This is a genomic window from Streptomyces fulvoviolaceus (assembly GCF_000718165.1).
GTDB classification, from domain to species: domain Bacteria; phylum Actinomycetota; class Actinomycetes; order Streptomycetales; family Streptomycetaceae; genus Streptomyces; species Streptomyces fulvoviolaceus.
On the sequence record NZ_JOEY01000019.1, the window covers coordinates 112,930 to 163,841 of the forward strand.

Annotated in this window: 52 protein-coding genes (1 of these 52 running past the window's edge); 29 read left to right on the forward strand and 23 right to left on the reverse strand. The window is 71.0% G+C overall.

What is annotated here, in order from left to right:
- The 6 genes from mptB to IG08_RS0121460 all read right to left on the reverse strand — a co-directional run.
- Positions 1–1,272 carry the 5' portion of a polyprenol phosphomannose-dependent alpha 1,6 mannosyltransferase MptB gene (mptB, locus tag IG08_RS0121430; RefSeq protein WP_030604822.1) on the reverse strand. Its footprint begins 123 nt before the window's first position, so 1,272 of the gene's 1,395 nt are visible here — the first part of the coding sequence; the start codon lies at positions 1,270–1,272; its stop codon lies off the left edge, out of view.
- Between the two features lie 208 nt (positions 1,273–1,480).
- The gene (locus IG08_RS0121435) at positions 1,481–2,413 is read right to left on the reverse strand and encodes a glutaminase (RefSeq protein ID WP_030604825.1); all 933 of its coding nucleotides are present in this window, start codon (positions 2,411–2,413) and stop codon (positions 1,481–1,483) included.
- 36 nt (positions 2,414–2,449) lie between these two features.
- Entirely contained in the window at positions 2,450–3,859 is a 1,410-nt protein-coding gene (aspA, locus tag IG08_RS0121440; protein ID WP_030604828.1) for an aspartate ammonia-lyase, read from the reverse strand.
- Positions 3,860–4,065: 206 nt separating this feature from the next.
- Positions 4,066–5,082: an asparaginase gene (locus tag IG08_RS0121450; protein ID WP_030604831.1), complete on the reverse strand. Its 1,017-nt coding sequence runs from the start codon at positions 5,080–5,082 to the stop codon at positions 4,066–4,068.
- A gap of 31 nt (positions 5,083–5,113) precedes the next feature.
- Positions 5,114–6,568, reverse strand: coding sequence for an amino acid permease (locus tag IG08_RS0121455; RefSeq protein WP_030604841.1), 1,455 nt, complete (start codon positions 6,566–6,568; stop codon positions 5,114–5,116).
- Positions 6,565–7,242, reverse strand: coding sequence for a FadR/GntR family transcriptional regulator (locus tag IG08_RS0121460; protein WP_030604845.1), 678 nt, complete (start codon positions 7,240–7,242; stop codon positions 6,565–6,567). The genes IG08_RS0121455 and IG08_RS0121460 overlap by 4 nt, the downstream gene beginning before the upstream one ends.
- A gap of 326 nt (positions 7,243–7,568) precedes the next feature.
- On the opposite strand from IG08_RS0121460, the gene IG08_RS0121465 reads away from it, so the two are divergent.
- Genes IG08_RS0121465 through IG08_RS0121485 form a run of 5 tightly spaced genes read left to right on the forward strand, consistent with a single transcriptional unit; the run spans position 7,569 to position 12,236 of the window.
- Positions 7,569–8,732 carry an NAD(P)/FAD-dependent oxidoreductase gene (locus IG08_RS0121465; protein ID WP_052424814.1) on the forward strand — a complete coding sequence of 388 codons (1,164 nt, stop codon included), beginning with the start codon at positions 7,569–7,571 and terminating at the stop codon, positions 8,730–8,732.
- Between the two features lie 16 nt (positions 8,733–8,748).
- Positions 8,749–9,186: a thiamine pyrophosphate-dependent enzyme gene (locus tag IG08_RS0121470; RefSeq protein ID WP_030604851.1), complete on the forward strand. Its 438-nt coding sequence runs from the start codon at positions 8,749–8,751 to the stop codon at positions 9,184–9,186.
- 54 nt (positions 9,187–9,240) lie between these two features.
- Positions 9,241–10,569, forward strand: a complete 1,329-nt coding sequence (locus tag IG08_RS0121475; RefSeq protein WP_030604853.1) for an MFS transporter — start codon at positions 9,241–9,243, stop codon at positions 10,567–10,569.
- Between the two features lie 10 nt (positions 10,570–10,579).
- Positions 10,580–11,260, forward strand: coding sequence for an aspartate/glutamate racemase family protein (locus IG08_RS0121480; protein WP_052424815.1), 681 nt, complete (start codon positions 10,580–10,582; stop codon positions 11,258–11,260).
- Between the two features lie 13 nt (positions 11,261–11,273).
- Positions 11,274–12,236, forward strand: coding sequence for a LysR family transcriptional regulator (locus IG08_RS0121485; RefSeq protein ID WP_234342933.1), 963 nt, complete (start codon positions 11,274–11,276; stop codon positions 12,234–12,236).
- Here the strand turns inward: IG08_RS0121485 and IG08_RS0121490 are convergent.
- The 7 genes from IG08_RS0121490 to IG08_RS0121520 form a co-directional block, all read right to left on the reverse strand.
- Positions 12,226–13,062 carry an undecaprenyl-diphosphate phosphatase gene (locus tag IG08_RS0121490; RefSeq protein WP_030604863.1) on the reverse strand — a complete coding sequence of 279 codons (837 nt, stop codon included), beginning with the start codon at positions 13,060–13,062 and terminating at the stop codon, positions 12,226–12,228. The two genes, IG08_RS0121485 and IG08_RS0121490, sit on opposite strands and share 11 nt — an antisense overlap.
- 86 nt (positions 13,063–13,148) lie before the next feature.
- Entirely contained in the window at positions 13,149–13,523 is a 375-nt protein-coding gene (crcB, locus tag IG08_RS0121495) for a fluoride efflux transporter CrcB (protein ID WP_030604866.1), read from the reverse strand.
- Entirely contained in the window at positions 13,520–13,900 is a 381-nt protein-coding gene (locus tag IG08_RS0121500) for a DUF190 domain-containing protein (protein WP_030604869.1), read from the reverse strand. The genes crcB (IG08_RS0121495) and IG08_RS0121500 overlap by 4 nt, the downstream gene beginning before the upstream one ends.
- Positions 13,897–14,358 carry a fluoride efflux transporter CrcB gene (crcB, locus tag IG08_RS0121505; protein WP_030604873.1) on the reverse strand — a complete coding sequence of 154 codons (462 nt, stop codon included), beginning with the start codon at positions 14,356–14,358 and terminating at the stop codon, positions 13,897–13,899. Before crcB (IG08_RS0121505) ends, IG08_RS0121500 begins: the two co-directional genes overlap by 4 nt.
- Positions 14,359–14,523: 165 nt before the next feature.
- A complete protein-coding gene (locus IG08_RS0121510) occupies positions 14,524–15,486 on the reverse strand; it encodes an SMP-30/gluconolactonase/LRE family protein (protein WP_030604875.1) in 963 nt (320 codons plus the stop codon).
- 46 nt (positions 15,487–15,532) lie between these two features.
- Positions 15,533–15,820, reverse strand: coding sequence for a helix-turn-helix domain-containing protein (locus tag IG08_RS0121515; RefSeq protein WP_030604877.1), 288 nt, complete (start codon positions 15,818–15,820; stop codon positions 15,533–15,535).
- 245 nt (positions 15,821–16,065) lie between these two features.
- A complete protein-coding gene (locus IG08_RS0121520) occupies positions 16,066–18,087 on the reverse strand; it encodes a beta-galactosidase (RefSeq protein WP_030604880.1) in 2,022 nt (673 codons plus the stop codon).
- A gap of 198 nt (positions 18,088–18,285) precedes the next feature.
- Here IG08_RS0121520 and IG08_RS0121525 point away from each other — a divergent pair, with 198 nt between their 5' ends.
- On the forward strand, positions 18,286–19,317 hold the full coding sequence (locus tag IG08_RS0121525) for a LacI family DNA-binding transcriptional regulator (RefSeq protein WP_030604883.1): 1,032 nt from the start codon (positions 18,286–18,288) through the stop codon (positions 19,315–19,317).
- Here the strand turns inward: IG08_RS0121525 and IG08_RS0121530 are convergent.
- Entirely contained in the window at positions 19,298–20,068 is a 771-nt protein-coding gene (locus IG08_RS0121530) for a methyltransferase domain-containing protein (RefSeq protein ID WP_030604886.1), read from the reverse strand. The two genes, IG08_RS0121525 and IG08_RS0121530, sit on opposite strands and share 20 nt — an antisense overlap.
- 28 nt (positions 20,069–20,096) lie before the next feature.
- Between IG08_RS0121530 and IG08_RS0121535 the strand changes: the two genes are divergently transcribed.
- From IG08_RS0121535 to IG08_RS0121545, 3 genes are all read left to right on the forward strand, one after another.
- The gene (locus IG08_RS0121535; RefSeq protein WP_030604889.1) at positions 20,097–20,531 is read left to right on the forward strand and encodes a MerR family transcriptional regulator; all 435 of its coding nucleotides are present in this window, start codon (positions 20,097–20,099) and stop codon (positions 20,529–20,531) included.
- Between the two features lie 51 nt (positions 20,532–20,582).
- A complete protein-coding gene (locus tag IG08_RS0121540; RefSeq protein ID WP_030604893.1) occupies positions 20,583–20,933 on the forward strand; it encodes a VOC family protein in 351 nt (116 codons plus the stop codon).
- 105 nt (positions 20,934–21,038) lie between these two features.
- On the forward strand, positions 21,039–21,428 hold the full coding sequence (locus tag IG08_RS0121545; protein ID WP_030604895.1) for a MarR family winged helix-turn-helix transcriptional regulator: 390 nt from the start codon (positions 21,039–21,041) through the stop codon (positions 21,426–21,428).
- 126 nt (positions 21,429–21,554) lie between these two features.
- On the opposite strand, the gene IG08_RS0121550 is transcribed toward IG08_RS0121545, so the two are convergent.
- A complete protein-coding gene (locus IG08_RS0121550) occupies positions 21,555–22,403 on the reverse strand; it encodes a LysR family transcriptional regulator (protein WP_030604897.1) in 849 nt (282 codons plus the stop codon).
- A gap of 322 nt (positions 22,404–22,725) precedes the next feature.
- Here IG08_RS0121550 and IG08_RS0121555 point away from each other — a divergent pair, with 322 nt between their 5' ends.
- The 10 genes from IG08_RS0121555 to IG08_RS0121600 all read left to right on the forward strand — a co-directional run bounded on the left by IG08_RS0121555 (position 22,726) and on the right by IG08_RS0121600 (position 32,502).
- Positions 22,726–23,412 (forward strand): alpha/beta hydrolase, encoded by a 687-nt coding sequence (locus tag IG08_RS0121555; RefSeq protein WP_043454835.1) that lies wholly within the window; start codon positions 22,726–22,728, stop codon positions 23,410–23,412.
- Positions 23,409–24,248, forward strand: a complete 840-nt coding sequence (locus IG08_RS0121560; protein WP_030604903.1) for a sulfurtransferase — start codon at positions 23,409–23,411, stop codon at positions 24,246–24,248. The genes IG08_RS0121555 and IG08_RS0121560 overlap by 4 nt, the downstream gene beginning before the upstream one ends.
- Complete coding sequence (locus IG08_RS0121565; protein WP_030604904.1) at positions 24,245–25,102, forward strand: ABC transporter permease; 858 nt, start codon at positions 24,245–24,247, stop codon at positions 25,100–25,102. Before IG08_RS0121560 ends, IG08_RS0121565 begins: the two co-directional genes overlap by 4 nt.
- Positions 25,103–25,107: 5 nt before the next feature.
- Positions 25,108–25,824, forward strand: a complete 717-nt coding sequence (locus IG08_RS0121570) for an ABC transporter ATP-binding protein (RefSeq protein ID WP_030604906.1) — start codon at positions 25,108–25,110, stop codon at positions 25,822–25,824.
- Positions 25,821–26,786 (forward strand): ABC transporter substrate-binding protein, encoded by a 966-nt coding sequence (locus IG08_RS0121575; RefSeq protein ID WP_030604910.1) that lies wholly within the window; start codon positions 25,821–25,823, stop codon positions 26,784–26,786. Before IG08_RS0121570 ends, IG08_RS0121575 begins: the two co-directional genes overlap by 4 nt.
- Before the next feature lie 23 nt (positions 26,787–26,809).
- A complete protein-coding gene (locus IG08_RS0121580; protein ID WP_030604913.1) occupies positions 26,810–27,910 on the forward strand; it encodes an LLM class flavin-dependent oxidoreductase in 1,101 nt (366 codons plus the stop codon).
- A 10-nt stretch (positions 27,911–27,920) separates the two neighbouring features.
- Complete coding sequence (locus tag IG08_RS0121585) at positions 27,921–28,919, forward strand: ABC transporter substrate-binding protein (RefSeq protein ID WP_030604917.1); 999 nt, start codon at positions 27,921–27,923, stop codon at positions 28,917–28,919.
- Positions 28,916–30,037 (forward strand): acyl-CoA dehydrogenase family protein, encoded by a 1,122-nt coding sequence (locus IG08_RS0121590; protein WP_234342931.1) that lies wholly within the window; start codon positions 28,916–28,918, stop codon positions 30,035–30,037. The genes IG08_RS0121585 and IG08_RS0121590 overlap by 4 nt, the downstream gene beginning before the upstream one ends.
- Positions 30,034–31,410 carry an FAD-binding oxidoreductase gene (locus IG08_RS0121595; protein ID WP_078655683.1) on the forward strand — a complete coding sequence of 459 codons (1,377 nt, stop codon included), beginning with the start codon at positions 30,034–30,036 and terminating at the stop codon, positions 31,408–31,410. Before IG08_RS0121590 ends, IG08_RS0121595 begins: the two co-directional genes overlap by 4 nt.
- Positions 31,411–31,503: 93 nt before the next feature.
- Positions 31,504–32,502, forward strand: a complete 999-nt coding sequence (locus tag IG08_RS0121600; RefSeq protein ID WP_030604926.1) for an AraC family transcriptional regulator — start codon at positions 31,504–31,506, stop codon at positions 32,500–32,502.
- Positions 32,503–32,758: 256 nt separating this feature from the next.
- On the opposite strand, the gene IG08_RS0121605 is transcribed toward IG08_RS0121600, so the two are convergent.
- The 6 genes from IG08_RS0121605 to IG08_RS60185 form a co-directional block, all read right to left on the reverse strand.
- Positions 32,759–33,148: an SseB family protein gene (locus IG08_RS0121605; RefSeq protein WP_030604929.1), complete on the reverse strand. Its 390-nt coding sequence runs from the start codon at positions 33,146–33,148 to the stop codon at positions 32,759–32,761.
- Positions 33,149–33,254: 106 nt separating this feature from the next.
- The gene (locus IG08_RS0121610) at positions 33,255–34,496 is read right to left on the reverse strand and encodes an acyl-CoA dehydrogenase family protein (RefSeq protein ID WP_030604931.1); all 1,242 of its coding nucleotides are present in this window, start codon (positions 34,494–34,496) and stop codon (positions 33,255–33,257) included.
- Positions 34,497–34,602: 106 nt separating this feature from the next.
- A complete protein-coding gene (locus IG08_RS0121615; protein WP_030604933.1) occupies positions 34,603–35,139 on the reverse strand; it encodes a cysteine hydrolase family protein in 537 nt (178 codons plus the stop codon).
- The gene (locus IG08_RS0121620; protein WP_052424817.1) at positions 35,136–36,668 is read right to left on the reverse strand and encodes a purine-cytosine permease family protein; all 1,533 of its coding nucleotides are present in this window, start codon (positions 36,666–36,668) and stop codon (positions 35,136–35,138) included. The genes IG08_RS0121615 and IG08_RS0121620 overlap by 4 nt, the downstream gene beginning before the upstream one ends.
- Positions 36,669–36,740: 72 nt before the next feature.
- Positions 36,741–37,109, reverse strand: coding sequence for a hypothetical protein (locus IG08_RS0121625; RefSeq protein ID WP_030604938.1), 369 nt, complete (start codon positions 37,107–37,109; stop codon positions 36,741–36,743).
- 6 nt (positions 37,110–37,115) lie between these two features.
- A complete protein-coding gene (locus tag IG08_RS60185; protein ID WP_158812265.1) occupies positions 37,116–37,307 on the reverse strand; it encodes a hypothetical protein in 192 nt (63 codons plus the stop codon).
- A 25-nt stretch (positions 37,308–37,332) separates the two neighbouring features.
- Here IG08_RS60185 and IG08_RS0121630 point away from each other — a divergent pair, with 25 nt between their 5' ends.
- From IG08_RS0121630 to IG08_RS0121675, 10 genes are all read left to right on the forward strand, one after another.
- The gene (locus tag IG08_RS0121630) at positions 37,333–38,532 is read left to right on the forward strand and encodes an ABC transporter substrate-binding protein (protein ID WP_030604940.1); all 1,200 of its coding nucleotides are present in this window, start codon (positions 37,333–37,335) and stop codon (positions 38,530–38,532) included.
- Positions 38,533–38,542: 10 nt separating this feature from the next.
- On the forward strand, positions 38,543–39,415 hold the full coding sequence (locus tag IG08_RS0121635) for a branched-chain amino acid ABC transporter permease (RefSeq protein WP_030604944.1): 873 nt from the start codon (positions 38,543–38,545) through the stop codon (positions 39,413–39,415).
- On the forward strand, positions 39,412–40,455 hold the full coding sequence (locus IG08_RS0121640) for a branched-chain amino acid ABC transporter permease (protein ID WP_052424818.1): 1,044 nt from the start codon (positions 39,412–39,414) through the stop codon (positions 40,453–40,455). Before IG08_RS0121635 ends, IG08_RS0121640 begins: the two co-directional genes overlap by 4 nt.
- Positions 40,452–41,234 carry an ABC transporter ATP-binding protein gene (locus IG08_RS0121645; RefSeq protein ID WP_052424819.1) on the forward strand — a complete coding sequence of 261 codons (783 nt, stop codon included), beginning with the start codon at positions 40,452–40,454 and terminating at the stop codon, positions 41,232–41,234. The genes IG08_RS0121640 and IG08_RS0121645 overlap by 4 nt, the downstream gene beginning before the upstream one ends.
- A complete protein-coding gene (locus IG08_RS0121650; RefSeq protein WP_030604952.1) occupies positions 41,231–41,941 on the forward strand; it encodes an ABC transporter ATP-binding protein in 711 nt (236 codons plus the stop codon). The genes IG08_RS0121645 and IG08_RS0121650 overlap by 4 nt, the downstream gene beginning before the upstream one ends.
- A 69-nt stretch (positions 41,942–42,010) precedes the next feature.
- Complete coding sequence (locus tag IG08_RS0121655) at positions 42,011–43,522, forward strand: tannase/feruloyl esterase family alpha/beta hydrolase (protein WP_030604954.1); 1,512 nt, start codon at positions 42,011–42,013, stop codon at positions 43,520–43,522.
- 83 nt (positions 43,523–43,605) lie between these two features.
- Positions 43,606–45,258 (forward strand): 2,3-epoxybenzoyl-CoA dihydrolase, encoded by a 1,653-nt coding sequence (gene boxC / locus IG08_RS0121660; protein WP_030604957.1) that lies wholly within the window; start codon positions 43,606–43,608, stop codon positions 45,256–45,258.
- A gap of 4 nt (positions 45,259–45,262) precedes the next feature.
- A complete protein-coding gene (gene boxB, locus IG08_RS0121665) occupies positions 45,263–46,684 on the forward strand; it encodes a benzoyl-CoA 2,3-epoxidase subunit BoxB (RefSeq protein ID WP_030604960.1) in 1,422 nt (473 codons plus the stop codon).
- A 10-nt stretch (positions 46,685–46,694) separates the two neighbouring features.
- Complete coding sequence (locus IG08_RS0121670; protein WP_030604963.1) at positions 46,695–48,230, forward strand: benzoate-CoA ligase family protein; 1,536 nt, start codon at positions 46,695–46,697, stop codon at positions 48,228–48,230.
- Complete coding sequence (locus IG08_RS0121675; RefSeq protein ID WP_030604966.1) at positions 48,227–49,084, forward strand: amidohydrolase family protein; 858 nt, start codon at positions 48,227–48,229, stop codon at positions 49,082–49,084. The genes IG08_RS0121670 and IG08_RS0121675 overlap by 4 nt, the downstream gene beginning before the upstream one ends.
- Here IG08_RS0121675 and IG08_RS0121680 read toward each other — a convergent pair.
- The gene (locus IG08_RS0121680) at positions 49,081–49,920 is read right to left on the reverse strand and encodes a PaaX family transcriptional regulator (RefSeq protein WP_030604969.1); all 840 of its coding nucleotides are present in this window, start codon (positions 49,918–49,920) and stop codon (positions 49,081–49,083) included. The two genes, IG08_RS0121675 and IG08_RS0121680, sit on opposite strands and share 4 nt — an antisense overlap.
- Before the next feature lie 108 nt (positions 49,921–50,028).
- Positions 50,029–50,631 carry an HAD-IA family hydrolase gene (locus IG08_RS55905; protein WP_052424820.1) on the reverse strand — a complete coding sequence of 201 codons (603 nt, stop codon included), beginning with the start codon at positions 50,629–50,631 and terminating at the stop codon, positions 50,029–50,031.
- Positions 50,632–50,912: the final 281 nt, after the last annotated feature.

The window sequence follows — 50,912 nt, forward strand, 5'->3', positions numbered from 1 at the left end:
CGGCAGGACGGAGAGCGCCAGTACTCCCGTCACGGCGGCCACCCGGTGCCGTACCGAGGTGCTGGGTGCCGCCGCGGCGATGAGGAACAGTCCCCACAGGGCGTACCAGGGGCGGATCGCCGGGCCGAGGGCGGCCACCGCGGCGAGGCTCAGGCCGAGCGCGTAGACCGGTCGCGGGCGCAGGCGCAGCCATATGAAGAGGACGGCGACGACGGCTGCGAGGACCCCGACTGCGTGCCAGGCCGGTATGGCCAGGGGCGCCAGGTCGCTGCCGAGGCGTTCCAGCAGGGCTCGGGTGGCGCGGCCGAGGAGGCTGGTGAGGGCCCAGTTGTGGGGTGACACGGGGGTGTTCAGGGCGCCTATCCAGCCGTAGCCCGTGCCGGCGACGGCCGTTGCCGCGACGGTGGTGGCGGCGGCTGCGGCGGCGGTCGTCACGACGGCCTTCACCGGAGGGTGGCCGCCCCGCATCCGCAGGACGACGATCGCGGCGAGGCCCAGCGCTGCGGGCGCCTTGACCAGGGCGGCGAGGGTGACCAGTACGGCGCCCAGAATCGGCCACCGGCCCAGTGCCGCGACCAGGCCGAGGCCGAGCAGACCGAGCATGATGGCGTCGTTGTGGGCGCCCGCGACCAGGTGGAGCAGCACGAGCGGATTGAGGGCGCCGAGCCAGAGGGCGGCGGCCGGATCGGCGCCGCTGTGGCGGGCGAGGCTGGGCAGAGCGGCCGCCATGAGCGCCACGCCGAGCAGGGCGACGAGCCGCATCCCGAAGAGGCCGGCGGGGAGTTCGCCACGAGTGAGGCCGGCCAGTGCGGAGGCGACGGCGAGGAACACCGGGCCGTACGGGGCGCCGGTGTGCTGCCACACGGGGGCGACCTCGTCGGCAAGCGGGCCGCCGAGCTGGGCGGGGCCATGTGCGTACACGTCCATGTGCGCGTCGACCATGGCGCCCTGGGCGAGGTAGCTGTACACGTCCCGGCTGAACAGCGGCGGAGCGAGCAGCAAGGGGGTCGCCCAGATCACCAGGACCGCCATCAGCGCGCGCGGGCTCGGGGGCTCGGGGCTGTGCACCAATCGCCCGAGCAGGGCCCAGGCCGCTATCAGCAGGACGACGCCGAAGTAGACGCCGACCAGGCCTAGTGCGGCTTGTGCGGAGGCGGGGGTGAACAGCTCCCGTACGGGCAGGGCGCCGGCTGTTTCGCCGCCTGCGGCGAGGACGGCGGTGCCGGCCAGGCCGAGTATCTGGCAGCGGCGGATATCGATGGGGAAAGCCATGGCCAACACTTGGGTAGCGTGGCAATTTCGGGTGGCCGGAAAGCGACGCGGTGCCTTCCAGGTGGGGGCTGCCATGTGACTGGGTGGTGGGGGTGGTTCGCCGGCTGCGGGTCCGTGGGGGCTGGTCGCGCCCACGCGGCGGAGCCGTAAATTGATACAGCCCCGCGCCCCTGGGTGGGTTGGCCGCGTCCCTCCTCGACAAGTTCCGTCAGAACACTGACAGCCCGGTCAGTGTCGTGAAGCGCTCGAGGGCCGCCACCCCCGCCACCGAATTCCCCCGCTCGTCCAGCCCCGGACTCCACACGCACAGCGTGCAACGGCCCGGCACCACGGCGATGATGCCGCCCCCGACCCCGCTCTTGCCGGGCAGGCCCACCCGGTACGCGAACTCTCCCGCCGCGTCGTACGTCCCGCAGGTCAGCATCACCGCGTTGACCTGTTTGGCCTGGCTCTGGGTGAGGAGGCGGGTGCCGTCGGCGCGGATGCCGTGGCGGGCGAGGAAGGTGGTGGCGAGGGCGAGGTCGGCGCAGGACGCCATGAGGGAGCAATGGCGGAAGTACTGGTCGAGGAGCATCGGCACCGGGTTGTCGATGTTGCCGTACGACGCCATGAAGTGGGCCAGGGCGGCGTTGCGGTCGCCGTGTGCGGACTCCGAGGCGGCGACGTCCTTGTCGAAGTCGAGGGCAGGATTGCCGCTCTCGGTGCGGAGGAAGGACAGGAGTTCCCCCGCGGCGTCGCCCGTACGGGTCTGGAGGCGGTCGGTGACGACCAGCGCGCCCGCGTTGATGAACGGGTTGCGCGGGATGCCGTTCTCGTACTCGAGCTGGATGAGGGAGTTGAAGGGGTTGCCGGAGGGCTCGCGGCCCACGTGCTCCCAGAGTTCGTCGCCCTCGCGGGCCAGGTCGAGCGCGAGGGTGAAGACCTTGGTGATGGACTGCGTGGAGAACGGCTCACGCCAGTCCCCCACGCCGTACACCGTGCCGTCCAGCTCCGCGACGGCCATGCCGAAACTGCGCGGGTCACAGGCGGCGAGCGCCGGGATGTAGTCGGCGCACCGGCCGCGGCCGGGCGTCCGCTCCATCTCGGCGGCGATGCGCTCCAGGACCGGCGCGAAGGTCTGGGACGAGGTCATGATCACTATTGTGCCTCCGGGCCGGTCCTGGTGCGCATCCGCTGCTCAGGCCGACGGCGAGCCCGAACCCGCGACGACCTCCGGCCGCAGCAGGTCGGCGAGGGTCTCGGCGGGCAACAGGCCCTTCTCCAGGACGAGTTCGGCCACACCGCGTCCGGTGGTGAGAGCCTCCTTGGCGATGTCCGTGGCCGCCGTGTAGCCGATGTGCGGGTTGAGGGCGGTGACCAGGCCGATGGAGTTCTCGACGCTCGCCCGCAGCGCCTCGGTGTTGGCGGTGATGCCGTCCACGCAGCGCTCCGCGAGGGTCAGGCAGGCGGCCCGCAGATGGGTGATGGACTCCGAGAGGGAGTGCAGGATGATCGGCTCGAAGGCGTTGAGCTGGAGCTGTCCGGCCTCGGCGGCCATGGTGATGGTGACGTCGTTGCCGATCACCTCGAAGGCGACCTGGTTGACGACCTCGGGGATCACCGGGTTGACCTTGCCGGGCATGATGCTCGAACCGGCCTGCACCGGGGGCAGGTTGATCTCGCCGAGGCCCGCGCGCGGCCCGGAGGACAGCAGGCGCAGGTCGTTGCAGCTCTTGGAGAGCTTGACCGCGATCCGCTTGAGCACGCCGGACATCTGGACGAACGCCCCGCAGTCCTGGGTCGCTTCGACCAGGTTGGCGGCGGTGACCAGCGGCAGCCCGGTGATGTCGGAGAGGTGGCGGCGGGCCGACTCGGCGTATCCGGCGGGGGCGTTGAGACCCGTGCCGATCGCCGTGGCGCCCAGGTTGATCTCATGGATCAACTCGACGGCCTCGTCAAGACGGCTGCGGTCCTCGTCAATCATGACGGCGTATGCGGAGAACTCCTGCCCCAGCGTCATGGGCACCGCGTCCTGCAACTGTGTACGGCCCATCTTGAGCACGTCGCGGAACTCGACGGCCTTGCGGGCGAAGGCGTCCTGCAGTACGGACATCGCCTTGAGCAGTCCATGCACCGCGAAGACCGTCGCGATCTTGACCGCGGTCGGGTAGACGTCATTGGTCGACTGCCCGAGGTTGACGTCCTCGTTGGGGTGCAGGTGCTGGTACTGCCCCTTCTCGAACCTCAGCAGCTCCAACGCCCGGTTCGCGACGACCTCGTTGGCGTTCATGTTGGTCGAGGTACCGGCGCCGCCCTGGATCACGTCGACGACGAACTGGTCGTGCAGCTTGCCGTCGCGTATCTCGCGGCAGGCCTCCACGATCGCGGCGGCCTTCCGGGGCTCCAGCAGCCCGAGCTCCTCATTCGCGAGGGCGGCGGCCTCCTTGACGGCGGCGAGGGCCTCGATCAGGTGCGGATAGGCGGAGATCGTGGTGCCGGTGATGGGGAAGTTCTCGGTGGCGCGCAGGGTGTGGACGCCCCAGTAGGCGTCGGCGGGAACGTCCCGGTAGCCGAGCAGGTCGTGTTCGCTGCGGGTGAGGGCGGTCATGAGGGTGCGGGTCCTCTTTCTGAGGGGGAGGGTGAACGAGCGGATGGAGCAGGAGGAGGGCGAGCGATACGACACCGGCGGCGTCCGGCATACCTAGAGGCGCGGGGCTGTATCAATATGCGGCTCCGCCGCGTGGGCGCGACCAGCCACGACGCCGCCGCAGCCGGCCGAACACAACAGCCCCTACGTCGTCGACCGGCATGCCGTCAGACGCAGGCCGACAGAGCGACCGGGTCCAGGGCCCGTACAGGGCGCACGCACCCAACCGGTTCCCCGCCACCGAGCAGTGGCTCCCCCGCGAACTCGGTGAGCAGCGACGGATCGACGCCGGCCCAGGCAAGGGCAGCCGCAGCCACCGGCACCCGCGCCCGGTTCGCCCCGTCGGCGATCTTCACGGCGACGGCCCGGCCGTCCGGGAGAGCGGCGACCTGAACGCCCTCGAAGCCGTCCTTGGCGAGCAGCCCCGGCACGGCTCGCATCAGCGCGGCCACGTCCCGGCCGGAGCCGGACGCCATCTCGGCGTGGTCGCGCATGGCGTCGGCGACTCGCGCCTCGGGGGTGCCCGTCGGGGCCGTGGTGATCCGGGCCCCGGCCCGCGCCAGACCGTGCAGGGACACGGAGAACAGGGGTGCGCCGCAGCCGTCGACGGTCACCTGGGCGATGCGCTGCCCGGTGAGGTCCTCGACGATCTCCGCGATCGCCTGCTGGAGAGGGTGGCCGGGGTCGAGGTAGTCGTCCAGGGACCAGCCGTTGAGTCGGCAGGTGTAGAGCATGGCCGCGTGCTTGCCCGAGCAGTTCTGGGCGAGCCGGGAGGCCGGGCGGCCCTCGCGGATCCAGTTGTCCCGGACGACCGGGTCGAACGGCATGTCCGTGACGTTGCGCAGATGGTCCTCGGTGAGCCCGGCGAGCTCGAGGATGCGCCGGGTGCCGGCGAGGTGGCGTTCCTCGCCGGAGTGGCTCGCCGCGGTGAGCGACAGGAGCTCGCCGTCGAGCGGGAGCCCTGCCCGCACCAGGGCGACCGCCTGGACGGGCTTGAGCGCCGAGCGCGGGTAGAAGGCGGCCTCTATGTCGCCGATCTGGAGCTGGACGTGTCCGTCGGTGTCGAGGACGACGACGGAGCCGTAGTGGATGCCCTCGACGACCCCGCCGCGTATCAGGTGGGCGACGGGGGCGTGGAGGGGCTCGCGGATAAGGGGTGGGTCCGCGACGAGACTGCTGTACATCACTGCCTCTTGTCAGGGAGCGGTGCGTGGGTCACGCATCGGCTCCGGTGGATTCGTTCTGGATGGACTTGCGTGCGACCCGGCCGCGGACGGCGAACCATCCGGCGACCAGGGCTCCGACGATCAGCGGCAGACACAGCACGGTGGTGCGGCCGGCGCCGCCGTCGGCGTACATGAGGACCAGGACGGTGGCGAGGAAGACCAGCGTCACGAGTTCGGTCCAGGGGGATCCCGGCAACCGGTAGCTGGGGCGGTCGAGTTCGCCCTTCTCGGTCTTCTGCCAGAAGAGCAGATGACAGACCATGATCATGCCCCAGGTGGACAGGATGCCGATCGCGGCGAAGTTGAGCACGATCTCGAACGCGTCGGCGGGCACCACGAAGTTGAGGCCGACGCCGAGGACGCAGATGCCGCTGGTGAGCAGGATGCCGCCGTACGGAACCTGGCTTCGGCTCATGACCGAGGTGAACTTCGGCGCCGAGCCGGACATCGCCATGGAGCGCAGGATGCGGCCGGTGGAGTACAGGCCGGAGTTGAGCGAGGACATGGCCGCGGTGAGGACGACGAGGTTCATCACGCCGCCGGCTGCCGGGATGCCGATGTTGGACAGCACGGTCACGAAGGGGCTCTGGCCGGACGTGTACTTGTTCCAGGGCAGCAGCATCGACAGCAGGACCACCGAGCCGACGTAGAACAGGCCGACGCGCCACATGATCGAGTTGATCGCCTTCGGCATGATCTTCTCGGGGTTCTCGGTCTCGCCCGCGGCGACGCCGACCAGTTCGACGGAGGCGTAGGCGAAGACGACGCCCTGGATGATCAGCAGCATGGGCAGCAGGCCGTTGGGGAAGACGCCGCCGTTGTCGGTGATCAGGGACGGGCCTGGGGTGGTGTCGCCGACCTCGTGCTGGGTGACCAGCAGGAAGATGCCGATCAACATGAACGCCACGAGCGCGCCCACCTTGATGATGGCGAACCAGAACTCCAGCTCGCCGAACATCTTCACCGAGATGAGGTTCACGGTGAGGACGACGGCGAGCGCGATGAGCGCGATCACCCACTGCGGGATGTCGGAGAACATGCCCCAGTAGTGCGTGTAGACGGCCACCGCGGTGATGTCGGCGATGCCGGTGGTGGCCCAGTTCAGGAAGTACATCCAGCCCGCGACGTAGGCGCCCTTCTCGCCGAGGAACTCCCGGGCGTACGACACGAACGCACCGGACGAGGGCCGGTACAGGACGAGTTCGCCGAGGGCGCGGACCACGAGGAAGGCGAAGATTCCGCAGACCGCGTAGGCGATGAAGAGGGAGGGGCCGGCGTCGGCGAGGCGGCCGCCGGCGCCGAGGAAGAGGCCGGTGCCTATCGCGCCGCCGATGGCGATCATGTTGACGTGGCGGGACTTGAGGGACTTGCTGTAGCCCGCGTCGCCTGCGTCGACGTGTACGGACCGTTTTTCTGCGGATTCCTGCAGGGACTGCTCGCTCACGCCTCGGGTCCGCCTTCCGTGGGGGTGTCCGTGCGCGGGGGACGCACGATGTCGGTGAGGGTGGTCTCGACGCGGTCGAGGTGGTGGGACATGGCCTCCACCGCGTCGGTTTCGGAACCGTCGATCAGCGCCTCGACGATGGCCCGGTGCTCGCGGTTGGACTGCTCGCGACGGCCGCCCAGCTCGTTGAGGAACGCGGACTGGCGGGCCAGCGCGTCGCGGATCTCCTCGATGACCCGGCGGAAGACCGGGTTCTGGGCGGCTTCGGCGACGGCGAGGTGGAAGAGCGTGTCCATCGCGACCCACGCGGTGGTGTCCGTCTCCCGTTCCATCCGGTCGAGGATGTGGGCCAGGTGGTCGAGGTTCTCCGGGGTACGGCGCACTGCCGCATACCCGGCGACCGGGATCTCGACGTGCCGGCGCACCTCCAGCAGGTCACTGGCCGCGTAGTCGCCGAAGGTGGGGTCCTCCACCGCGTTGGCGACGACGAAGGTGCCCTTGCCGGTCTTGGAGACGGTCAGGCCCATGGTCTGCAGGGCCCTGAGGGCCTCGCGCAGCACAGGCCGGCTGACCTCCAGGGCGCGGCAGAGCTCCGCCTCGGAGGGGAGCTTGTCGCCGATGGCGTACTCACCGCGCTCGATGGCGTCGCGGAGGTGGGCGAGCACCGCTTCCATGGCGCTGATGCGCCGCGGAGGCTGTCCGGCTGTCCGGCTGTCTGACAGGTTCACGGGAGTGATACTCCGGGTGAGCGGGAGGGACTGTCAAGGCGCGGACGGATGCCGCCCCGGGTGGATCCACAAGGAAACGCGACGGAAATACGCGAGCCCGGAAAACAATCGCCGAGTTTTCAGAACATTACGTCTCAATCACCCAGGCCGATGTTCCACATCTGCTTGAAGGGGTGTGAAGCAGCACTGCATCTCCCCCCTCTTGTTCCCGTTGGACACCACGTCCTACAAAAGACCACGTCGGTACCCGCATTCCCTCCAGGAGGCCCTCATTGCGCCGGGAAACCCTGAACGGTGGACGTGTCGTCGTGGTCGGTGGCGGCGTGATCGGCACCTCGATCGCATTCCACCTCGGCGAACGCGGCTATCGTGACATCACCGTGATCGAGCGCGGCCTGCCCGGGGAGGGAACGACGGCGGACGCGACCGGAGGAATCCGGCAGCAGTTCTCGACCCGAGTGAATATCGAACTGGCCCGGCGTTCACTGCCGTTCTGGCGGCACTTCGAGGAGCGGACCGGGGCGCCGATGGATTTCCGGCAGCACGGCTACCTTTTCCTCATCTCCGACCCGGACACCCTCGACGTATTCGAGCGAAACGCGGAGCTTCAGCGTTCCCTCGACGTGGACGTACAGGTACTCGACCCGCAACAGGCCGCCGACGTCCACCCCGGCGTGCGGACCGACGATCTCCTCGGCGCCACGTACTCGGCCGAGGACGGGTCGGCCTCCCCCGCCGACGCCGTCGCCGGCTATCTGCGCGGCGCGGCCGGACGCGGAGTCGAGGTGCGCCGCAACACCGAGTTCCTGGGCCTGGTGACGGACGCGGAGGGCGCGGTGCGCGCTGTCCGCACCAGCGCGGGCACCCTGGACGCCGAGTTGGTGGTGCTGGCCGCCGGGCCCCAGGTGCGGGCCGTGGGCCGGCTGTGCGGGGTGGACATCCCCGTCGACCCGCACCCCCGGCAGGCGTTCGCCACCGCGCCCCTGCCGGAACTGCACGGAGGGCTGCCGCTCGCCGTCGACATGGCCAGCGGCGCGTACGTCCACCCGGAGGCGTCCGGTACGGCGATCATCGGCGGCAACGACCGGGATGCCCCCAGCAGCGACCGTGCCGCCGTGGACTGGTCCCGGGTCGAGTCCCTCGCCGCCGCGCTGACGCACCGCTTCCCCCGTCTGGAGGGGCTGGAGGTCACGCGTGGTTGGGCAGGCCTGCGCGAGATGACCGCCGACGACCACGCCATCGTGGGCCCCGTCGACGAGGTGCCCGGGCTGTGGGTCGCGGCCGGGTTCTCCGGGCACGGCTTCATGCAGTCTCCGGCGGTGGGCGAAACGCTCGCCGAATGGTGGCTGACCGGCGCCCCTCCCCTGGACCTCTCCGCGCTGCGCCTGTCGCGGTTCGCCGACCAATCGCTCGAACTCGAGACCGCGGTCTTCTGAGCGGAAGGGCCCTCCCGTGACCTCCGAGACCACCGCCTCCTGTCCCAAAGGTGCCGAAGTCCTCGTCGACACGCTCGTCTCGCACGGCGTCGACACCGTCTTCGGCGTTCCCGGCGACACCGGCGTCATCCTCGCCCTCCCCATCACCTTCGTGGTGCTGGACAACACCTCCACGGGCTGGATCAAGACGCTTCAGCACCTCTACCTGGAGCAGCGCTGCTTCGGGGTCGACCCCGGCCCCGTCGACGCCGTGCTCCTGGCCACCGGCATGGGCATCCCCGGCGCGCGGGCCACCACGCTCGACCAGCTGGAACTGCTGGTCGAGGGATCCATGGACCACGACGGCCCCGCGGTGATCCACGTCCCCGTTCCCGAACAGAAGGACGCCTCGCCCCCGGTCGCGCCCTGGCCGGCCGCCCTGGCCGGCCGGACCACCACCCGCCCGGTCCACTGACCCATCCCCCACTCGCCCCTCCCCGCTCGCGCAGGTTCCCGGAAGGATCCGCTCATGGAGGCTCAGGCCATACGGCCCACACCACCGGCCCCCACCCCACCCGTCATCGACCACGGCACCGCCATGCGGGCAGCCCGCGCGAGCTTCGCCGGCACCGCCATCGAGTGGTACGACTACTTCCTGTACGGCAGTGCGGCCGCCCTGGTGTTCCCGAAGGTCTTCTTCGACGACCTGGGAACCACCGCGGGCACGCTCACCTCGCTGGCCACCTTCGGCGTCGCCTTCTTCTTCCGCCCCCTCGGCGGCCTCGTGTTCGGCCACTTCGGCGACCGGCTCAGCCGTAAGCAGGCCCTGGTGACCACCCTGCTGATCATGGGGCTCAGCACCTTCGCGATCGGGTTGCTGCCGACGGTCGGACAGGTCGGCGTACTGGCTCCGGTGCTGCTGATCCTGCTGCGCATGTTCCAGGGCATCGGGCTCGGCGGCGAGTGGGGCGGTGCGGCGCTGCTGATCGTGGAGAGCGCCCCGGCCGAGCGCCGAGGGCTGTACGCCTCCGCGTGCCAACTCGGCGTACCAGCGGGGCAGTTGGCCTCCGCCGGCCTGGTGACGCTGTTCTCCCTCCTGCCGGAGGACCAGTTCCTCAGCTGGGGCTGGCGGATCCCGTTCCTCTTCAGCGCCGTCCTCGTCACGTTCGGCCTGTACCTGCGCACGCGACTGCCGGAGCCGCCCGAGTTCCAGGCGCTCAAGGACGCCCAGCAGCGTCCGAAGCTGCCCATCGCGGAGGTGCTGCGGCACGCGAAGAAGCCGACGGTCCTGCTGATCTTCGTCCAGGCGGCCGCCACGATCGGCTACTACCTCTTCACCGTGTACTCGCTGTCGTACGTCGAGAGCGACCTCGGGAAGCCGAAGTCCTGGGCCCTGACCGGCGTGCTCGTCGGCGCCGCGCTCCTGCTGGTCGCGATGCCGCTGTACGCCGCCCTGTCGGACCGGATCGGCCGCCGTCCCGTGTACTTCGGCGGCACCCTGTTCATCGCCGTGTTCGCGATCCCGTTCTTCTGGATGCTCGACACCGGCAACCGGTATCTGATCCCACTGGCGATCATCCTCGCGCTGGTCTTCGGGTACGGTCCGACCGGGGCGCTGAACAGCGTCCTCTACGCGGAGCAGTACCCGACCCGGTACCGGTACACGGGTGCCTCGGTGTCGTACCAGATGTCGAGTGTCGTCGCGGGCGCCCCGGCGCCGCTGGTCGCCGCGGCGCTGGTCTCGGCGACCGGTTCGAGTCTCGCCGTCTCCTGGTACGTGATCGGAGCGGCGGTCGTGTCACTGATCTGCATCGCGGCGCTGACGGAGACGCATCGCACGCAACTCACCATGGAGTAAGGGGTAGCGGATGGCGGAGATCGGGATCGTCATGCTGGACAACCGGATCCCCCGCCCCGTGGGGGACGTCGGCAATCCGGCCAGCTTCGACTTCCCCGTGGCCATGGCGGTCGCCGCGGGCGCGGACACCCGGCAGGTGGTGGAGCACTCGGCGGCCGGTCTGCTGCCCACCGTCACGGAAGCCGCCACCGCACTGCAGAAGGACGGCGCGGCCGCGGTGACCACCTGCTGCGGCTTCCTCGCGGTCTACCAGCGCGAACTCGCTGACGAGCTGGACGTGCCGGTCGCCACCTCCAGCCTCCTGCAGGTCCCTCTCGTCCTGCGGACCCTGCGCCGGGACCAGTCGGTGTGCGTGCTCACCGCCAACGCGAGCACGCTCACCGACGCCCATCTGGAGGCCGTGGGGATCGGACCCTCGATGCGTCCCCGGGTCCGTCTGACGGGCCTGGAGCACACCGAGCACTTCTTCCCCGTCGTCACCGGCGACGGCGCGTCCCTCGACGTCGGGCGCGCGGAGGCCGAGGTGGTGGCCGTGGCACGAGCCGCGGTCGCCACGCACCCCGACATCGGCGCGTTCGTCCTCGAGTGCACCAACCTTCCGCCCTACTCGGGCGCCGTGAAGGCCGCCACCGGCCGCCCCGTCTGGGATGCGCTCACCCTCATCGGATGGCTTCGGGGCGGGACATCCTGACGTGTTGAACCTGGTGCACCTCCAGACCCTCCAGGCCGTCCTCCGCACGGGCTCACTGAGCGGGGCCGCCAAGGAGCTCGGCTACACCACGTCGGCGGTCTCCCAGCAGATCGCCGCCCTGGAACGCGCGCTCGGGGTGCAGCTCTTCGAACGCGGCCCGCGCAACCTCTGGCCGACACCGGCGGCCGTGCAGATGGGCCGCCACGCGGCGGTCGTACTCTCCAGGCTGGAGGAGGCCGAGGAGGAACTACGGGCCTTCGCCGAGGGCAAGCAGGGCCGCCTCAGGGTGGCGGCGTTCGCCACCGTCAGCGCGCAACTGCTCCCCAAGGCGCTGGGGAGGCTGGTCGCCCGCTTCCCGCAGGCCGAACTGTCCTTCCAGGACGACGGGGGCGACCCCGCCGCAGTGGCCCGGGCCGTGTGCGAGGGACGGGCGGACCTCGGGCTGGTCTACGAGTACGACCTCGTCCCCCAGGCGTGGCCGGACGAACTCCGGCTGTGCCGGGTCCTCCAGGAGGAGCTGGTCGTCCTGTGCGGGCAGAAACAGCTCACCGAGGACCCGGTCCACACGGATCTGCGGGAGCTGTCCGGGGCGATCTGGGTGGCCAACCGCGAGGACACCGCGGGCCACCACAACCTCCTGCGGCTGTGCGCCCAGGCCGGCTTCCAGCCCGAAGTGCGCTTCACCAGCGACGACTTCGACGTGATCCGCGGCATCGTACGGGAGAACCTCGGTGTCGCCCTGGTCCCCGCCCTCTCGCTGGGCATCGACCGCACGATCACGATGCGCCGCCTGCGTTCGCGCGGCCCGCGCCGGACGGTCCTCGCCGTCCATCGGGCGACCGACCCCAACCCCCTGATCCCGGCGGCCGTCGAGGCCATCCGCGCGGCGGCGGCGGAGTTCGTCGTCTGGACGACCGGGGCGTTCGGCGTACAGGTGGACTCGCCTCTCGCCTCGACCCCCGGCCTCAGCTGTTGAGCGTTCCCGTGGCCAACAGGCCGAAGAGCAGCAGGCCCACGACGATCCGGTAGACCACGAAGGCGTTGAAGGAGTGCTTGGCGACGAACTTCAGCAGCCAGGCGATGGAGGCGTAGGCGACGACGAAGGAGACGACCGTGCCGACGGCGAGCGGGGCAGCGCCCGCGCCGGTGCCCAGCGCGTCCTTGAGTTCGTAGATGCCGGCGCCGGTCAGGGCGGGGATGCCCAGGAAGAAGGAGAGGCGGGTGGCGGCCACGCGGTCGAGGTCGAGGATCAGGGCCGTGGACATGGTGGCGCCGGAGCGCGAGAAGCCGGGGAAGAGCAGGGCGAGGATCTGCGAACTGCCGACCAGCATCGCGTCCTTGAACGTGGTGTCGTCCTCACCGCGCTTGTGCCGGCCCATCTGGTCCGCCGCCCACATCACACCGCTGCCGACGATCAGCGAACCCGCGACCACCCACAGCGAGGCGAGCGGGCCCTGGATGAGGGGCTTTGCGGCCAGGCCCACCGCGACGATCGGGATCGTCGCGCAGATCACCCACCACGCGAACTTGTAGTCGTGGTGGTAGCGCTCCTCCTTGTCCCGCAGACCACGGCCCCACGCCGAGACGATCCGCACGATGTCCTTGAAGAAGTACACGAGCACGGCGGCGATCGCGCCGACCTGGATCACGGCCGAGAACCCCACGACGGCGTCGTCGTCGACGGGGATGCCCATCAGCCCCTCGACGATCTTCAGATGGCCGGTGGAGGAGACGGGCAGGAACTCGGTCACCCCCTCGACGGCTCCGAGGACGACGGCCTGACCGACGCTGATGACACTCATGGGATCCAGTTCTTCTGCAGGGAGTTCTCAGGGGAAGGCGGGTGCGGCGGGGACAGTCTTACTACACGCGCACATGTCCCGAGGTCTTACGCCCACACCGCCTGCGCCAGCGCCACGCCCGCGAACGCCGCCCCCAGACCGGCCACCACGCTCGCGACCACGTTGACCGCCGCGTACAAGCGGGCCCCGGTCTCGGTCAGTCGGAGGGTCTCGTAGGAGAAGGTCGAGTACGTCGTCAGCGCCCCGCACAGGCCGGTCCCGATGAGCAGTTGGAGGCGGGATCCGGCGGCTCCCGCGGCCACGGCGCCGGTGAGCAGGCCGAGGATCAGGCAGCCGGCGACGTTCACCGCGAAGGTTCCCCAGGGGAAGACCGAGTCGTGGCGGGACTGCACCGCCCGGTCGGTGAGGTAGCGGAGCGGGGCGCCGACCATGGCACCCGTCACGACGAGCAGCCAGTTCACAACGACTTCTTACCCTTCACGCCCGCTTTGTCCGGGCTCGCGTCGCGACCCACGTACCGGATGACCTCGCAGTCGTCGAGGATCACGAGGCCCTCGGTGACGAGCTCGTCGAGCTGCGGCAGGAACGTCCGTACGCGTTCCTCGGTGTCGACGATCACGACCGCGACCGGCAGGTCCTCACTCAGGGAGAGCAGTCGCGAGGTGTGGATCAGGGAGGAGGCACCGAAGCCCTCGATGCCACGGAAGACGCTGGCGCCCGCCAGGCCCGCGGTGAGGGCCCGGTGCACGATCTCGGTGTAGAGGGGCTTGTGGTGCCAGGTGTCGTTCTCGCCGACGAAGACGGTCACGCGCAGGGCGGTGCCGGTCAGCCTCGTCATGGCTGCCTCCACTTCAGGACGCGGCGGGCCGCCGTGACCGCGAGCCACACCGCTGTGAGGGCCGCGAGCAGGGTCGCGGCGAGGTAGGCCAGCCCGGTGCCCGGGTGGCCGGAGTCGACCAGCTTCTGGATGTCGACGGCATAGGTCGAGAAGGTGGTGAAGCCGCCGAGCACGCCGGTGCCGAAAAAGGGCCGGACGAGCCGGTGGGCGGCCCACACATCGGTGATGACCACCATGAAGACGCCGATCACGGCGCAGCCGACGACATTGGTCCAGAAGGTCGCCCAGGGGAATCCGCCCGGCTGCACGGGCCACCACAGGGAGGCGGCGTACCGGGCGCTCGCGCCGAGGGCGCCACCGAGAGCGACCACCGCGACCACCGGCGCCTGGCCTCGCCGGACGGAGGGGCGTGGGGTGCGGCCGGGGGCGCGGAGGCTCTCGGCTTCCGGGGCTGTCATGGGTCGTGCCTCTCCTACTCGCCGGGGCCCGGGTATGCGGGCGCGCTCCATCGCAAGTAGGGACCGTTGGCGGCACCTGCCGCGGTTGGGTACGGCGGGCCCCACCGCCGCGCCGCGAGGGTGATCGCGACCGGTGAACAGCGTAACTCCGGGCGTACGCCCGGGTCACTTCGTGGCGGGCGGCTCGCACAGCGCGATGCCCTGCTCCCACAGGCTGCCGAGGACCAGGTGCCCGGAGGCCTCGCAGACGCTGGTGACGAAGCGGAAGCCGGAGCGGCGGCGGGCGAGGTGGTGGACGGTCTCACCGTCGTCGTCGAACGCGAGGACTCCGATGGCGCCCATGGGGCGGAAGGGAGCGCGCACGGTCACGCGGGCGGCGGCGCGGCGGACGAACGGGGCGCTGCGGTGCAGCAGGTCGAGCGCGGGGACGCGGGGTCCGGCGAGCGACACCCAGATCGGGCCGTCGGGTCCGCCGCGCCAGATGTTGTCGGGCATGCCCGGCAGGTGCTCGGCGAACGGCTCGGCGCGGCCGGCCTTCGGCCCGGTGAGCCGGTAGCGGGTGAGCCGGCAGGCGCCGGTCTCGGCGACGACCAGGAAGGACTCGTCACGGCTCGGGGCCAGACCGTTGGCGAACTGGAGGCCCTCCAGCAGGACTTCGGGGGTGTCGCTGCCGGGGGCCAGGCGCAGGAGCCGGCCTGTTCCAATGTGTTCGACCAGGTCGCCGATCCACTGCTCCAGGGGGTAGCGGCGGCTGGAGACGGTGAAGTACACGCTGCCGTCGGAGAGGGCGACCACATTGCTGCAGAAGCGCAGCTTCTCCCCCGCCACCGAGTCGGCGAGGATGCGCACGGTGCCGTCGGTGAGGTCGACGCGCAGCAGTCCGCGTTCGGCGTCGCACACCAACAGGGCGCCGTCCGGGAGGAGTTCGAGGCCGAGTGGGCGGCCGCCGGTCTCCGCGAGCGTCTCGACCCGCGCGGATTCGGGGTCGGTCAGGCCGTCGAGGCGCAGGATGCGGCCGTCCTCCACGCCGGTCAGGACGCGGCCCCGGGCGTCGGCCACGACGTCCTCGGGTCCACGGCCCCCGATCGCGATGCAGTGGCGTGGGACGAGTGCGGTGGGACGGCTCATGTCTGCCTGCTCTTCCCGTGGGTCGTGCGCCAGGCCTGCCCTGTCCCTACCAGCCCTTCTCGAACATGCGCGCCACCTCGGCGATCCGCATCTCGTCGCGCCGGTAGTAGGTGCGCCACCGGATCTTCTTGGTGCGCAGCAGACCGATGTCAGCGAGCAGGTTGAGGTGGGTGTCCGCGACCGAGCGGGACACGCCGAGCTTGTCGGCGACGGCCTCGGCGGTGACCCCGTCCTCGACGAGGTCGGCGTGGCGCTGCCGCGGGAAGTGCACGGCCGGGTCCTTCAGCCACTCCAGGATGTCCAGGCGCCTCTCGCCGGTGGGAGTCCTCAGCATCTCGTTCCCCTCCGTCCCCTCCTTCTGAGCGACCTCGTATCGCGTGTGCCCACTGTCCCGCAGTCGACGCCACCTTGTCCGGGAGTCACCAAGCTTGTCCGGTATCGAACTCCTCTGCGACGAAGAGCTGCTCAGCCTGTACATCAGTCGGGAGGGCAGGAGTACGTCCGCCGGGAGACGGGAGAAGCCCCTCCGCCCGCGGCTGGTGCGCTCGCACGGGCGGAGGGGAGCGGAGGGGTGTCGGCTCAGCCGTCGAGTCGTACGACCCGGACGGCTCCCGCGGGGACCGCGAGGCGGCCCGCGGCGCGCTCGCCGGTCAGCAGCTCGGTGCCCTCGGCCTCCAGGGTCACCTTGGCCTCCGACGCCGTGTGGTTGACGACGAACACGAACGTGCCCGACTCGCCGGCGCGCCGCACCACCTCGACATCGCGGGGCAGGTCGGCGCGCGGGGCGATCCGCGCGTCCTCGACGGCCCAGCCCAGCAGCGCGTCGAGGCCCTGTGCGGCCAGGCGCGTGGAGACGTACCAGGCGGTGCCCTCGCCGAGGCGGTGCCGGGTGACGGCCGGGTGGCCGGCGGTCAGGCCGTCGGCGTAGGTCCACACGGTCTCGGCGCCGCGCGGCACCACGAACTCGGTCCACACGTCGCCGGTGAGTTCCGAGCCGTCGGGGCCGGTGATCCGCACCAGCTGGTCGCTCAGCAGCGGCGAGAACTCCTCGACGGTCAGGCCTAGCACGTCACGCAGCGCGCCCGGGTGGGCGCCCTCGTGCACGGCGTCGTGCTCGTCGACGATGCCGGAGAAGTACGACACGACGAGCGTGCCGCCGTTCTCGACGTACTCCCTGAGGTTGTTCCCGGCCGCCTCCGTCATCAGGTACAGCGCGGGGACGACGACAAGGGGATAGGCCGACAAGTCGGCTTCCGGGTGGGCGAAGTCGACCGTGAGGTGGCGGTCGTAGAGGGCCTCGTAGAAGGCGTCGGCGCGCTCGCGGGCGTCATGGTCCTCGCTGGGGCGCCACTGGAGGTTCTGGGCCCACCAGGAGTGCCAGTCCCACAGGACGGCGACGTCAGCCCGGGTGCGGGTGCCGCGGATCGGGCTCAACGCGTCGAGGGAGGCGCCCAGTTCGACGACCTCGCGCCACACACGCGTGTCCGTGCCGCCGTGCGGGACCATCGCCGAGTGGAACTTCTCGGCGCCGCGCCGGGACTGCCGCCACTGGAAGAACATCGCACCCTCGGAGCCGCGGGCGACGTGTGCGAGGGAGTTGCGGGCCATCTGACCGGGGGCCTTGGCAGGGTTGCGGGCCTGCCAGTTGACGCCCGAGGTGGAGTGCTCGAGGAGCAGCCAAGGGGCGCCGCCGGCGACGGAGCGGGTGAGGTCGGCGGCCATCGCGAGGTTGACGTGGGTGCGGCGGCCGTCGGTGATGAGGTAGTGGTCGTTGGTGACGATGTCGACCTCGCGGCCCCAGGCCCAGTAGTCGACGGAGTCGCACTGGCTGAGGGCGGTCATGAAGTTGGTCGTGACCGGGATGCCCGGCGAGAGGTGGTGCAGGATGTCCCGTTCCGCCACGAAGTTCTCGCGCATGGTGGCGTCGGCGAACCGCTTGTAGTCCAGCGCCTGGCCCGGGTTGCCGACCGTGGGCGCGGTGCGCGGCGGGTTGATCTGCTCGAAGCCGGTGTAGCGCTGGCCCCAGAAGGCGGTGCCCCAGGCCTCGTTGACCGCCTCGACCGTGCCGTACGTCGTCTGCAGCCAGCGGCGGAAGTGTGCGGCGCAGGAGTCGCAGTAGCAGGCGGAGACGGGGACGCCGTACTCGTTGTGCACGTGCCACATCGCGAGGGCCGGGTGCCCGGCGTAGCGCTCGGCGAGCTGGGTGGTGATGTCGGCGGCGGCGAACCGGTAGTCGGCGTTGCTGTGACAGATGGCGCCGCGCGAGCCGAACTCGTGGCGGATGCCGTCGGCCGTCACGGGCAGTGCCTCGGGGTGGGCGCGGTAGAACCAGACGGGCGGGACCACCGTGGGCGTGCCGAGGTCGACGCGGATGCCGTTCTCCTGGAGCAGATCCAGGAGGCGGTCCAGCCAACCGAAGTCATGGATGCCCGGTTCCGGCTCCAGGAGCGCCCAGGAGAAGATCCCTACGCTCACCATGGTGACGCCGGCCTCGCGCATCAGCCGTACGTCCTCGTCCCAGACGCTCTCCGGCCACTGCTCCGGGTTGTAGTCCCCGCCGAAGGCAAGCCTGGTGAGGCCCCTGGGGGTGGTCTCCGGCATGGGTCTCTCCCGATTCCAGTTGTTGGGAACGTGCACACACAGCTTAGACAGCGCGCGGCCCAAGATAACCGCATGAAGGTGAGGCTTGCCAAGTGCCGCGATGCAGGGTTTGCTGTGCACGATCACAGCATGGCGGGCCCGGCCGGTGTCATCCCGCGTTCCAGGCGGCCACCATCCGCCCTCCGGGGCCGTAAAGTCGTGACCATGAACAATGCGGGGGGCCGGCGCCGACCACCGACGATCCACGACGTCGCCCGCGAGGCGGGCGTCTCTCGCGGCACCGTCTCACGTGTGCTCAACGGCGGGCACTACGTCAGCCCCGCCGCCGCCGAGGCGGTCAACGCCGCCATCCGCAAGACCGGATACGTCGTCAACCGGCACGCCCGTTCGCTGATCACCGGGCGTTCCGACTCGGTCGGCTTCCTGCTGACGGAGCCGCAGGAGAGGTTCTTCGAGGACCCCAACTTCAACGTCCTGTTGCGCGGCTGCACCCAGGCGCTGGCCACGCACGACATCCCGCTCCTGCTGATGCTGGCCGGCACCGAGGACGAACGGCGGCGCATCACGCGGTACATCACGGCCGGCCACGTCGACGGGGTGCTGCTGGTCTCCAGCCACTCCGGCGACCCGATCGCCGAGGAGCTGCGCGAGGCGGGCGTGCCGCTGGTCGCGTGCGGCAAGCCGATCGGGCTGGGTTCCCGGGTGAGCTACGTGGCGGCGGACGACCGGGACGGCGCCCGGGACATGGTGCGCCATCTGCTGTCCCTGGGCCGGCGCCGCATCGGCGTGGTCACCGGCCCGCTGGACACCCCGGGCGGTGTCGAGCGTCTCGCCGGCTACAAGGAGGTGCTCGCGGAGGCGGGCGTCGAGGTCGACGAGCGGCTCGTCGTCTCCGGCGACTACAGCCGGGCGAGCGGCGAGGCGGGCGCCGACCGGCTGCTCGCGCAGGCACCCGACATGGATGCCGTGTTCGTCGCCTCCGACCTGATGGCGCAGGGCGTGCTGACGGCTCTGGAGCGGGCCGGGCGACGGATCCCCGAGGACGTCGCGGTCGGCGGGTTCGACGACTCCCCCGCCGCGCTCGCCGCCCGCCCCGAACTCACCACCATCCGGCAGCCCTGGGACCGCATCAGCGCGGAGATGGTGCGGGTGCTGCTGGCCCAGATCGGGGGCGAGGATCCGGCGGCGGTGATCCTGCCGACGGAGCTGGTCAAGCGGGAGTCGACGTAGGCACGGTGCGGTACGGGCTCGTGGCCGACGCCACGAACATCGGCAGCGCCAGGAACAGCCGGTCCCGCTCCGCCCGCGCGCGCTGCCCGGCGATCCAGTCGTCGGCGCGCCCTCGGTCTGCCGACGCCTCGGCCAGACCCACGAGCAGCGGCAGTGTCTCCGGCCCCGTGAGCACCGCCGTACGGATCTCGACCTCCACGTCCTCGAAGCCCGCATCGAGCAGCAGGTTGCGGTAGGCCCGTGCGGCGCGGGGCGCGGTGACCAGGTCGGCGCGGGCCTGCACGATCGCGCGGGTGAAGCTGGGGTCGTCCGAGTCGATGACGAGGGTGTCCCAGTCCTGGCCGACGAGCACGACGCGTCCGCCGGGCACGAGGACGCGCCGGGCCTCCGCCAACGCGCGTGCGGGGTCGGCGAGTTCGTGGAAGACCTTGTCGGCGCGGCAGCCCTGTGTCGAGTGGTCCGGCAGGGGCAGGGCGTACGCGTCCGCGCGACGGAAGTCGGCATGGGGCCACCGGGTCCGGGCGATCGCGATCATCCGCTCGTCGGGGTCGACACCCACGGCCTCGACGCCGCGGTCGGTCAGCTCGGCGACGGCCCGGCCCGCGCCGCATCCGACGTCCACGACCGAAGAGACGTCGCCTAGCAACTCGTAGGAGAGTTCCCGGAGTTCACGTGCGCCCGGCAGGCTGTCCGCGGCGTCGAGTCCGGCGATCAGGTCGTCGGTTTCGGTGCGTGTACGGCTCTTGGTCATGGGCCTCAGGCTGCGACTTAATGTCGGCATGAGGTCAAGCGAGCAGAGCGAAGCAGTCGGCATCGGCGCTCTCGCGGAGCGCTTCGGTCTGGCACCGCACGTGCTGCGGCACTGGGAGTCGGTGGGGCTGCTGGCCCCCGGCCGCGACACGGCAGGCCGCCGCCGGTACGGCGCCGCCGACGAGGTGCGGGTGGCCGTCATCCTGCGCGGCAAGGAGGCGGGACTGTCCCTCGAAGCCATCCGGACCATGACGGTGGGCGACGCCGACACGCGCCGGGCGGTGCTGCGCCGGGAGGCCGAGGCCCTGCGTGCCCGTATCGCCGCGGCGCAGGCCTCTCTCGACCTCGTCGAGTGTGCGCTGAGCTGTGCTCACGAGGACCTCGCCGGATGTCCCCACTTCCGACGGGCGGTCGTCCGGCAACCGGTCAGGATCGGAGAAGCCACACCCCGCTCCCCGGCCTAGCGTGAAACCAGCGACGAAAACCGTCGACACCGACTCACCGAGGAGCACCCCATGACCGCCGGCCTGAACACGATCATCTACCCCGTCAAGGACCTCGCCCGGGCGAAGGCTCTGTTCAGCGCCCTGCTGGGCGTGGAGCCGTACGCCGACGAGCCGTACTACGTCGGGTTCAAGGACTCGGGACAGGACGTCGGCCTGGACCCCAACGGACACGCGAAGGGCATGACCGGTCCCGTCCCCTACTGGACCGTGACCGACATCAGGTCGACCCTCGACGCCCTGCTGACCGCCGGTGCGGAACCGCTCCAGGACGTCCAGGACGTCGGCGGCGGCAAGCTGATCGCCTTCGTGAAGGACGCGGACGGCAACCTGATCGGCCTGACGCAGGATCCGACCGCCTAGACGTCTCGCCGGCCGGGCGAGCGGGCCCTCCGGGAACGTCGCACTACTTGCAAGCGCACTAATTGCACACTCAATGAATGGCCGGATCGGTGTTACCGTGCCGGTATGGCAGTGAACACGGTCGAGGCCGGCCTCGAGGAACGGTGGCGGGACATCCTGTCGGTGCACGCGCGCACGATGTGCGAGATCGACCGCGTGCTGCACCCGCACGGGCTGGGCGCGAGCGACTTCGAGGTGCTCGACATCCTGGCCGCGGAGTCCCCCGCCGAGGGCGACCTGTGCCGGGTCCAGAACCTCGTCGGACGGGTGCATCTCAGCCAGAGCGCGCTGTCCCGGCTCATCGGCCGACTGGAGAAGGACGGTCTGGTCGAGCGCTCCGTGTGCGCGGAGGACCGACGGGGTGTGTGGGTCGCCCTCACCCAGAAGGGCCGCGATCTGCACGCCGAGGTACTGCCGCTGCAACGCGACGTACTGGCCCGCATGCTGGGGGCCTAGGCGCTCGGCCGGAAGCGCGGGGACGAATCCGCGGCCCGGTGGGGGGCTGGTCGCGCCCCCGCGGCGGAGCCGCATATCGGTACAGCCACGCGCCCCTCACCAAGGCCGCTCAGGACCTCATCGGCGTCAGCGCAGCAGATCCCGTACGGCGGTGAACGCGGCCTCGACCGTCGCCGGGTCCGCGCCGGGGCGGGCGAGGGCGCTCATCGGGATGGGGGTGACCCCGGGCAGGCCGCCGTACGGGGTCAGCCCGTCGGGGGCGGGGCCGACCGCCGCGAGGAGTGCCACGCCCTGGCCCGTGCGGGCGATGTCCAGAACGCCCGCGAGATATCCCGCGTCGCCGACGACCGCGGCCGGCACCCCACGTGCGGCCAGGGTCGCGATGGCCCGGCGGCGGATCGCGCACGGGTCCTCGATGGCCACCAGCGGCACGGGCGCCGGGGCGGTCGGCGGCACCCAGCCGGGCACGGCGTGCCAGGTGAGCGGGAGGCCGCCGACGGGGGTGCCCTCGGTGGCGGCGGCCTCGGTGACGTACACCGCGACGTCGACGCTGCCGCGCTCCACGGCCTCGACGAGCCGGGCGGAGCGGTCGATGCGGAAGCGGACCCGGCAGCCGGGGCGCACCTCCTGGACGGCGGCGGTCAGCCGGGGCAGGAACTGGTCGGCGGCGTGTTCGGTGGAGCCGATGGTCACGATGTCGCCGTCCGCGCCGAGGAGCGTGCGTACGGCCTCGTCGTGGACGGCGAGGATCCGGCGGGCCTGCTCGAGCAGCAGGCGGCCCTCGGGGGTGAACCGGGTGCCGCGCCCCTCACGCTCGACGACGGGCCGCCCCAGGATCTTCTCCAGTTTGCGCACATGCTGGCTGACCGCGGACTGGCTCAGGGTCAGCGCCTGGGCGGCGCGATGGAAGCCGCCGCAGTCCGCTATCGCGGTCAGGCTGCGCAGGGCCACGATGTCGAGGACGGGTTGGGGCATGCCGCGACAGTAGCCGCTGAAGGGGATCGATCGCGATCCCTGATCGGTTTCGATGCGGAATCGTCGTTGGACGTGGTCCGCCGCGGCCCGTCATGATGAACGCATGTTGCACGCGACCGCTTCTGCTGCCCTTCTGACGCAGCGCCGAGTCATCGACTTCGGCGTGGCGTGCAGCGCGCGCTGTCGCTGATCCTCCGCCGCACACCGGCCCCCTCTTCGCAGTCCGAGTCGCGTAAGCCTCCTGCTCGCTGACACGTGACAGCCGCTTTCCGCTGCCCTTTTCCCTGGATTCCCCCTGCCCCGAAACGGGAGTTGCCCCCTCATGTCCTCATCCTTCGCCTGGGACGAACCCGAAGGCCTCGCCGCGCGCGGCACGCTGATCGTGCTGGCCGGGCGGGGCGAACACGGCGGTGTGTACGAGCGGTTCGGCCGTCGGCTCGCCTTCGACGCCTACCGGGTCCGCGCCCTCGGCGACCCGTCCGCCGACCCGACCGTGCTCGACGAGGCCGCCAAGCTCCTCGCCGACGAGTCGCTGCCCGGCCCGAAGGTGCTGGTCGGTTCGGACACGGGCGCGCTGTACGCCGCCCAGCTGGCCGCAGAGCGGGGTGCGGGTGTCGACGCCCTGATCCTGGCCGGTCTGCCCACCTCACCCTGGACGTCCGGGAGTTGGGAGGCCGAGGCCGAGGCCCGCACCGGCTGCCCCACGCATCAGGGGCGGCTGACGAACGACCCGGACTTCCGGCGGGACGCGCTGGCCGTTCTGCCCGACCTCCAACTGGCCGACGTGGATGTCCCCGTCCTGGCCCTGCACGGCAAGGACGACGCGGTCAGTCCGGTCGACGAGGCTCTCCGCGCCTACGGCGAGGTGCCGACGGTGCTCTTCAACGGCGGCCGGCACGACGTCCTCAACGACGCCCTGCACCGCACCGCTGCCGCCACGGTCGTGCTCTTCCTGGAGCGGCTGCGCCTGTCCCCCGAGCTGACGCCGATCGCCGAGGAGCGGGCATGACCGTCACGACCACCGTCGCGGAGCTCCGTGAGCTGCTCGCCTCCGACGCTCCCCCGGCCGTGCTCGACGTCCGCTGGGCGCTGGGCGATCCGCACGGCCGCGAGCACTACGCCGAGGGCCACATCCCGGGCGCGGTGTACGTCGACCTGGACACCGAACTGGCCGCGCCGCCGAGCCCCGAGGGAGGCCGACACCCGCTGCCGGCGATCGCGGAGCTCCAGGACGCGGCACGCAGGTGGGGACTCCGGCAGGGCCAACCCGTCGTCGTCCACGACGACTTGGGCAACACCGCCGCGGCGCGGGCCTGGTGGTTGCTGCGGTACGCGGGGCTGGAACGGGTGACCCTGCTCGACGGTGCGCTCGGTGCCTGGCGTTCGGCCGGACTGCCCCTGGAGTCGGGGCTTCCCGACGCCCCGCCGCCGGGCGACGTCGTCCTGCGCGAAGGCGCACTGCCGATCACCGATGCCGACGGCGCCGCCGAACTCGCCGCCTTCGCACTGCTGTTGGACGCGCGGGCCGCCGAGCGGTACCGCGGCGAGGTGGAACCGGTCGACCCCCGGGCGGGCCACATCCCGGGGGCGGTCTCCGCGCCGACCGGCGAGAACCTCACGGCGGACGGGACCTTCCTGTCGGCCGACCTGCTGCGCAAGCGGTTCGAGGAGAAGGGTGCCGGATCAGCCGCACGGATCGGCGTCTACTGCGGCTCCGGCGTCACCGCCGCCCACCAGATCGCCGCGCTGGAGATCGCCGGGTTCGAGGCGGTGCTCTTCCCGGGTTCCTGGTCGGCCTGGTCCACAGACCCGTCCCGCCCTGCCGCGAAGGGAAGCCGGCCATGACGACGACATCTCTGGACGCGGTGATTCCGACCGAACAGGCACCCGCGCGCATCACCATCCGCGGCACCGCCAAGACCGGCCGCCGCTTCTCCGTCCCGCGTTCCGTTCGCCGGGCCGCGGGGCCCGTGGGACTCGTCCTCCTGTGGTTCCTCACCTCGGCCACCGGCGTCCTCCCGGAATCCGTGCTGGCCTCTCCCGTGGACGTCATCCAGCAGGCCGTCGAGCTCACCAAGAACGGCGAACTCCCCAGCGCCATCGCCGCGTCGGGCCGCCGGGCCGCCACCGGCTTTCTGATCGGGGCGACCGTCGCGCTGAGCCTGTCCCTGCTGGCCGGGCTGTTCCGGCTCGGCGAGGACGTCATCGACTCCTCGATGGGCATGTTCCGGGCGATCCCCTGGGTGGGCCTGATCCCGCTGTTCATCGTCTGGTTCGGCATCGAGGAGACGCCGAAGATCGCGCTGGTCGCGCTCGGTGTGACGTATCCGCTGTACTTCAACATCTACGGCGGCATCCGCTCCACCGACTCCCAACTCGTCGAAGCCGCACGGATGATGGGGCTCGGCCGGCTCGGGCTCATCAAGTACGTGATCCTGCCGAGCGCGCTGCCCGGCGCCCTCGTGGGGCTCCGGTACGCGCTGTCCACCGCCTGGCTGGCCCTGGTCTTCGCCGAGCAGATCAACGCGGACGCCGGGCTCGGCTATCTGATGAGCAACGCCCAGCAGTACTTCCGCACGGACGTCATCGTGCTCTGCCTCGCCGTGTACGCGCTGCTCGGTCTCGCCTGCGACTTCGCCGTACGGATCCTTTCGCGCCGCCTGCTGACCTGGCGGGCCAACTTCGAGGGCGAGGCGTGAGCGTCATGGCCAACAGCGTGGAAATACGGGGGCTTTCGAGGGCCTTCGACGGACACACCGTCCTGCACGAGCTCGATCTCGACATCCGTGAGGGCGAGTTCGTGGCGCTGCTCGGGCACAGCGGCTGCGGCAAGTCGACGCTGCTGCGGATCCTGGCCGGGCTGGACGAGGAGATCGGCGGCGAGGTCACCGTCCCCGCGCGGCGCAGTGCCGCGTTCCAGTCGCCGCGACTGCTGCCCTGGCTGAAGGTGTGGCGCAATGTCGTCCTCGGGTTGCCCGGGCGACCCGACAAGGCGCTCGCTCTCCGAGCTCTCGACGAGGTCGGGATCGCGGACCGCGCGACCGTCTGGCCCAAGACGCTCTCCGGCGGCCAGGCCCAGCGCGTCTCCCTGGCCCGCGCTCTGGTGCGCGAGCCCGAACTGCTGCTCCTGGACGAGCCGTTCGGCGCACTGGACGCCCTCACCCGGGGCAAGGTGCAGCAGCTGGTCGCCGAACTGTGGCAGCGGCACGGCTGCGCGATCCTCCTGGTCACCCATGACGTGGAGGAGGCGCTCCTGCTCGCCGACCGCGTCCTGGTGATGGACGAGGGCCGCATCGCCCACGAGCTCACCGTCGACCTGCCCCGCTCCCGCGATCTCACGGCCCCCGAGTTCGTGACCCTGCGCGCCCGCCTCCTGAACTGGCTGGGCGTGACCCGCACCCTGGAAGGAACCCCGTCGTGATACGCAGAATCGCAGCCGCCGCACTGAGCCTGACCTCCCTGCTGGCGCTGACCGCCTGCGGCGCGGACTCCTCGGCGGACGCCTCCTCGAAACAGGTCACGCTCACCATCGGCGACCAGGCGAAGACCCTCCAGACGATCGTCGCCGCGTCGGATGCCCTCAAGGGCGCCAAGTACAAGGTGAAGTGGGCCGAGTTCGAGGGCGCTGCCCCGCTCTACCAGGCCGTGCAGGCGGGCGCCGCCGACACCGGCTACTCCGCGGACCTGCCGGCGCTGCAGGCACTCAGCGGCGGCGTGCAGATCAAGAACGTCGCCGCTCTGAAGAACGACGGCACGCACGTCGGCATCGTCGTCCGCAAGGACTCCGGCATCGACAGCGTCAAGGACCTCAAGGGCCAGAAGGTCGTGGTCTCCTCGGCCAAGGGCAGCGTCTCGGAGTACCTGCTGGCCAACGTGCTCAAGCAGAACGGGCTCAACTACAAGGACGTCAAGGTGCAGTACCTGCTGCCGACCGACGCACAGGCCGCGTTCGCCTCCGGGAAGATCAAGACCTGGGCGATCTTCGGCGTCTACCAGGCCGTGGCCCTGGAGCAGGGCGGCAAGCTCCTCGTGGACGGCGGGGACGGCCGGGTCAGCGGCCTCGGCTTCATCAACGCCTCCGACAAGGCCCTCGCCGACTCCTCGAAGAAGGCCGCGCTCGCCGACTTCCTGAAGCGCCTCGGTACGGCCCTGAAGTGGACCAGCACCCACAAGGACGCCTATGCCAAGGCCATCGTCGAGCGCAACGGCGCCGACGCCTCCGTGGCGAAGACGCTGGCCTCGGCGGCGTACGGCAAGGTCCTGCCGATCACTTCCGACGTGGACACGACCGTCCAGGGCGTGGCCGACCTCATGAACAGCATCGGTGTCCTGGACCCGAACGTCGACGTGGCGAAGTCGTCCGACACGTCTCTTCTCAAGTGACCTTTTCCGAAGAGGAGTTGCCCATGCCTGTCGAGTTCATCAGCGCCGTCCACACCGACTCCGGGGCCTCGGGTCCCGCCGCCGCCGGCCGCACCGGCTTCGACCCGGCCTATCTCCGCAAGTACGCCCGCGCGCTGGACGACGGCGGCTTCGATCACACTCTGGTCGCCTACCACTCGGCCTCGCCGGACGCCTTCCAGGTCGCCCAGTTCGTCGCCACCCACACCGAACGCGTCAGCCCGATCCTGGCGCACCGGCCGGGCGTCATCTTCCCCACGCACGCGGCCCGCGCTCTCGCGACCCTGGACCAGATCAGCGACGGCCGGCTCGCGCTGCACATCATCTCCGGCGGCAGTGACGAGGAGCAGCACCGCGAGGGCGACTACCTCAACAAGGCCGAGCGGTACGAGCGTTCGGACGAGTACATCCAGATCCTGCGGAAGGTATGGCAGGCCGACGGGCCGGTGTCGCACGAGGGCAAGTACTTCAGGTTCGAGGGCTATTACTCGGACGTGAAGCCCGTGAACGGGCTCGTGCCGATCTCCGTCGGCGGCTCCTCGCAGGACGCGTACCGGGTCGGCGGTCAGCAGGGCGACATCTTCGGTCTGTGGGGCGAGCCGCTGAAGGAGACGGCCGAGCAGATCGCCGCCGTGAACGCGGTCGCGGATGCCGCCGGGCGCCCGCGTCCCCGTATCTGGGTGTCGTTCCGCCCGATCATCGCGCCCACCGACGAACTGGCGTGGGAGAAGGCACACCGCACGCTGGGCGTGCTCAAGGACCAGGCTCAGAACACCGAGTTGCTCCGCCACTACCGCACCACGGGCCGCCCGGCGAACGTCGGCTCGCAACGGCTGCTCGACATCGCCGAGCGGGGCGAGGTCCACGACCGCTGCCTGTGGACCGCCCCGGCGGTCGCCACCAACGCCGCCGGCGCCTCGACCGCCCTGGTCGGCTCCCCCGAGACGGTCGCGAAGGCCCTGCTCGACTACGTCGACATCGGCTGCGACCTGCTGTCGATCCGCGGCTACGACCCGCTGAACGACGCCATCGACTACGCCCGTCACGTTCTGCCGCTGGTCCGGCAGGAGCTCGCCCACCGCGCCACCACCGCCCAAGCCGCCTGATGGAGACCCCGTGTTGTTCCGCCGTACCCTGCGCTCGTCCGCCGCCCTGCTCGCCCTGCTGTTGCCGTTCGCCGCGGCCTGCGGGGGTGACGCGGAAGCCGACTCCCAGGCCGACGTCACCCTCAGAGTCGGCGCGACCGGCTGGAAGACCGAGGAGGCGATCCTCAAGTACGCCGACCTCGACGACACCCCGTACAAGGTCAAGTGGAGTCTCTTCCAGGGCGGCGACCAGCAGCTCCAGGCGATCCGCGCCGGAGCGCTCGACCTCGCCTCCTCCAGCGAGATACCGCCGATCTTCGCCGCCGCCGACGGCAGCCCCAACTTCAAGGTCGTCGCCGTACAGAAGGGCGCGACATTGAACCAGGAGGTCGTCGTCCCCAAGGGCTCGAAGGTGACCGACATCGCCGGCCTCAAGGGCAAGAAGGTCGGCTACGTCCAGAACACCACCGCCCACTACTTCCTGTACGAGCTCCTCAAGCAGGCGGGCCTGAAGTGGTCCGACGTCGACGCCAAGCCGCTGCTGCCCAACGACGGGCTGGCCGCCCTGAACGGCGGCAGCATCGATGCCTTCGCCTCCTACGGCACCTCGATCATCACCGCCCACCAGCAGGGCGCCACGACGGTCGGCTCGGGCAAGGACATCCTGTCCGGCAACTTCCTCTGGTCGGCGCGGGACAACGTCCTCGACAGCCCGGCACAGAAGGCGGCGGCCGCCGATCTGATCGCGCGGATCACCAAGGCGTACGCCTACGTCCGCGACGGACACGAGGACGGCTTCGCCAAGGTCACCGCCGACGCCACCCACCAGCCGCTCGCCCAGGCGAAGAAGGACCTCGTCGCCGCACAGGCCCAGCGCCCGACCGAGGCCCGCACGGTCGGCGACGACACCATCGCCTCCCAGCAGAAGGTCGCCGACGTGTTCACCGAACTCGGGGCGCTGAAGGAGCACTTGGACGTGAAGTCGTTCTGGACCACCGACCTCAACGCCGAGCTGAAGAAGGCGCTGTGACCGAAAGCGCGGTGACCGGCCGCATCGCGGAACTGGCCGCCGGCTACGACCGATCGGGCGCCTTCCCCGCCGAGCCCCTGCGGATCGCCCACGAGGCCGGCCTGCTCACCGCCACGATCGGGAAGCAGTACGGCGGCCGGGGCGCGGGTGTCGAGGAGACCGCACGCATCCTGCACTCCCTGGGGCAGGGCGACCCGTCCGTCGCCCTGATCGCGGCGATGACCCTCAACACCCACGCCCGGCAGGCCGCCGAGCCGCACTGGCCGGAGGAGCTGTACGCGCGCGTGCTCAAGGAGTCGTTCGCGCGGCCCGTGCTCATCAACCACGCGCGCGTGGAACCCGAACTGGGCTCCCCCGCGCGGGGCGGGCTGCCCGCCACCCGGGCGCGGCGCACTGCCGACGGCTGGTCCGTCAGCGGCACCAAGCGGTTCGTGACGGGTGCCGACGGGCTCGACTGGTTCCTGGTGTGGGCGACCACGGACGAGGCAGAGCCTCGCGTGGGAACCTTCCTGGTGCCCGGCGGCTCGCCCGGCATCGAGATCACGGGCCGCTGGGACCAGTTGGGGCTGCGGGCCAGCGGCAGCCACGACGTGACGTTCCGGGATGTGGAGATCCCCTACGAGTACGTCATCGGCATCGGCCCGCACGGCCCGGCCGCCGAGCAGGACAACCGGGCGGGCGCTGCCCTCCATCTCCCGCTCGCCGCCCTCTACTTGGGCGTCGCCCGGGCCGCGCAGGCGTTCTTCCACACCTTCGCCCACGCGCGCGTGCCCGCCAACCTCGGTCACCCGGTGGCCCGTACGGAACGCTTCCGGCGCACGGCCGGGGAGATCGAGGTGCTGCTCGCCGCCGCCGAGCAGCTGGTGTTCGACGGTGCCGCCCGGGTGGACGCGCGGGACCCGAAGTACACCCCCGAACAGGCCCTCGGCGCCCGCGTCCTGGCCGACCGGCACGGTGTACGGGCCGTGGAGCTGGCCGTACGGCTGCTGGGCAACCCGGGGCTGTCCCGGGGCAACCCGCTGGAGCGGCACTTCCGGGACATCCAGTGCTCGCCCGTGCACGCGCCCCAGGAGGACATCTCCCTGCTCGCGATCGGAACGAAGGCGTTGAACCCGTGACAGCAGCACCGGAAACGACCGTGTCCGCGCAGTTCCTGGGCCTGCTCGCCCGCGATCTCCCGCCCGACCGGCTGACCACCGACCCGGCCACACTCGCCGCGCACGCCACCGACCGCTCGGGCACGCGGCCCGGCGGCGAACCCCTCGCGGTCGTGCACGCCCGTCGCACCGAGGACGTGACCGTCACACTCCGCCACGCCGACGCCCTGGGCGTGCCGGTCGTGCCGCGCGGGGCGGGCACCGGCCTGTCGGGCGGGGCGACGGCCGACGAGGGCTCCCTGGTGCTGGACCTGTCCGGGATGAACCGCATCCTCGACCTGTCGGCCGACGACCAGCTCGCCGTCGTCGAACCGGGCGTGATCACCGCCGAGTTGGACCGGGCGGCGGGCGCGCACGGTCTGCGGTACGCGCCGGATCCGGCGAGCGCGGCCCTGTCCACCATCGGCGGGAACATCGCGACCAACGCGGGCGGGCTGCGGTGCGCGAAGTACGGGGTGACCCGGGACAGCGTGCTGGGCCTGGAGGCGGTCCTCGCCGACGGCACGGTGGTGCGCACGGGCCGCCGTACGGTCAAGGGCGTCACCGGCTACGACCTCACCGCACTCCTCACCGGCTCGGAGGGCACCCTCGCGGTCATCACCTCGGCGACCCTGCGGCTCCGCCCGATCCCGGTGGCCACGGCCACACTCGCCGCGTACTTCCCCTCCTTCGAGGCGGCCGCCGAGGCGTCGTACGCCATCAGCCGGGCCGGGGTCGAGCCCGCGCTGGCGGAGCTCGTCGACGGGCCCGTGCTGCAGGCGATCGATCCGGCGCTGCGGGAGCGGGGCGCCGCGCTGCTGGTGGTGCAGTGCGACGGCGCGGGTGCGGCACTCGAGGCGGCGGAGGTCGCCCGGCTGCTCGCTCCCCTCGCCTCGACCGTGGAGACGACGCAGGATCCCGCCGAGGCCGAGGCGCTGCTGGCCGCCCGGCGCCTCGCGCTGCCCGCGCTGGAGCGGCTGGGCCGGCCGCTGATCGAGGACATCGTGGTCCCGCGGTCCCGGCTGGCGGAAGCGGCGCGCGAGATCCGGGCGATCTCCGCACGCCATGACGTGCCCGTGTTCACCATCGCGCACGCGGCGGACGGGAACCTCCACCCGATCATCGTCGTGGACCCGCGGCTGGACGGGCTGCCCGACGCGGCGTGGGAGGCGGCCGGCGAGATCTTCGCGCTGGCGCTGCGGCTCGGCGGGACGATCACCGGCGAGCACGGGGTGGGCACGCTGAAGCGGCAGTGGGTCGCCGAGGAACTCGGGCCCGCCGCCCATGGACTGCAGCGGCGACTCAAGGAGGTGTTCGACCCTCACGGGATCCTCAATCCTGGGAAAAGCCTGTGAGAACCCCCTAGAAAGTAAGGCCTCCCCGGCCGCTCGCGGTGCCATGCTGAACAAAAAACACCGCGCAGGGGACGGAGAGACAACGCCTTGTCCATGGAAGCCGTGGAAGCCGTGGGAGAGGACCGGGTCGCCGAGTTCAGCCTCTATACGACGCGCTCCCTGGAGGAGTCCCGCGCCGCGATCGCGGCCCACTACTACGACCTGCGCCTCGAAGTGGCGGGCGCGACCGCGGACTTCTCCACCAACATGACCGTCGTCGACCTCGGCGCGCTGACGGTGGGCGACGTCAGCTTCGGCACGGAGATCCGGATGGGTTTCGGCGAGCCTGGCTTCTACCACGTGGGTGTTCCCCTGGAGGGTTGCTGCAGCGTCCAACAGGGGCGAGGGGACGCTGTGTTCGGCACGACCCGGCGCGCCCTCTTCTTCGATCCGGAGCGGGACATCCGGGTCGACGCCTGGTCCGCCGACTGCCACGTCCTCACCGTGAAGATCGACAAGGCGGCCGTGCACCATCAGCTGGAGCTGCTGCTGGGCAGACCGGTGCCGCGGTCGCCGTCCTTCGAACCGTGCTTCGACGTCACCCGGGGGCCCGGCCGCAGCTGGGCTCGGCTGGCTCACTGGAGTCTGCTGGAGCGGGACGTCTCGCACGGGCTGCTGCGCAGCCCGCTGATCCGCGGCCGCCTCGAACAGACCCTGCTCGAAGGCGTGTTGCTGGCGGCCGACCACTCCTGTCGCGAGGAGCTGGCAGCCCCTCCGCCACCGATGCGCCCGGCCTCCGTCAAACGGGTCATGGACGTCGTGCAGGAACGTCCCGCCGAGCCGTACGACGCCGCCCGCCTCGCCGAGATCGCCCAGGTCAGTGTGCGTACCCTGCAGGAAGCGTTCCGCAGGCACGTCGGTATGTCGCCGATGGCGTACGTCAACGAGGTGCGCCTGCAGCGGGTCCGCGGCCAGTTGCGGGCCTCGGCACCGGGGACGACGACCGTCTCGGACGTGGCCTACCAGTGGGGGTTCGCCCATCTCGGCCGGTTCGCTCGGCGCTATCGGGAGCGGTTCGGGGAGTCGCCCTCGCAGACACTGCGGGCCGCCTGATGCCATCTGCCGCGATCCGCCGCGTTTTGCGGACAGTTTCCGCGCTTGCCGGAGCGACGGGACGACGGGTGCGGGCCTATGTTCGGGGCACGGTAATCGCGGGCAGCCGAGGAAGGGCGGAGTCGGCGCCGCTCATCCCGGGCGCCGACGAGAACCCGGGTGCGGGAGCGGGAGACGGCCCGCGCCCGCGGGCCCGGCCGCTCCCCATCCGTGAGTCACGGTGGCCGGGCCCCACTGCATTGCGGGTCGCTCAGCCCTACGGCCGGGCCAGCAGCGTGCGCACGCCCTCCGACGTGAGGGTCAGCGGATGCGTCGAGCTGCCGTCGATGGTGAGCGAGAGGTCACCATCCGGCCACTGCGCGGCGAGCGCGCCCAGCGGCACCAGGCGGTAGCGGGAGACGAACGGCAGCAGCTCGGCCATCTCGACTTCCGAGGTGAACACGGGCACCACCGGAGCACCGTCCTGCTGCTCCAGCACGGGCAGCGCCACGGCGACGTCCTCGTCGGCGGCGTCGTCGGGCACAGGGACGAGCACCTCACTGGTCGCGAGGGTGTCGAGCGCCGCGATGTCCTCGGTGTTCTGCGTCAGCGCGTCCAGCGCCCGCTGGGCCGGGGTGGCGGTGTGGTCGTTGGCGGGTATGTCCATGGCAGATCCCCTGGTAGCGGCGGTCGTACGTGCCGCCCGGGGCAAGATCTCCCCGGGTACGGTCCTGCTCGCGTACCCGACCGCGCCCGGAGCATTCCTCCGGCGCTCACGGAATCAGGGGAATGTGCTCCGAGGGCAGCCCCAGGCGGTCGCAGCCGACCCGGCGCACGAGAGGCTCCGCCATGCTCGCCCCGACGTGCGTCCAGTACGTGGCCGCGTCCCGGAAGTAGCGCTGCATCCGCTCACCGTCGCGGGCGTACCGGGAGCCCGCCGTACGGAACAGGATCCCCTGCAGCACGTCCCAGGCCATGCGTCCGGCGTTCAGGAACATCAGGGCCAACCGGTTGTCCTCCACGATCGTGAAGGGGGATTCCCCGGCCACGTTGCGGCGGCAGGTCTCCATCCAGTCCTCGGCGGTCTGCCGCAGCGCCGCCTCGGCGGTGTGGATCAGGCCCAGCGCCTCGCCGAGGTGCCGCTGGTAGTCGTGCAGCTCGGCGCGAGTGCGGTCCGGCTCCAGGGCCAGCGGGCGCGCGGCGACGATCCGGGCGTACTCGTCGGCGGCGGCGTACGCGGTGCCGATCATGATGGCGGCCAGCTCGCCGTGGAAGAAGCTGGGTGCCCGCCCCGCGTACATCGGATTGCCGTGCAGTGCGGAGCCGACGCTGCCGCCCACTGTCGGCAGGTCGAGCAGGCTCACCTCACGGGTGAAGTACGCCGGGATGCGGGCTTGCTCCATGTGGATGCTGTTGGAGCCGGTGCCGCGCAGACCGAGCACGCCGTGCCAGTCGTCGAGCACCGTCCACACCGAGCGCGGGGCGACGAACAGCACCGGCGGTCCCGGCGGATCGCCGGGCCGGTCGGGGGCGCGCAGGGTCTGGCCGACGTAGTGCGTGGAGTAGGGGGCGCCCGAGGAGTACGGCCAGGTGCCGTCCAGGACGACGTGGTCGTCGCCGTCGGGCTGGGCGACGCCGATCGGCAGGACCGTGGACGCTGCCCGGAAGTCGCCGTCGGTGCCGAAGAACTCGTCCTGCGCCTTCTCCTCGAAGACCCCGGCGGCCTGGAGCACATGGGCCGCGGTCAGGGACAGGGCCCAGCCGGTGGAGGGGCAGCCGCGCGCGATCTCCACGACCACGCGGTAGAAGACGGGCAGGCCGAACTCGTAGCCGCCGTAACGCCGCGGCTGGAGGATCCGGTAGAAGCCGGCGCGCAGGAAGTCGTCGTGGGTGTCCTTGGGGTAGTGCGTGAGCCGTTCGGTCTCCGGCTGGCGTTCGAGCAGGGCGGGCCTGAGGGCCACGGCCCGTTCGACGATCTCGCGCTCGGTCAGACCGGGTTCGGGTACGGCGATCACGATGCCTCCTGACGTGTGGGGCCGTCCGTTCGTGATGCGATACGAGTGATTGAACACGGCAAGCGCTTCCGGGTACCGACCGGATAAGGCCAATACCGCCTCGGATTCAGAGCAGTTCGGCCACCGTGACCACCCGGATCAGTGGCTGGTACAGATCCATCACGTGCAGCGCCCTGGCATGCGAGTCGTCGTCCGCCCCCGCACACGCGTCGGCCGCCACGAGAACCTCGACCCCCGCGTCGGCAGCGGCCAGGGCGGTGGACAGCACACAGCAGTCGGTGCTCACACCGGCCAGGACCAGACGGCCCTCCAGGCCGACGCGGGCGGCGAGTTCCGGGGTCCACTTGCCGAAGGTGGTGGCGTCCAGCACATGCGGGGCACGGCCCGCAAACTCCTCGGTCAGATCCCACAGTTGGGCGTCCGGCGGCTGGAGCGCGAAAGGCCACTGCTCGTAGTAGGCCCGCCAGGCTCCGACGGGCTTGTCGGGCGCCAGGAAGCGGGTGAACGTCACCCTGTCGCCGAACGCCGGCAGCAGTTGTCGTACACCTGCCGCCGCCTCGGCGAAACGAGGGGCGGCCCATGGGCTGTCGGGCTCGGCGAAGACGCGCTGCATGTCGATGACGGCGAGCAACCCGGTGGTCATACGATCGCTCCCTCGTCCACCGTGGGGCTCGGCGCCTGGGCCTCCTGCTCGCGGACGCGCCCGCGCCGCAGGGCGAGGGTGCCGAGGAAGCCGAGCGCGAGGGCGGCCAGGACGCCGAGGTTGGCGTACGCCCAGGCGCCGGTCTTGCCGCCGAGGCCGAACGGGCCGAGCAGATAGCCCTGCCACTCCAGCCAGCTCGCGGCCGAGTTGGTGACCATGCCCCAGCCGAGGGCGGTGGCGGCGAGGGTGAGCAGCAGCGGGGTGGGCGGTACGTCGCCGTAGCGGCCGCGTGGGCGGTAGAGGTCGGCCTCGTCGTAGTCGCGGCGGCGCAGGGCCAGGTCGGCGAGCATGATGCCGCACCAGGCGGCGATGGGGACGCCGAGGGTGGTCAGGAAGCCCATGAACTGGCCGAGGAAGTCGTCGGCGACGAACACGATGTAGATCGAGCCCGCGATCATCAGGACGCCGTCGACGAGTGCGGCCAGGTAGCGGGGAATGCGCAGGCCGGCGGAGAGCAGGGCGAGTCCGGAGGAGTAGATGTCGAGGACGGCTCCGCCGACCAGGCCGAGGACCGCGACCACGGCGAACGGGACCAGGAACCAGGTGGGCAGGATCGTGGTGAGCGCGCCGATCGGGTCGGCGGCGACGGCCGCGTTGAGCTTGCTGGACGAGCCGGCCAGCAGCAGTCCGAAGACCAGCAGGAGCAGGGGTGCCACGGAGGCGCCGAAGGCGGTCCAGCCGACCACGCCCCGGCCGGACGAGGTGCGCGGCAGATAGCGGGAGTAGTCGGCGGCGGCGTTGACCCAGCCGAGGCCGAAGCCGGTCATCATGAAGACCAGCGCGCCGATGAACTCCTGGGCGGAGCCCGCCGGGAGGGCGCTGACGGTGCTCCAGTGGATGTGGTCGGCGACGAGCGCGATGTAGACCACGGTGAGCACGCCCGTCACCACGGTGATCACGGTCTGCAGGCGCATGATCAGGTCGAAGCCCATCACGCCGCCGACGACGGTGAGCCCGGCGACCACGATCAGGGCGACCACCTGGGTCCCGGTACCGCCGCCCCAGCCGAGCCGGCCGAACACGGTCGCGGTGGCCATGGTGGCGAGGGCACACAGCACGGTCTCCCAGCCGACGGTGAGGACCCAGGAGACCACCGACGGGAGGCGGTTGCCGCGCACGCCGTAGGCGGCGCGGCTGAGCACCATCGTCGGCGCCGAGCCGCGCTTGCCGGCGACCGCGACGAAACCGCACAACAGGAACGAGAAGACGATGCCGATCACTCCGGCGACCAGCGCCTGCCAGAAGGAGATCCCGAACCCGAGCGCGAAGGCCCCGTAACTCAGGCCGAGGATCGAGACGTTGGCCCCGAACCACGGCCAGAACAGCGTCCGCGGGGTGCCCTTGCGCTCGGCGTCACCGATCACGTCGAGCCCGTGCGTCTCCAACTGGAGCTGCCGGCCCGCGGATCTGCCGTCCTGGGAATGCGAAGAGTCCGCTGTCGAAGAGTCCGATGTCGAGGAGTCCACCATCGCCTGCCTGCCTGTCCGGAGGTGTCCGCTCGAAGCTAGGCAGAGCGCGGTGGGACGTCAAGAAACGACAGGTCAGCGCGCCCAGAACGGCAGCGGCGGACAGCTGTTGGCGCACGTGTAGGTGCCGGGCATCAGCAGGCCGGCGGCGTCCTCGTTGTTGTCGCCGCCCGCGAAGTGGACCTCCGGCACCCAGCCCCACCTGCCGTTGTCCGCCATCGTGCTGCCCCACCAGTAGTTCTCGGCGGCACCGTCCCGGTAGGTCTCGCCCTTCATCTCCGTGACGAACCACTTGGCGGCACCGCCCTGTTCGAGATGCCCAACCCCGCGGGTGAGGTTGCAGTACCTGACCTCGGTGTCCGGCCATGCCCGACCGGTGCTGGGGTCGGTCGGGTTCCTCTGGGTGGGGCTGTGGCAGGGGACGTTGTCGGTGGCGGGGGCCACGAGGCCTCAGATGACAGCGACCGCTACGGCGGCCGTGGCGAGTCCACGCTTGATGTGGATCATGCCCTCGCCAACGGCCGCTTTCAGCGGGTGGTCACGGCCGGTGATACCGAATGCGGTGATGCGGATGCCCGGTCCACCTATTACAGAGTCTTGACGGTACGGCGAAGAGTTGTAGATTCTGGCGGCATCCTGCACACCCCGGCCCACCTCAGGAGCTGTCATGGGTGCTGTCTCTGCCTTCTCTCTGAACAGAACGATCGCCGGACTCGCCCTGGGTGCCCTCCTGCTGACGGGTTGTGGGTCGAGCCTCGACGAGAACGGCGGGAACGGGTCCGGAGACGGCCGGTCCGACGGCACGGTCAAGATCGGGCTGCTGGTACCGCTGTCGGGCGTCTACGCACCGATCGGCGAAGACCTGCGCGACGGCTTTCAGCTCTACCTCGACGAGCACGACGGCAAGCTCGGCGGGCGCGACGTCGAACTCGTGACCGCCGACGAGGGCGAGGGTCCGCAGACCGGCGTGCCCGCCGCTCAGAAACTCGTCACCCAGGACCGGGTCACCGCGGTCGCCGGGGTGGTCAACTCGGCCACCGCACTGGGTCTGCGCGACTTCTTCGACGAGTCCGAGAAGCCGTTGCTGATCGCCAACGCCGGAGCCGACGACATCACCGGGACCCGCAAGTCCGACTACGTGTGGCGTACGAGTTTCAGCAACGGCAAGGTGTCCGCCGCACTGGGCCCGACCGTCGCCGAGGAGGCCGAGGGAAGCGTCTACCTCATCGCCGCCGACTACGCCGCCGGCAAGGAGATGGTCGCGGGGTTCCGCAAGACCTTCGAGGCCGCCGGCGGCAAGGTCGCGGGTGAGAAGTACACCCCCTTCGGTACGACCCAGGACTTCCAGCCCTACCTGTCGGCCATCCGCAAGTCCGGCGCAAAGGCCGTGTTCGCCTTCTACGCCGGCGCCGAGGCGGTGAGCTTCGTCAAGCAGTACAAGCAGTTCGGGCTCGCCGGCCGGACACCGCTGTACGGCACCGGTTTCCTCACCGAGGGCGGGGTGCTCGCCGCACAGGGCACGGCCGCGGTCGGCGTGAAGACCTCCCTGCACTACTCGACCCAACTGGACAGCGCACGGAACAAGGAGTTCGTGGACGCCTACACCGAGAAGGCCGGGAAGTCACCGACGGTCTACGCCGTGCAGGGGTACGACACCGCCGGAGTCCTCGACACGGCGCTGGCCGAGGCGAGTGGCGACAGCGGTAAGGCACTGGTCGAGGCACTGAGGGGCATCGGTTCGATCAACAGCCCCCGGGGCACCTGGAAGTTCGACGCCGACCACAACGCGGAGCAGACGTACTACCTGCGCGAGGTCCGTGCCGAGGCGGGCACGGCCGTCAACACGGTGCTCGGCGAGCTGGGCTGAGCGGGCCGGGATGACTACCTATCTGGTGAGCGTCCTCAACGGGCTGGCGATGGGCTCCCTGTTGTTCGCGATCGCGCTGGGCCTGTCCCTGGTGTTCGGCATGATGGACGTGCTGAACCTCGCCCATGGCGCGGTCTACCTGGTCGGTGCCTATGTCGCGGTGGCACTGGTCGGAGACGGTGCGGGGGTGGCGCCCTTCGTCCTGTCCGTGCTGGCCGCCGCCGTGGCCGGGGCCCTGCTCGGCGGCCTGCTGGCCACGTTGACGCGGGCCACGCCCCACCACCTCGACCAGGCCCTGCTCACGCTCGGCGTGGCCCTGGTGGTCGCCGAAGTACTGTCGGCGGCCTTCGGCAACGACGTGCACTCCATCGCCGCCCCCGCGCCGGTCGGCGGCGGCGTCACGGTGCTCGGCGAGACGTACCCGGTCTACCGGTTGCTGGTGATCGGGTTCGGCGCCGTGCTCGCGGTGGCCGTGTACGTCCTGGTGGAGCGCAGCCCGCTGGGCTCGCTCATCCGCGCCACCGTCGCCGACCGCGCCATGGTCGCCGCGCTCGGCGTCAACACCGGCCGGGTGCTGGTCGGGGTCTTCGCGGCGGGGGCGGCGCTGGCCGCGGTCGGCGGCGTCCTGGCCGGCCCGATCCTGGGCGCCCAGCCCGGCCTGGACGAGAAGGTGCTGCTGCTCGCGCTGGTCGTGGTGGTGATCGGCGGCCTGGGCTCGGTCCGTGGCGCGCTGCTCGGCGCCGTACTGATCGGACAGGTGCAGGCGCTCGGGACCGCACTGCTGCCGGAGTACGCGCCGTTCCTCGTCTTCGCGGCGATGGCCCTGGTCCTCCTGCTGCGGCCGGCGGGTCTGCTCCCCGCGCGGTCGGCGGTGCACGCGTGAAGGCGGCCAAGGCGATGCTCGACGGCACAACACCCGCCGTGGAACCCCTGCGGACCGGCACCGCCGACGGCGCCGACCGGCCGGGGCGCCGACGGGCCGTGGTCACCGTCGCGGTCGTCGCGCTGCTGGCGGCGACCCCGCTGTTCCTCGGCCCGTATCCGGTGACGGCGATGACCCGGATGCTCGCGTTCGCGGTGCTCGTGCTCGGCGTCGACCTGCTGACCGGTGTCACCGGGCTGCCTTCGCTGGGGCAGGCGGCGTACTTCGGTGTCGGCGCCTACACGGCGGTGCTGATCGGGATCCACCTCACGCCGGACGCGATGGTGCAGGCGCTGGGGGGCCTCGTCATGGGCCTGGTGGCGGCCGCGGTCACCGGATGGGTCGCCGTACGCGCCCGCGGCATCGTGTTCCTCATGCTCACCCTGGCGATCGGCGAGTCGGTGCACCAGCTGGCCGGCACCTGGTCGACCGTGGGCGGCAGCAACGGGCTTGCCGGGATGCCCCCGATCAGCCTGTTCGGGGGTCCACCGCTGACGGCCGCGGGGTTCGTGTACTGGTGGGTGCTCGCCGTGGCGGTCCTGGTGTTCGCGGGGGTGGCGCTGGTCGTCCGTTCCCCGTACGGCAGGACGCTGCGCGGAATCCGCGACAACGAGGCCCGGATGCGGGCGCTCGGCTACCGCCCGGCACTCGCGAGGTACGGCGTCTTCTGTCTGGCCGGTGCCGTCGCGGGAGCGGGCGGTGCCCTGTGGGCGCAGCAGGCCCGGTTCGTCTCGCCCGGTGACATGGGGTTCGAGGTCGCGGCACTGGCACTGCTCAGCGTGGTCGTCGGAGGTCCGGGCAGCCTGTGGGGGCCCTGTCTGGGCGCGGCGCTCGTCCTGCTCGTCCGCGACAACCTCTCCCCCTCGATCGGCGGCCACGGCCCACTGGTGCTGGGCACGGTGTTCATCGCCGTGGTCCTGCTGGCGCCGCGCGGCCTGGCCGGCCTCACGGGTGCCCGCATCCTCGCCGCCGCGCGCCGCCGTAAGGAGAACCCCTCATGACTCCCCTTCTGGAACTACGGGGGCTGACCCGCTCCTACGGCTCGCTCACGGCCGTCGATCAGGTGGACCTGGCGATCACCCGGGGCGAGCGGCACGCGCTGATCGGGCCCAATGGAGCCGGGAAGTCGACCCTGTTCGCCACCGTGGCCGGAACGCTCCGCGCTTCGGGCGGGAGCATCCTGCTGAACGGGCAGGACGTCACCGCACTGCCGGAGGCGGAGCGGGCCCGGCGCGGCATGGTTCGCACCTACCAGCACTCCAGCCTGTTCCTCGACTGCTCCGTACTGGACAACGTCGCGCTCGCCGTCCAGCGCGTCCATCGGGTGGCCCATCGCTGCGACCGCGCGGCACGGCGCTTTCGGCGCACCGAGGCCGAGGCGCGCCGCCATCTGGACTCGGTCGGGCTGTCCGGACGTACCCGGGACAAGGCGGCCGCGCTGTCCCACGGCGAGCGGCGGCAGCTCGAGGTCGCGATGGTGCTCGCCGCCGAACCCGCCCTGGTGATGTTCGACGAGCCCACCGCGGGGATGTCCGCCGCCGAGACCGAGCGGTTCGTGGCCCTGCTGGAACGTCTCCCCGAGGAGCTGACCGTCCTCGTCGTCGAGCACGACCTGGATGTGGTGTTCCGCCTCGCCCGCCGGGTCACGGTGCTGCACCTGGGCCGGGTCCTCGCCTCCGGACCGCCGCAGGAGATCCGGGCCGACGAGGAGGTCCGGCGGGCCTATCTCGGCGCGGCCAGGACCGAGGACCTGTTCACCGAGGCCGGAGGACCAGGATGACCGGGACCGACGCGCTCGCTGTGCGCGACCTGCACGCCGGCTACGCGGGCACCACCGTGCTGGACGGCGTCGACTTCGCCGTTCCCGCCGGCACCGTCGTGGCGCTGCTCGGCCGCAACGGCGTCGGCAAGACCACCTTCGTCCACACGGTGATGGGCCTGCTCAAGCCGTACTCCGGCAGCATCCGTGTGGACGGTCACGAACTCGCCGGAGCGGCCGCGCACACCGTCGCCCGCCACGGTGTCGCGATCGTGCCGCAGGGCCGCCGCGTGTTCGCGCCCCTCACGGTCGAGGAGAACCTGCGCATCGGGTCGAGGGGCGAGCACGGAGCCTGGACACGGGAGCGGGTCTACGAGTTGATGCCCCCGCTCGCCGAGCGGCGCGCCCACCGGGGCGACCAACTCTCCGGCGGAGAGCAGCAGATGCTGGCCATCGGCCGGGCGCTGCTGCGGAACCCGCGGCTGCTGCTCCTGGACGAACCTTCGGACGGCCTCGCGCCCGCGGTCGTCGACCGGATCGCGGGGCTGCTGGAAGGCCTGCGCGGCGAGGGGATCGCGGCCGTGCTGGTGGAACAGGACCTGCACCTCGCCTTCCGCCTCGCCGACGAGGTGGCCGTGATGCGCAAGGGCCGCATCGTGCACCGGAGTTCCACCGCCGACTTCCGCCAGGACCGGGAGCGGGCCCACAGCCTTCTCGGCGTGGGCTGACCCGGACGTACGAGCCGTGGTCGGAGATGTGCCCCTGCCCACGGTCCGCCGAGAGAGGGAGCAGAGTCGATGCAACCGTCCCGTTCGTGGTGTGCCGTCCTGTCCGGCCTCGTCCTCACGATCGGCCTGACCGTCCTGGCCCCGGCAAGTCGTGCCGTCTCGGCGCCCGGTGATCCGGTCAGATCCTGCGCGAGCCTGACCGAGCTGACCTTCTCCGACGGCACCCGGGTCACCGGCGCCGAGGAGACGGCCGCGATCTGCCACGTACGGCTGCTCGTACCCGGCAGCATCAACATCGCGGTCTCCCTGCCGAGGCACGACTGGAACGGACGTTTCCAGGGCGTCGGAGGCGGCGGTTACGCGGGCGTCCTCACGCCACCCGACGACGCCGCGGCAGCGGGTTACGCCGCGGCGGCCACGGACACCGGCCACACCGGATCCCCGCTGTCCGGCGCCTGGGCATGGTCGCCGACCGGGATGAAGCAGGACCTGATCACCGACTTCGCCCGGCGTTCGGTCCACGAGATGACCCTCAAGGGCAAGACGGTGACCCGGGCCTACTACGGCCGCCCGGCCGCCCACTCCTACTGGAACGGCTGCTCCACCGGCGGCAGGCAGGGCCTGATGGAGGCCCAGCGCCACCCGGAGGACTACGACGGCATCCTCTCCGCGGCACCCGCCATCAACTGGGACCGGTTCATCCCCTCGGAGTTGTGGCCGCAGATCGTGATGCGGGAGAGCGGCCACGTGGTCGCCCCATGCGTCTTCGAGGCGGTCGAGGAAGCGGTCGTCGCCGCCTGCGACGCCAAGGACGGCGTGCCGGACGGAATCGTGGATCCCCGGACCTGCCGCTTCGATCCCTCGGTGCTGATCGGCAAGGAGACACCCTGCGGCACCATCACCGCCGAGGACGCGGCCGTCGTCGAGAAGATCTGGCAGGGACCGCGTCGACAGGACGGCTCCTTCCTCTGGTACGGCCTGGAGCCGGGCGCCCCGTTCACCGGACTCGCCGGCAGCACCTCCGCGCTGGAACCCGAACCCTTCCCGATCACGGCCGACTGGTTCCGCTGGTGGCTGGCCAAGGACCCGGACTTCGACTGGCGTACCGTCACCACGGCCGACTTCGCCGACTATTTCGACCGGTCCCGGGCCGAGTACCACGACGTTCTCGGCACCGACGACCCCGACCTCGGCGCCTTCCGGAACGGTGGCGGCAAGCTGATCCTCTGGCACGGGTGGGCCGACGAGCTGATCTTCCCGCAGGGCACCATCGACTACTACCAGCGTCTGACCTCCGCGATGGGCGGGCCGCACCGCACCGAGCAGTTCGCCCGGCTGTTCATGGCGCCCGGCGTCGAGCACTGCAACGGCGGCCCCGGCGCCGCTCCCGTCGATCCGCTCGCCGCGCTGGTGAAGTGGGTCGAGGACGGCAAGGCCCCGAAGACCCTGGCCGGCCGGAACGGGGACCTCACCCGGCCGCTGTGCCTCTGGCCCACCGTCCCCCGCTACACCGGTCACGGAAGTACGGACGACGCAACGAACTTCCGCTGCGCCGCGACCTATGGCCCACAGCGCCAATAGTTCTACAGAACCTTGACGCACAACGGAAACCCTGTAGAGGATGCCTGTATCGGTACCCGTGCTAGCGCGAGGAGGCGCTCGTCATGGTGGTGGTGTCGTTCGACCGGAGCCCGGACGCATACCGGCACTGGAAGCTCAGCACGGACGGACCGGTGGCCTGGCTGGAGCTGGACGTCGACGAGCAGGGCGGCCTGGTGCCGGGCTACGAGCTGAAGCTCAACTCCTACGACCTGGGCGTGGACATCGAGTTGTACGACGCCCTGCAGCGCCTGCGGTTCGAGCATCCCGAGGTGCGGTCGGTGGTGGTGACCAGCGCCAAGGACAAGGTCTTCTGCGCCGGGGCCAACATCCGCATGCTGGCGGCCTCCGAGCACCACTGGAAGGTGAACTTCTGCAAGTTCACCAACGAGACCCGCAACAGCATGGAGGACGCCTCCGAGCACTCGGGGATCACCTTCATCGCCGCGGTCAACGGCTCCTGCGCGGGCGGCGGTTACGAGCTGGCGCTCGCCTGCGACCGCATCCTGCTGGTCGACGACAACTCCTCTTCGGTGGCCCTGCCCGAAGTCCCTCTGCTCGGCGTCCTGCCGGGCACCGGCGGGCTGACCCGCGTGGTCGACAAGCGCCGCGTCCGCAAGGACCTGGCCGACCTCTTCGCCACCCGCAGCGACGGCGTGCGGGGCAAGACGGCGGTGGACTGGCGGCTGGTCGACGAGGTCGTGCCGCGCCGGGAGTTCCGGGCGGTGGTCGAGCAGCGGGCCCTCGAGGCGGCCTCGGGGAGCACACGTCCGGCGGACGCCCGGGGTGTTCAACTGCCTCCACTGGAGCGGGAGATCAGCGAGGCGGGCATCGCCTACACATACGTACGCGCCGAGTACGACCGTCCGCTGAGCCTGGTCCGCATCACCGTACGAGGGCCCGACGAGGACGCCCCGTCCTCCCTGCACGCCCAGGGCGCCGACGGCTGGCTGCTGGCCATGACCCGCGAACTGGACGACCTGATCCTGCGGCTGAGGACCAACGAGACCGAAATGGGCACCTGGGTGCTGCGCACGGAGGGCGACTCCGCACGCGTACTGGCCCACGAGCAGGCCCTGTTGAGCCCACAGGGCGACTGGTTCTCCAACGAGATCCTGCACTACTACAAACGCACGCTGAAACGCCTCGACGTCACCAGCCGCAGCCTCATCGCCCTGATAGAACCGGGAAGTTGCTTCGCGGGACTGCTGCTGGAGCTGGCCCTGGCCTGCGATCTGCAGTACATGCTGGACGGTCCGCCTATCGAGGACCCCGACAGCGACCTGCGCGCCCACCTCGCCCTCTCCGAGGCGAACTTCGGAGCCTTCCCGATGGGGAACGGCCTGACCCGCCTCCAGTCCCGCTTCTATCAGCAGGACGACCACCTCGACTGGCTGCGCCGCGAGGCCGGGCAGCCCCTGAGCCCCGCCCAGGCCCGCGAACTCGGCCTCGTCACCGACGCACCCGACGACATCGACTGGGAGGACGAGATCCGCATCGTCCTCGAAGGCCGGGCGGCGTTGAGCCCGGACGCCCTCACCGGCATGGAGGCCAATCACCGGTTCGTCGGCCCGGAGACCATCGAGACCAAGATCTTCGGCCGGCTCAGCGCCTGGCAGAACTGGATCTTCATACGCCCCAACGCCTCCGGCCCGGAAGGCGCGTTGCGCCGCTACGGCACCGGACAGAAGGCGGTCCACGACCGGAAGCGAGTGTGAGCCGATGCCCACGAAGATCGACTACGACTCGAGGATCCCCAACAACGTCGACCTCGCCGACGACCGCCGACTGCAGCGGGCCCTTGAGGGCTGGCAGCCGAAGTTCCTCAACTGGTGGGGCGAGATGGGCCCTTCACTGGAGAACCGGGGCGTCTACCTGCGCACCGCCGTGTCGGTGGGCCGCGACGGCTGGGCCCACTTCGACCACGTCAACCCGCCCGACTACCGCTGGGGCATCTTCCTGGCCGAGCCCACCCCCGACCGGCGTGTCGCCTTCGGTGAGCACAAGGGCGAGCCGGTGTGGCAGCAGATACCCGGCGAGTACCGCGCCGACCTGCAGCGGCTGATCGTCATACAGGGCGACACCGAGCCGGCCTCCGTCGAACAGCAGCGCCTGCTGGGCCTGTCCGCGCCGAGCCTGTACGACCTGCGCAACCTCTTCCAGGTCAACGTGGAGGAGGGCCGGCATCTGTGGGCGATGGTCTACCTGCTGCACGCCTACTTCGGCCGGGAGGGCCGCGAGGAGGCCGAGGCGCTGCTCTACCGCAACTCCGGCAGCCCCGACTCGCCGCGCATCCTGGGCGCGTTCAACGAGGAGACCGCCGACTGGCTGGCCTTCTACATGTTCACGTACTTCACCGACCGGGACGGCAAGTACCAGCTCGGTTCACTCAAGGAGAGCGCCTTCGACCCGCTGTCGCGCACCTGCACCTTCATGCTGAAGGAGGAGGCGCACCACATGATGGTGGGCACGACGGGTGTCGACCGGGTGGTGACCCGGAGCGCCCAACTCATCGGCGAGCACGACACGTTGGACATCGCGGCCTGCGGCGGCATCCCGCTGGACATCATCCAGAAGTACATCAACTTCCACTACACGGTCTCCCTCGACCTCTTCGGCGGCGAGACCTCCACCAACGCGGCCAACTACTACACCGCCGGGCTCAAGGGCCGCTGGCAGGAGGAGCGCCGGGGGGACGACCACCGGCTCACCGAGGACGGCGTCCGGTTGGACAAGCCGGGCGAGGACGGCGCCTGGGCGGTCGACGAGGTCCCCGCACTGCTCGCCCTCAACCTGGACCTGCGCGACGAGTACATCGCCGACTGCCAGACCGGCGTCAAGCGCTGGAACCGGATCCTGGACGAGCACGGCATCGACATCCGGCTGAAGCTCCCGCACCCCGCTTTCAACCGCCACGTCGGCCTGGCCGCCGGTCACCACGTGACCCCTGAGGGCACGATCCTCGACGAGGAGACCTGGGAGGCGAGCCGCCGACGCTGGCTCCCGACCGCCGAGGACCTGGCCTTCGTACGGTCGTTGATGCAGCCGGTGTACGAGCGAGGGAAGATCGCGAGCTGGGTGGCACCGCCGGTCAACGGCATCAACGGCAAACCGTTCGACTACGAGTACGTCCGACTGGTGTGAGGCGGTCCGGATGCCCGAGGTGTTCAACGCGGCGGAGTGGCTGGTCGACCGGCATCCGAGAGAGGGCAACGGCGCCCGTACGGCCGTGGTCACTCCTACTCGGAGCCTGTCCTACGAGGAACTGTCCGGCGAGGTCCGCCGGGTGGCCGCCGGACTGCGTGCCCTCGGTGTGCGGCCGGAGGAGCGCGTCCTGTTCTGCATGGCGGACGACATCGAGCTGTTCACCGGCATCCTCGCCGCCTTCCGCATCGGCGCGGTGGCCGTGCCCGCCTCGACCATGCTCACCGGGGCGGAACTGGGCAGCCTGATCGCGGACTGCCGTAGCCGAGTGGTGCTGGGGTCGGCGGAGTTCGTCTCGGTGGTGCGGACGGCCGTGCAGCAGGCCCCGGAGGTCGAGCACCTCGTGCTGGGCGGCGACTGGCGGCGACTGCTGGACGCGGGCACCGACGAGGAGCCGTATCCCACCTGGCCGGACTCCCCCGCCCTGTGGCTGTACACCTCCGGCACCACGGGCACACCCAAGGCGGCGATGCACCGGCACGCCGACGTCAGGTTCGTGGCGGAGACCTACGGCCGGCAGGTGCTCGGCATCGGTCCCGAGGACCGCTGCCTGTCCGTCGCCAAGCTCTTCTTCGCCTACGGCCTCGGCAACTCGATGTTCTTCCCGCTGGCGGTGGGCGGGACGGCCGTACTGGAGCCCGCCCGCCCCTCCCCCGCGCTGTTCGCCAAGCGGGCGGCGACCGACCGGGCCACCGTCCTGTTCGGCGTGCCCGGGTTCCTCGGGGCGCTGCTCGCGAGCCTCGACGTGCCGGACGACGCGTTCGCGACCGTACGCCTCGGTGTCTCGGCCGGTGAGGCGCTGCCGGCGCGGATCTACCGGGGGATGCTGGAGCGGTTCGGAGTCGAGGTGCTGGACGGCATCGGGTCGACCGAGATGCTGCACATCTTCATGTCCAACCGGCAGGGGCAGGTCCATCCGGGCTCCTCCGGCGCACCTGTTCCGGGGTACACCGTGGAGTTGCGGGACGTCGAGGGCCGCATCGTGGAGGGCGACGGCGTGCCTGGCGAGCTCTACGTGCGCGGGGAGTCCGCCGCCGTCGGATACTGGTGCCGGGCCGAGACCAGCCGTCAGGTCTTCCTGGGCGACTGGGTGCGCACCGGAGACACCTACGTCCGCAACGGCGACGGCACCTACACCTGCATGGGCCGCACCAACGACCTGCTCAAGGCGGGCGGCATCTGGGTCTCGCCCGCCGAGGTCGAGGAGCGGCTGCTGGCCCATCCGGACGTGGCCGAGGTCGCCGTGGTGGGTGCGCGGGACGCGGACGGCCTGGACAAGCCGGTCGCCTGCGTGGTGCCGAGCCCCGGCCACGAGGTCGACCCGGACGCCCTGGTCGCCTGGTGCCGCGAAGGCCTGGCCGCCTTCAAGCGCCCGCGCGCGGTCATCGGGCTGCCCGAGCTGCCCCGTACGGCCACCGGCAAGATCCGCCGCAATGTGCTGCGCGCGATGGTCCGCGACGGTTCCTGGGCGGAGGAGGCGCGGTGATCGACAGCGAGACCGTGGTCGACGCGCACGTCCACGTCCCGCGGCTGTCCACACTCAAGCCGGACTGGTTCGAGTGGGCGCAGACCTTCTCCCGGGGCTATCCGTGGCGCGACGCCTACGACTCGCGGGGCGACCCCGTGCCCGAGCGGCTGGACGCCCTGCTGGAGTCGGAGGGCGTGGACCGCGCGCTGCTGTTCTGCGAGTACAGTCCGCGCGTCACCGGCATCCAGCCGATCGAGGACCTGCTGCCGATCGTCGCGTACAACCCGGTCCGCTTCCGCCTGGTGGCGAACATCAATCCGCACCTGCACCACCCGGTGGTGGCGGAGGCCGAACGGCAACTGGACCTGGGCGCGGTCGCCGTCAAACTCCACCCGGTGCACGGCGGGTTCGATCCCGCCGACAAGGAGTTGTACCCGCTGTACGCACGGTGTGCCGAGCGCGGTGTGCCGGTGATCGTGCACTCCGGCACGTCCAGCTTCCCCGGTGCCAGGGCCCGGTTCGGCGATCCGCAGCTGCTGCTCGACGCCGTGGAGGACTTCCCGGACGTGCAGTTCGTCTTCGCGCACGGCGGGCGGGGCTGGTGGTACGACACCGCGGCCTTCCTCGCCCTGACCCGGCCGAACGTCTGGCTGGACCTCGCAGGACTGCCACCGCGCAAACTGCCCGAGTACTACGCCCGTTTCGACCTGCCGAGGCTGGCCACCCGGTGGATCTTCGGCACCGACTGGCCGGGCGTCCCGGGTACGTCCCGCAACGTCGCCGCGCTGCGGGAACTGGGGCTGCCCGAGGAGACGTTGTGTGCGGTGTTGTCGGGCAACGCGGCCAAGGTGTTTCCCGGGTTGGGTGTCTAACCCTCCAGTTGTTCCCAGCGCCGCTGGGCCGCCGTACTCCACTCGGCGTGCCTGCTGTGGAAGAGGCCGGCCGCCTTGGCGCCGCTCCAGCCCGGGGGCAGCAGCTTGGGCGGCAGCCGTGGGTCGAGGAACGGGAAGCGGCGCCACTCGTGCACCAGCATGGTCTGAGCCTGCAGGACGGCGTCACCGTCCGGCGGGCGCAGTCCGGTGAACTCGTCGATGAACGCCTCGTAGCGGTCCTCCACCTCGCTGAGGTCCCACGCGCGGGTCACCATCGCCGCCTCGCTGCCCACGGCGCCGTAGGTGGCGGTGAAGGACATCGCGTCGTCGGCGAGCCCGAGTTCCTTCAGGACGCCGAGGGCCTCCGCCTCGCGATCGGCGTGGGGCGTGATCCAGACGCCGGGCTCCGGGGAGCCGAAGCCGGCCCAGGTGAGGCGCGTGCGGACGCGGTGGCGCAGATCCCTCTTGGACTCGGGCACCGAGACCAGGACCACCAACCACGTTCCGTCCCAGGCGCGTTCGCCACTGCCGAAGTCGTATATGCGCTGCGCGCCCTCGGTCAGCAGCCGCCGCCCCGGCGGCGTGAGCACCCAGCGCACCCGGCGGCCCACCCGCTCCGAGGCCAGCCACCCTTCCGCGGCGGTCCGGGCCAGCGCCTGCCGGGCCGACTTCTCCTCGACACCGAACATCGCCAACGCGTCCACCAGCGCCGAGGTCCACACCGGGGTGCCCTGGGGCAGTACGTACTCACCGAGCATCGTCGTCAGCAGCGACCGCGCGCTGACGTCACCGAGCTCCCGGCGCCTGCTGACCACCGGCCGCACACTCTCCGCCATGGCCTTCACTTCCCTCGCCGACCACTTCTCATTGAACAATATCTTTTGGGAACGGAAAGCATAAGTAGAGTGTTTGGCCCGGCCTATGGGGCCCGGGCCGCGGCGGCGTCAGACGGTCTCGTGGGCGAGCCGGTCGAAGGTGTCCCGCAGGTCGTCCGCGCCGGTGAACAGCACCGCCCGCATGCCGGCGTCCTTCGCGCCCGCCACGTTCGCGGGCTTGTCGTCCACGAACAGGCACTCCCCGGGCGGCACTTCGAGCCGCCCGGCCGTCCTGACGTAGATGTCGGGATCCGGCTTGCTGATGCCTTCCTCCGCGGACACGACGACCAGGTCCACGAGTTCGACGGCACCGAGGCGCGTCAGTTCGGCGCGACGGCCCGCACCGGCGTTGGCCAGGATGGCGGTGCGGTAGCGGGGCCGCAGCCTCCGAAGGAACCCCACGAGGCCCGGATCCAGGACCTCGTGGGCGCCCAACACGTCCAACAGGGACGGGAGTTCGGCCGCCGGGAGGCCTGTGAGCGACAGCAGTGCGCCATGGATCGCGTCCAACGAGCGGCCGCCTTCCCAACCGGCACCGATCGCGCGGCCCAGCGCCTCGGTCAGGAACCCGGGCGGCCTGCCGTGATCCGTCTCCCAGTCCGCCCGGGCGTGCATGGGTCCCTGGCGCACCAGGACACCACCCGCGTCCAGCACCAACGCGGCGATCGCCATCTCTGCCTCCCGTCCGTCGTACCCATGCAGCGTGGCATCAGGCCGGCGGGCGACGCACCCCATGGTGGAGCGGGCTGCACCATGGGTTCGGGAGGACGGTCCCTCGTGGCGGCGGGCGGGCGACGGGATCGTGGTGGACAGAGATCGAAAGAGACCCACGCGTCCCCCACCCCGAAGGAAAGAACCCGTGAAGTCGCTGCTCGCCACCGTGAAGTCGGTCGTCGCCAACCTGCTGCTCTGGTCGTTCTTCGTGGGCGGCCTCGTCGCGAGCACCGCCTCCG

What these genes read in the sequence shown, in the direction of transcription:
- IG08_RS0121655 (WP_030604954.1), top strand. Translation starts at nt 42,011, where the DNA reads ATGCAACCGTCCCGTTCGTGGTGTGCCGTCCTGTCCGGCCTCGTCCTC.
- IG08_RS0121515 (WP_030604877.1), bottom strand. Translation starts at nt 15,820, where the DNA reads ATGCTGAGGACTCCCACCGGCGAGAGGCGCCTGGACATCCTGGAGTGG.
- boxC (WP_030604957.1), top strand. Translation starts at nt 43,606, where the DNA reads ATGGTGGTGGTGTCGTTCGACCGGAGCCCGGACGCATACCGGCACTGG.
- IG08_RS0121500 (WP_030604869.1), bottom strand. Translation starts at nt 13,900, where the DNA reads ATGACGAGGCTGACCGGCACCGCCCTGCGCGTGACCGTCTTCGTCGGC.
- IG08_RS0121490 (WP_030604863.1), bottom strand. Translation starts at nt 13,062, where the DNA reads ATGAGTGTCATCAGCGTCGGTCAGGCCGTCGTCCTCGGAGCCGTCGAG.
- IG08_RS0121540 (WP_030604893.1), top strand. Translation starts at nt 20,583, where the DNA reads ATGACCGCCGGCCTGAACACGATCATCTACCCCGTCAAGGACCTCGCC.
- IG08_RS0121510 (WP_030604875.1), bottom strand. Translation starts at nt 15,486, where the DNA reads ATGAGCCGTCCCACCGCACTCGTCCCACGCCACTGCATCGCGATCGGG.
- IG08_RS0121645 (WP_052424819.1), top strand. Translation starts at nt 40,452, where the DNA reads ATGACTCCCCTTCTGGAACTACGGGGGCTGACCCGCTCCTACGGCTCG.
- IG08_RS0121460 (WP_030604845.1), bottom strand. Translation starts at nt 7,242, where the DNA reads ATGGAAGCGGTGCTCGCCCACCTCCGCGACGCCATCGAGCGCGGTGAG.
- IG08_RS0121450 (WP_030604831.1), bottom strand. Translation starts at nt 5,082, where the DNA reads ATGTACAGCAGTCTCGTCGCGGACCCACCCCTTATCCGCGAGCCCCTC.
- IG08_RS0121480 (WP_052424815.1), top strand. Translation starts at nt 10,580, where the DNA reads ATGGCGGAGATCGGGATCGTCATGCTGGACAACCGGATCCCCCGCCCC.
- boxB (WP_030604960.1), top strand. Translation starts at nt 45,263, where the DNA reads ATGCCCACGAAGATCGACTACGACTCGAGGATCCCCAACAACGTCGAC.
- IG08_RS0121635 (WP_030604944.1), top strand. Translation starts at nt 38,543, where the DNA reads ATGACTACCTATCTGGTGAGCGTCCTCAACGGGCTGGCGATGGGCTCC.
- IG08_RS0121530 (WP_030604886.1), bottom strand. Translation starts at nt 20,068, where the DNA reads ATGACCAAGAGCCGTACACGCACCGAAACCGACGACCTGATCGCCGGA.
- IG08_RS0121605 (WP_030604929.1), bottom strand. Translation starts at nt 33,148, where the DNA reads ATGGACATACCCGCCAACGACCACACCGCCACCCCGGCCCAGCGGGCG.
- IG08_RS0121580 (WP_030604913.1), top strand. Translation starts at nt 26,810, where the DNA reads ATGCCTGTCGAGTTCATCAGCGCCGTCCACACCGACTCCGGGGCCTCG.
- IG08_RS0121615 (WP_030604933.1), bottom strand. Translation starts at nt 35,139, where the DNA reads ATGACCACCGGGTTGCTCGCCGTCATCGACATGCAGCGCGTCTTCGCC.
- IG08_RS0121630 (WP_030604940.1), top strand. Translation starts at nt 37,333, where the DNA reads ATGGGTGCTGTCTCTGCCTTCTCTCTGAACAGAACGATCGCCGGACTC.
- IG08_RS0121550 (WP_030604897.1), bottom strand. Translation starts at nt 22,403, where the DNA reads ATGCCCCAACCCGTCCTCGACATCGTGGCCCTGCGCAGCCTGACCGCG.
- IG08_RS0121475 (WP_030604853.1), top strand. Translation starts at nt 9,241, where the DNA reads ATGGAGGCTCAGGCCATACGGCCCACACCACCGGCCCCCACCCCACCC.
- aspA (WP_030604828.1), bottom strand. Translation starts at nt 3,859, where the DNA reads ATGACCGCCCTCACCCGCAGCGAACACGACCTGCTCGGCTACCGGGAC.
- IG08_RS0121600 (WP_030604926.1), top strand. Translation starts at nt 31,504, where the DNA reads ATGGAAGCCGTGGAAGCCGTGGGAGAGGACCGGGTCGCCGAGTTCAGC.
- IG08_RS0121555 (WP_043454835.1), top strand. Translation starts at nt 22,726, where the DNA reads ATGTCCTCATCCTTCGCCTGGGACGAACCCGAAGGCCTCGCCGCGCGC.
- IG08_RS0121570 (WP_030604906.1), top strand. Translation starts at nt 25,108, where the DNA reads ATGGCCAACAGCGTGGAAATACGGGGGCTTTCGAGGGCCTTCGACGGA.
- IG08_RS0121565 (WP_030604904.1), top strand. Translation starts at nt 24,245, where the DNA reads ATGACGACGACATCTCTGGACGCGGTGATTCCGACCGAACAGGCACCC.
- IG08_RS0121620 (WP_052424817.1), bottom strand. Translation starts at nt 36,668, where the DNA reads ATGGTGGACTCCTCGACATCGGACTCTTCGACAGCGGACTCTTCGCAT.
- IG08_RS0121560 (WP_030604903.1), top strand. Translation starts at nt 23,409, where the DNA reads ATGACCGTCACGACCACCGTCGCGGAGCTCCGTGAGCTGCTCGCCTCC.
- crcB (WP_030604873.1), bottom strand. Translation starts at nt 14,358, where the DNA reads ATGACAGCCCCGGAAGCCGAGAGCCTCCGCGCCCCCGGCCGCACCCCA.
- IG08_RS0121520 (WP_030604880.1), bottom strand. Translation starts at nt 18,087, where the DNA reads ATGCCGGAGACCACCCCCAGGGGCCTCACCAGGCTTGCCTTCGGCGGG.
- IG08_RS0121535 (WP_030604889.1), top strand. Translation starts at nt 20,097, where the DNA reads ATGAGGTCAAGCGAGCAGAGCGAAGCAGTCGGCATCGGCGCTCTCGCG.
- IG08_RS0121680 (WP_030604969.1), bottom strand. Translation starts at nt 49,920, where the DNA reads ATGGCGGAGAGTGTGCGGCCGGTGGTCAGCAGGCGCCGGGAGCTCGGT.
- IG08_RS0121545 (WP_030604895.1), top strand. Translation starts at nt 21,039, where the DNA reads ATGGCAGTGAACACGGTCGAGGCCGGCCTCGAGGAACGGTGGCGGGAC.
- IG08_RS0121670 (WP_030604963.1), top strand. Translation starts at nt 46,695, where the DNA reads ATGCCCGAGGTGTTCAACGCGGCGGAGTGGCTGGTCGACCGGCATCCG.
- IG08_RS0121650 (WP_030604952.1), top strand. Translation starts at nt 41,231, where the DNA reads ATGACCGGGACCGACGCGCTCGCTGTGCGCGACCTGCACGCCGGCTAC.
- IG08_RS55905 (WP_052424820.1), bottom strand. Translation starts at nt 50,631, where the DNA reads ATGGCGATCGCCGCGTTGGTGCTGGACGCGGGTGGTGTCCTGGTGCGC.